This is a genomic window from Mesorhizobium sp. M0633 (assembly GCF_040320645.1).
Lineage (GTDB): Bacteria > Pseudomonadota > Alphaproteobacteria > Rhizobiales > Rhizobiaceae > Mesorhizobium.
Genome location: NZ_JAMYQC010000046.1, coordinates 1 through 40,786, shown reverse-complemented (window position 1 = coordinate 40,786; position 40,786 = coordinate 1). Strand labels below are relative to the sequence as shown.

Annotated in this window: 45 protein-coding genes; 27 read left to right on the top strand and 18 right to left on the bottom strand. The window is 59.5% G+C overall.

Annotated features, from left to right (window positions below; genetic code table 11):
- Positions 1 to 173: 173 nt before the first annotated feature.
- Both NKI47_RS31330 and NKI47_RS31325 read right to left on the bottom strand, forming a co-directional pair.
- Positions 174 to 686 (bottom strand): OmpA family protein, encoded by a 513-nt coding sequence (locus tag NKI47_RS31330; protein WP_352595029.1) that lies wholly within the window; start codon positions 684 to 686, stop codon positions 174 to 176.
- Positions 687 to 696: 10 nt separating this feature from the next.
- Positions 697 to 1,356, bottom strand: a complete 660-nt coding sequence (locus NKI47_RS31325) for a L,D-transpeptidase (protein ID WP_352595026.1) — start codon at positions 1,354 to 1,356, stop codon at positions 697 to 699.
- 40 nt (positions 1,357 to 1,396) lie between these two features.
- Between NKI47_RS31325 and NKI47_RS31320 the strand changes: the two genes are divergently transcribed.
- From NKI47_RS31320 to NKI47_RS31280, 9 genes are all read left to right on the top strand, one after another.
- Entirely contained in the window at positions 1,397 to 1,735 is a 339-nt protein-coding gene (locus tag NKI47_RS31320) for an NAD-binding protein (RefSeq protein WP_352595023.1), read from the top strand.
- A 1,723-nt stretch (positions 1,736 to 3,458) separates the two neighbouring features.
- Entirely contained in the window at positions 3,459 to 4,070 is a 612-nt protein-coding gene (locus tag NKI47_RS31315) for a cupin domain-containing protein (protein ID WP_023679230.1), read from the top strand.
- A 116-nt stretch (positions 4,071 to 4,186) separates the two neighbouring features.
- Positions 4,187 to 5,125, top strand: a complete 939-nt coding sequence (locus NKI47_RS31310; RefSeq protein ID WP_352492992.1) for an ABC transporter substrate-binding protein — start codon at positions 4,187 to 4,189, stop codon at positions 5,123 to 5,125.
- A 74-nt stretch (positions 5,126 to 5,199) separates the two neighbouring features.
- Positions 5,200 to 5,997 (top strand): ATP-binding cassette domain-containing protein, encoded by a 798-nt coding sequence (locus tag NKI47_RS31305; RefSeq protein WP_352542621.1) that lies wholly within the window; start codon positions 5,200 to 5,202, stop codon positions 5,995 to 5,997.
- Complete coding sequence (locus tag NKI47_RS31300; protein WP_352595020.1) at positions 5,994 to 6,998, top strand: ABC transporter permease; 1,005 nt, start codon at positions 5,994 to 5,996, stop codon at positions 6,996 to 6,998. The genes NKI47_RS31305 and NKI47_RS31300 overlap by 4 nt, the downstream gene beginning before the upstream one ends.
- Before the next feature lie 4 nt (positions 6,999 to 7,002).
- Positions 7,003 to 8,088: a phosphotriesterase family protein gene (locus NKI47_RS31295; protein ID WP_352595017.1), complete on the top strand. Its 1,086-nt coding sequence runs from the start codon at positions 7,003 to 7,005 to the stop codon at positions 8,086 to 8,088.
- Between the two features lie 27 nt (positions 8,089 to 8,115).
- Positions 8,116 to 8,886 (top strand): glutamine amidotransferase, encoded by a 771-nt coding sequence (locus NKI47_RS31290; RefSeq protein WP_352595014.1) that lies wholly within the window; start codon positions 8,116 to 8,118, stop codon positions 8,884 to 8,886.
- A gap of 3 nt (positions 8,887 to 8,889) precedes the next feature.
- The gene (locus NKI47_RS31285) at positions 8,890 to 9,798 is read left to right on the top strand and encodes a ribokinase (protein WP_352595011.1); all 909 of its coding nucleotides are present in this window, start codon (positions 8,890 to 8,892) and stop codon (positions 9,796 to 9,798) included.
- Positions 9,795 to 10,625, top strand: coding sequence for a BtpA/SgcQ family protein (locus tag NKI47_RS31280; RefSeq protein ID WP_352595008.1), 831 nt, complete (start codon positions 9,795 to 9,797; stop codon positions 10,623 to 10,625). Before NKI47_RS31285 ends, NKI47_RS31280 begins: the two co-directional genes overlap by 4 nt.
- A gap of 37 nt (positions 10,626 to 10,662) precedes the next feature.
- On the opposite strand, the gene NKI47_RS31275 is transcribed toward NKI47_RS31280, so the two are convergent.
- The 3 genes from NKI47_RS31275 to NKI47_RS31265 all read right to left on the bottom strand — a co-directional run bounded on the left by NKI47_RS31275 (position 10,663) and on the right by NKI47_RS31265 (position 11,962).
- Positions 10,663 to 11,049 carry a type II toxin-antitoxin system VapC family toxin gene (locus NKI47_RS31275; protein ID WP_352595005.1) on the bottom strand — a complete coding sequence of 129 codons (387 nt, stop codon included), beginning with the start codon at positions 11,047 to 11,049 and terminating at the stop codon, positions 10,663 to 10,665.
- On the bottom strand, positions 11,046 to 11,291 hold the full coding sequence (locus NKI47_RS31270; protein ID WP_352579659.1) for a type II toxin-antitoxin system Phd/YefM family antitoxin: 246 nt from the start codon (positions 11,289 to 11,291) through the stop codon (positions 11,046 to 11,048). Before NKI47_RS31270 ends, NKI47_RS31275 begins: the two co-directional genes overlap by 4 nt.
- Before the next feature lie 383 nt (positions 11,292 to 11,674).
- Complete coding sequence (locus NKI47_RS31265; protein ID WP_023679221.1) at positions 11,675 to 11,962, bottom strand: hypothetical protein; 288 nt, start codon at positions 11,960 to 11,962, stop codon at positions 11,675 to 11,677.
- Between the two features lie 461 nt (positions 11,963 to 12,423).
- On the opposite strand from NKI47_RS31265, the gene NKI47_RS31260 reads away from it, so the two are divergent.
- Together NKI47_RS31260 and NKI47_RS31255 are read left to right on the top strand one after the other, a co-directional pair.
- Positions 12,424 to 12,606: a hypothetical protein gene (locus NKI47_RS31260; protein WP_352595001.1), complete on the top strand. Its 183-nt coding sequence runs from the start codon at positions 12,424 to 12,426 to the stop codon at positions 12,604 to 12,606.
- Positions 12,607 to 13,007: 401 nt separating this feature from the next.
- Positions 13,008 to 13,400, top strand: coding sequence for a hypothetical protein (locus NKI47_RS31255; protein WP_031212493.1), 393 nt, complete (start codon positions 13,008 to 13,010; stop codon positions 13,398 to 13,400).
- Positions 13,401 to 13,457: 57 nt separating this feature from the next.
- On the opposite strand, the gene NKI47_RS31250 is transcribed toward NKI47_RS31255, so the two are convergent.
- Complete coding sequence (locus NKI47_RS31250; RefSeq protein ID WP_051406215.1) at positions 13,458 to 14,999, bottom strand: caspase family protein; 1,542 nt, start codon at positions 14,997 to 14,999, stop codon at positions 13,458 to 13,460.
- Positions 15,000 to 15,208: 209 nt separating this feature from the next.
- On the opposite strand from NKI47_RS31250, the gene NKI47_RS31245 reads away from it, so the two are divergent.
- The 7 genes from NKI47_RS31245 to NKI47_RS31215 all read left to right on the top strand — a co-directional run bounded on the left by NKI47_RS31245 (position 15,209) and on the right by NKI47_RS31215 (position 23,834).
- Positions 15,209 to 17,158, top strand: coding sequence for a CHASE2 domain-containing protein (locus NKI47_RS31245; RefSeq protein WP_352594999.1), 1,950 nt, complete (start codon positions 15,209 to 15,211; stop codon positions 17,156 to 17,158).
- A gap of 26 nt (positions 17,159 to 17,184) precedes the next feature.
- Positions 17,185 to 17,943, top strand: coding sequence for a hypothetical protein (locus NKI47_RS31240; RefSeq protein WP_352594996.1), 759 nt, complete (start codon positions 17,185 to 17,187; stop codon positions 17,941 to 17,943).
- A 457-nt stretch (positions 17,944 to 18,400) separates the two neighbouring features.
- On the top strand, positions 18,401 to 18,862 hold the full coding sequence (locus NKI47_RS31235; RefSeq protein WP_352594994.1) for a phasin: 462 nt from the start codon (positions 18,401 to 18,403) through the stop codon (positions 18,860 to 18,862).
- 679 nt (positions 18,863 to 19,541) lie between these two features.
- Positions 19,542 to 20,681, top strand: coding sequence for an FIST N-terminal domain-containing protein (locus tag NKI47_RS31230; protein WP_352594991.1), 1,140 nt, complete (start codon positions 19,542 to 19,544; stop codon positions 20,679 to 20,681).
- A gap of 10 nt (positions 20,682 to 20,691) precedes the next feature.
- Positions 20,692 to 22,032 carry an ATP-binding response regulator gene (locus NKI47_RS31225; RefSeq protein ID WP_352594988.1) on the top strand — a complete coding sequence of 447 codons (1,341 nt, stop codon included), beginning with the start codon at positions 20,692 to 20,694 and terminating at the stop codon, positions 22,030 to 22,032.
- 835 nt (positions 22,033 to 22,867) lie between these two features.
- Positions 22,868 to 23,452: a nucleoside diphosphate kinase regulator gene (gene rnk / locus NKI47_RS31220; RefSeq protein ID WP_352594986.1), complete on the top strand. Its 585-nt coding sequence runs from the start codon at positions 22,868 to 22,870 to the stop codon at positions 23,450 to 23,452.
- Positions 23,453 to 23,612: 160 nt separating this feature from the next.
- On the top strand, positions 23,613 to 23,834 hold the full coding sequence (locus NKI47_RS31215) for a GreA/GreB family elongation factor (protein ID WP_352594984.1): 222 nt from the start codon (positions 23,613 to 23,615) through the stop codon (positions 23,832 to 23,834).
- 162 nt (positions 23,835 to 23,996) lie between these two features.
- On the opposite strand, the gene NKI47_RS31210 is transcribed toward NKI47_RS31215, so the two are convergent.
- Both NKI47_RS31210 and NKI47_RS31205 read right to left on the bottom strand, forming a co-directional pair.
- A complete protein-coding gene (locus tag NKI47_RS31210) occupies positions 23,997 to 24,542 on the bottom strand; it encodes a DUF488 domain-containing protein (protein ID WP_352595032.1) in 546 nt (181 codons plus the stop codon).
- A gap of 67 nt (positions 24,543 to 24,609) precedes the next feature.
- Complete coding sequence (locus NKI47_RS31205) at positions 24,610 to 25,542, bottom strand: LysR family transcriptional regulator (RefSeq protein ID WP_352594982.1); 933 nt, start codon at positions 25,540 to 25,542, stop codon at positions 24,610 to 24,612.
- 43 nt (positions 25,543 to 25,585) lie between these two features.
- On the opposite strand from NKI47_RS31205, the gene NKI47_RS31200 reads away from it, so the two are divergent.
- The 3 genes from NKI47_RS31200 (at position 25,586) to NKI47_RS31190 (ending at position 28,616) form a co-directional block, all read left to right on the top strand.
- Complete coding sequence (locus NKI47_RS31200; protein WP_352594979.1) at positions 25,586 to 26,248, top strand: 5-formyltetrahydrofolate cyclo-ligase; 663 nt, start codon at positions 25,586 to 25,588, stop codon at positions 26,246 to 26,248.
- Between the two features lie 102 nt (positions 26,249 to 26,350).
- On the top strand, positions 26,351 to 27,946 hold the full coding sequence (gene ctaD / locus NKI47_RS31195; RefSeq protein WP_352594977.1) for a cytochrome c oxidase subunit I: 1,596 nt from the start codon (positions 26,351 to 26,353) through the stop codon (positions 27,944 to 27,946).
- 49 nt (positions 27,947 to 27,995) lie between these two features.
- Positions 27,996 to 28,616 (top strand): Tim44/TimA family putative adaptor protein, encoded by a 621-nt coding sequence (locus NKI47_RS31190; protein WP_352594974.1) that lies wholly within the window; start codon positions 27,996 to 27,998, stop codon positions 28,614 to 28,616.
- A gap of 194 nt (positions 28,617 to 28,810) precedes the next feature.
- Here the strand turns inward: NKI47_RS31190 and NKI47_RS31185 are convergent, their stop codons facing one another.
- The 5 genes from NKI47_RS31185 to NKI47_RS31165 form a co-directional block, all read right to left on the bottom strand.
- On the bottom strand, positions 28,811 to 29,188 hold the full coding sequence (locus tag NKI47_RS31185; RefSeq protein ID WP_352594971.1) for a hypothetical protein: 378 nt from the start codon (positions 29,186 to 29,188) through the stop codon (positions 28,811 to 28,813).
- A 180-nt stretch (positions 29,189 to 29,368) separates the two neighbouring features.
- Positions 29,369 to 29,665, bottom strand: a complete 297-nt coding sequence (locus tag NKI47_RS31180; RefSeq protein WP_352594968.1) for a hypothetical protein — start codon at positions 29,663 to 29,665, stop codon at positions 29,369 to 29,371.
- A 79-nt stretch (positions 29,666 to 29,744) separates the two neighbouring features.
- Positions 29,745 to 31,280, bottom strand: coding sequence for an FAD-dependent oxidoreductase (locus NKI47_RS31175; RefSeq protein ID WP_352594965.1), 1,536 nt, complete (start codon positions 31,278 to 31,280; stop codon positions 29,745 to 29,747).
- A gap of 254 nt (positions 31,281 to 31,534) precedes the next feature.
- Complete coding sequence (gene fsa / locus NKI47_RS31170) at positions 31,535 to 32,191, bottom strand: fructose-6-phosphate aldolase (protein WP_352594963.1); 657 nt, start codon at positions 32,189 to 32,191, stop codon at positions 31,535 to 31,537.
- A 146-nt stretch (positions 32,192 to 32,337) separates the two neighbouring features.
- Positions 32,338 to 32,709 (bottom strand): DUF488 domain-containing protein, encoded by a 372-nt coding sequence (locus NKI47_RS31165; protein WP_352594961.1) that lies wholly within the window; start codon positions 32,707 to 32,709, stop codon positions 32,338 to 32,340.
- A 339-nt stretch (positions 32,710 to 33,048) separates the two neighbouring features.
- Between NKI47_RS31165 and NKI47_RS31160 the strand changes: the two genes are divergently transcribed.
- Positions 33,049 to 33,900 (top strand): LysR family transcriptional regulator, encoded by an 852-nt coding sequence (locus NKI47_RS31160; RefSeq protein ID WP_352594959.1) that lies wholly within the window; start codon positions 33,049 to 33,051, stop codon positions 33,898 to 33,900.
- A gap of 17 nt (positions 33,901 to 33,917) precedes the next feature.
- Here the strand turns inward: NKI47_RS31160 and NKI47_RS31155 are convergent, their stop codons facing one another.
- The 3 genes from NKI47_RS31155 to NKI47_RS31145 form a co-directional block, all read right to left on the bottom strand.
- Positions 33,918 to 34,748 (bottom strand): ATP-binding protein, encoded by an 831-nt coding sequence (locus NKI47_RS31155; RefSeq protein ID WP_352594957.1) that lies wholly within the window; start codon positions 34,746 to 34,748, stop codon positions 33,918 to 33,920.
- 101 nt (positions 34,749 to 34,849) lie between these two features.
- Positions 34,850 to 35,374: a plastocyanin/azurin family copper-binding protein gene (locus NKI47_RS31150; protein WP_352594956.1), complete on the bottom strand. Its 525-nt coding sequence runs from the start codon at positions 35,372 to 35,374 to the stop codon at positions 34,850 to 34,852.
- On the bottom strand, positions 35,371 to 35,784 hold the full coding sequence (locus NKI47_RS31145; RefSeq protein WP_352594954.1) for a DUF5602 domain-containing protein: 414 nt from the start codon (positions 35,782 to 35,784) through the stop codon (positions 35,371 to 35,373). The genes NKI47_RS31150 and NKI47_RS31145 overlap by 4 nt, the downstream gene beginning before the upstream one ends.
- Positions 35,785 to 36,194: 410 nt before the next feature.
- Between NKI47_RS31145 and NKI47_RS31140 the strand changes: the two genes are divergently transcribed.
- The 4 genes from NKI47_RS31140 (at position 36,195) to NKI47_RS31125 (ending at position 38,192) form a co-directional block, all read left to right on the top strand.
- On the top strand, positions 36,195 to 36,740 hold the full coding sequence (locus tag NKI47_RS31140; RefSeq protein ID WP_352594952.1) for a PTS sugar transporter subunit IIA: 546 nt from the start codon (positions 36,195 to 36,197) through the stop codon (positions 36,738 to 36,740).
- A gap of 175 nt (positions 36,741 to 36,915) precedes the next feature.
- A complete protein-coding gene (locus tag NKI47_RS31135) occupies positions 36,916 to 37,380 on the top strand; it encodes a group III truncated hemoglobin (RefSeq protein ID WP_352594949.1) in 465 nt (154 codons plus the stop codon).
- A gap of 58 nt (positions 37,381 to 37,438) precedes the next feature.
- Positions 37,439 to 37,900: an RrF2 family transcriptional regulator gene (locus tag NKI47_RS31130; protein WP_352594947.1), complete on the top strand. Its 462-nt coding sequence runs from the start codon at positions 37,439 to 37,441 to the stop codon at positions 37,898 to 37,900.
- A 148-nt stretch (positions 37,901 to 38,048) separates the two neighbouring features.
- The gene (locus NKI47_RS31125) at positions 38,049 to 38,192 is read left to right on the top strand and encodes a hypothetical protein (RefSeq protein WP_352594944.1); all 144 of its coding nucleotides are present in this window, start codon (positions 38,049 to 38,051) and stop codon (positions 38,190 to 38,192) included.
- Positions 38,193 to 38,619: 427 nt separating this feature from the next.
- On the opposite strand, the gene NKI47_RS31120 is transcribed toward NKI47_RS31125, so the two are convergent.
- On the bottom strand, positions 38,620 to 39,303 hold the full coding sequence (locus NKI47_RS31120) for a response regulator (RefSeq protein WP_023679211.1): 684 nt from the start codon (positions 39,301 to 39,303) through the stop codon (positions 38,620 to 38,622).
- A gap of 388 nt (positions 39,304 to 39,691) precedes the next feature.
- On the opposite strand from NKI47_RS31120, the gene NKI47_RS31115 reads away from it, so the two are divergent.
- Positions 39,692 to 39,853: a hypothetical protein gene (locus NKI47_RS31115; protein WP_352594941.1), complete on the top strand. Its 162-nt coding sequence runs from the start codon at positions 39,692 to 39,694 to the stop codon at positions 39,851 to 39,853.
- 187 nt (positions 39,854 to 40,040) lie between these two features.
- Here the strand turns inward: NKI47_RS31115 and gfa are convergent, their stop codons facing one another.
- Positions 40,041 to 40,610: an S-(hydroxymethyl)glutathione synthase gene (gfa, locus tag NKI47_RS31110; RefSeq protein ID WP_352451333.1), complete on the bottom strand. Its 570-nt coding sequence runs from the start codon at positions 40,608 to 40,610 to the stop codon at positions 40,041 to 40,043.
- Between the last annotated feature and the right edge of the window lie 176 nt (positions 40,611 to 40,786).

Here is a 40,786-nt window from a genome sequence, read left to right as displayed (position 1 = left end):
CCGATGGCCGTCCGTCACCCCTGATCGATTAAAGCCTCACCGACGCTGCCAACGAAGCTCACGCCTCAAACCCCGCGCCCCTCCCGCGAGCGGGTTCGTTCATAGGCGCAAAGCAGCCATGCCGCCGTCGCGTGTGAGACTCTGCTTCGGGTCACAAGCAAAACAGCACCCCCCTAGGGCTCGTCCCTCACATCGCGCAAATTAGACACAACGCGGCGGTTCTGCGACCTGCAGGCGGTGTCGGGGCACTCGCGGACGAGCCTGTCCTTGCCGTAGCCCTTGGCCCACATGCGGTTGCGGTCTATGCCGCCGGCGGCGAGGTAGTCCATCACCGCATCGGCGCGCTGCTGCGACAGCGCCATTTCACTTGCGCCGGGATCGTCGGCGAAACCCTGCAGCTTGAGCAGCCAGCGCGGATGCTTTGCTAGCCAGGCGATCTGGGTGTCGAGGGTGGCCTTGGCGACAGAATCGAGCGCGGCCGAACCTTGCGTGAAATAGGTGCGGCGGCCGACATTGAGGATAAAATCCTCCTCGCTGCCCGGCTGCACATTCTGGAAGCCGGCAACCTCGGTGTTGGTGACGTCGGGCGTGGAAGGGGCCAGCGTGTTGCTGGTCGAGCAGGATGCGGCCAGCACCAGCAGGCCCGCGGCGAGCAGCCGGCGCGTGTTTTCAATCATGCGGTTCATGAGGCGCCAATCATTCGACAGTGGTGGAAGCGGGCGCCTGATCGGCGATGTGCGGCAGGACCTGCACCGCGGTGCCGATCGGGCAGCGCTGGTAGAGGTCGATGATGTCTTCCGGGAACATGCGGATGCAGCCGCTGGAAGCGTCGGTGCCGATGCTCCATGGCTCCAGCGTGCCATGCAGGCGGTAGCCGGTGTCGGCGCCGTTGCGGTGCAGATAGAGCGCGCGCGGCCCGAGCGGATTGTTGGACGCGCCGCCTGCGACCATGGGCGGTAGGTCCGGCCTGCGCTTACGCATTTCGGGGGGCGGGACCCATTGCGGCCACAGCGCGCGGCGGTCGATCGTCGCGCGGCCGTACCATTTGAAGCCGTCCTTGCCGACGCCGACGCCGTAGCGGATGGCGGTCTTGTTTTCCATGATGACGTAGAGGAAATGGTGGCGGGTATCGACCACGACGGTGCCGACCGGCTCGCTGCTGAAATACTTGACGATCTGGCGATGCCATCTCTTGTCGATCTTGGCGAAATTGGTCTTGCGATAGACAAAATTGTTGTCGCTGGCGGTACCGGCGAAAAAGGATTTTGCCGCCGCGGCTTGAGCAATATTGCTGGTTGCACCCACCGCGACCAGCGCCAGGCCGCCGAGCACGACACCCCTGCGTGACAAAACCATCGGCAATTCCCCCTCATGCCTAAAGCCTGGCGGACCATAGTTGAGAATTATTTCGCCTCAAAGTGGAAAATGCTGCGTTGCTTCAGTCCGCCGTGTCCGGACGTTCGTCATTGCCGGGTTCGGGCGGGTAGGCCCGGTGATCGGCAGATTGCTCGACGAGCGTGGATACAGGTGGGTTGCAGTCGACCTCGACGCCAAAAATGTAGAGCGGTCCCGGAAAGAACGTCTACCGGTCTTTTTAGGCAACGCTTCGCAGGAGGAGATGGTGGCCGCCGCGAAAATTGACAGCGCAAAGGCCCTGGTGATCACTCTGGACGACCCCGAGGCAGCCAAATCGGTTCTTGCGGCGCTGAGACGCAACTGCCGGACCTCCCGGTGATTGTCCGGGCGCGTCACCACATGCATGTGCAAGAGCTGCTTGAGAAAGGCGCGACAACCGTAATGCCCGAAACGACGGATCCAGCCTTCTCCTGGGTGCAGCTGTCCTTCAAGAACTCGGGGACAGCAAAACGGATTTGGATGCGGCCGTCAGGACCGTCCGCAGGCGTTCTTACCCCACGCCAAGCGGATCCGGCCTTCTCCGAGCCTGTGTGCTTGGCATTTACCGCTCGCGGTGATCTGTACCCGCCCCATACAATCGGGAACTCCACCGCTCTCGGCGGCTGGCGGATGAGCCGAATAGCTAACGCCTCCGGAGTGCACTCCTCGTAAGCCGCTGACCTGCCGTTTCCTTCGACGGCCATGGTGCTGGCATTCTACGAAACGTGGATATCCCGGAGCGGAGACTCGCGGGATCGGCGATGGCCGCCAGCAAAGAAGCGTTTGAAAAGGCCAAACGGTGACGCCGTCGCAGGAACGAAAGTGGAAAAGAAAGCAGAACTTTCGTGTGCAGGCTTTGCATGCGCGCCCATAACTCTTTGATTTTGTTTAGTTGTCTGTCCGATCCATCACACGCTGACTGTCATCACGGCAGCCGGTTCCGCTTATGGGATGTCGCAATGGCCCGCTCTACGTCTGAGTTTAGGCGCAGAGCAGACGGTCGGGTTTCCAACCCGGAGCGACAAGAGCTGACCTTTGGTCGACGCAAGTGTCGTCCTGACGTGACCAATGCGGTCTTCCGTTGCGAGCGTCGCTTGCTGGAGCTGCGTTAAGTCGGTCGGAGGCCAATGGTATTTTCAATGGAACGCTAATATACATTGAAACCCCAACGAGCAGCGCCTGCCAGATACTTGAGGAATGCCATGCGAAGGCTCATCTTTACGGCGATGTGTATCGCCGCCGCAACAGCCGCTAACGCCCATGATTGGTACGAAGATAAGATTGACCCACAGACCAAATTCAAGTGCTGCGGCGGTTCAGATTGCCGCGCCATACCTCGGTCTTCGGTGCGGTCCAGGGTAGACGGCGGGTACACTTATTTGCCGCATAATTTCACCATCCCACGTGACCGTGTACAGGAATCCCCGGACGGGCAATACCATATCTGCGAAAATCAATATGTTGTAACCAATCAGTTGTATTGGCGTTGCTTCTTCGCACCTCGTGTCGATGTATCTATACTTCTAAAGCATTAACCGCGCGTCGCTTCCGCAACTTACATAAGCAAGGTGCTAGTCCATTAATGCTGTTGGACTCTCTTCAAAATTGCCGAAGCTCAAGCGGTACGCGACTGCCCCAGCGATTTCATTGAGTACGTCGCGGCTATCGAGAGCCTGCGCGCCTGGTGTAACTCCATGGGGCGCTGCCGCGGGTGACTTCTGGGCGCGCTCCGCAATTCGGTGACAGTCCAGATTTTATCGTGTCGGCGCGGCCGTGGTTGTGTAGATTGGCTGCGTGGCCCGCCTTGCCCGCATTGTCGTTCCAAGTCCACTCGCCACGTGACGCAAACGCGGTAACGGCTGGCGATTTCGACCACATGGACAGCCAAGCGATAGGGGGATAACTGGCGCTGGATCATCAGCACGGTTCATGCGGGAGCGGCATTCGCCGGAGGCAGCTGCGGCTGCAGTCTCGAATTTGACGCATCAGCACTTGCAAATCGTCAGCCGAGGTCTTTTGCTCGCGCGATAGTTGCCCTTGACCGTTGAATGGTTGGCGAACAGATGAACAAAATCGATCGACGGCGGCCAGAGTCAGAAACGGACGCCACCGTAAATGCCGCAAGACTTGGAACTCGGCTGCGCCTCGCCCGCCAGACACGCGGCATGACGCTGAAGACGCTGGCCGCGGCTGCGAATTGCTCGGAAAGCCTGCTGTCCAAGATCGAGAACGGCAAGGCTTCACCGTCCCTGCCCATGCTTCACCGTCTGGTCGAGGTTCTCGACACCAACATCGGCTGGATGTTCGAGCAAGTCGACGACGACGAGGCGATCGTATTCCGGGCGGGCGCAAGGCCTTTGATCGCTCTCGACGCGCTACGGCGTGGCGAAGGAATTTCGCTCGAACGCATCATCCCGTATTCGCCTGGCCACCTCTTACAATGCAACATTCATCACATCGAGGCAGAGGGCTCGAGCGAAGGTCCGATCCAGCATGCCGGCGAGGAAGTCGGCTACGTGCTCGCCGGGCGGATCGAACTGATCGTCGACGGCAAGAGCCATGCTCTCGCCACGGGTGATGCCTTCGTGTTCAGGTCGGAGCTGCCGCATCATTACCGCAACATCGGCGAGGAACGCGCTAGCATTTTCTGGGTCAACACGCCGGCGACTTTCTGAGCAACGCTCTGCGTTCATTTGGATTGACAAATATTCAAGTCTCTTGAATGCTTGCCTCGTGCCTGTAGCACCAACGGGACCAGCCGAGGTCTGGTCCGCAAGCAAGGGGAACCGAAATGCGTCTGTTCAAACTTCTCGCCGGCTGTGCCGCCGCCATTGCCATGGGCTCGGCAGCCATGGGATCGGCGCTTGCCGATACGTTCGCTCTCGTCAACATCAACCAGCAGGCCCTGTTCTTCAACCAGATCAACGAGGGCGCGCAAAAGGCAGCCGACGCCGCTGGCGCCAAGCTGGTCATTTTCAACGCCAACAATGTGCCGAGCGCGCAGAACGACGCGATCGAGAACTACATCACGCAGAAAGTCGACGGCATCATTCTGGTCGCCATCGACGTCAACGGCGTCAAGCCTGCGATCACTGCAGCCAAGGCGGCCGGCATTCCCGTCATAGCCATCGACGCGCAGATCCCCGACGGCGACAATATTTCGTTCATCGGTGTCGACAACACCAAGGCCGGCGAGGACATCGGCAAATTCTACGCCGACTATGTGAAGACCGAGATGGGCGGCAAGGCCAAGATCGGTATCGTCGGCGCACTCAATTCATTCATCCAGAACCAGCGGCTCGACGGCTTCAAGAAGGCGGTCACCGAAAGCGGCCAGGCCGTCACCTTCCTCGACACGGTCGACGGCCAGAACGTTCAGGAGACCGCGTTGAGCGCTTCGGAAAACCTGATGACCGCCAACCCGGACATGAACTCGCTCTATGCGACCGGAGAGCCGGCCTTGCTCGGCGCCGTTTCGGCGGTGACCAGCCAGGGCCGCACCGGCGACGTCAAGGTATTCGGCTGGGATCTGACCAAGCAGGCCGTTCAGGGCATCGACGACGGCTGGGTGGTGGCGGTCGTGCAGCAGGATCCGGCCGGCGAAGGCAAGGCCGCGGTCGAAGCGCTGGGCAAGCTCAAGAAGGGCGAGAAAATCGATCCGATCATCAATATCCCGGTGACGATCGTGACCAAGAAGAATGTCGACCAATACCGCGCGATGTTCAAGTAAACTGCGTCGGCGACCGAGCCGCGGCGCCGCCTGAGGCTGCGCCGCGGACACCTTGCAATCGCGTGGAATCCCAGATGAGCAGTGGCCAGACCTATCGGGTGCGGATGAGCGGCATCTCAAAGCGCTACAACGCCATCCAGACGCTCGATGACGTGTCGCTGACGCTGAAGCCGGGCGAGGTGCTGGGGCTGGTCGGCGACAATGGCGCCGGCAAGTCGACATTGAGCAAGGTGCTGTCGGGGGCAGTGGTTCCCGACGCCGGCACCATCGAGATCGACGGCAAGCCGGTGATCTTCAGCTCGCCGGCGGACGCACGTGCGGCGCGCGTCGAGATGGTCTACCAGGACCTGTCGCTGTGCGACACGGTCGATGTTGCCGGCAATCTGTTTCTTGGCCGCGAGCCGCGCCGCCGCATCGCAGGCATTTCTTTTCTCGACAAGAAGCGCATGCACGACGAGACGCGCCAGATGCTCGATCGGCTTGGTATCGTCATTGCCGACACGCGGCTCAAGGTTGAAAACCTCTCAGGCGGGCAGCGCCAGTCGATCGCGATCGGCCGCGCCGCCTCGTTCGAGCCGGCGGTGCTGATCATGGACGAGCCGACGGCAGCGCTTGCCGTGGCCGAAGTCGAGGCGGTGCTCGAACTGATCCGCGCGGTCAGTGCGCGCGGTGTCAGCGTCATTCTGATCACCCACCGGCTGCAGGATCTCTTCCTCGTCTGCGATCGCATTCAGGTCATGTATGAAGGGCGCAATGTCGCCGAGCGGCTGATCGGCGACACCAATATCGAAGACGTGGTCAATCTGATCGTCGGCCGCAAGTTCAGTGCGCGTTCCGCCACCAATGGCTATCGCGGCGGAGCGCCGGCATGAGTGACGCGATCCACACCGCCCAGCCCTCACGAATACGCAGGGGCACCTGGCGCGATGCGCTGCTCGCCAACGGCAGCGTCGTCTCGATCGCGCTGTTCTTTCTGGTCGTCTGCATCATCTTCTCGGTTGCGACCGACGCGTTTCTGACATCGCCCAATCTGTTGAACATCCTGCGGCAGTCGGCGCCGCTGCTGATCGTCGCCGCGGCAATGACTTTCGTCATCACCACTGGCGGCATCGATCTTTCGGTCGGCTCCGTGCTGGCGCTGGTGGCGACGCTGTCGGCGACGCTTTTGCAGTTTGGCCTGCCGTGGCCAGTCGTTATCCTCGCCATGTTGGCGCTCGGTGCCCTGCTTGGGGCGATACAGGGCTATTTCATTGCCTATGAGGGCATCCCGTCCTTCATCGTCACGCTGGCCGGGCTTTCGGTGATCCGTGGCGTGGCGCTGCTGATCACCGGCGGCTATTCCATCCCGATCGAGCCAGGAAGCGCTTTCACCATGCTGGGCCGCGCCTGGTTCCTTGGCGTGCCGGTGCCGGCGCTGATCGCGCTGGCGATCCTGGCCATCGCCTATCTCGCCTTCAACGAGACGCCATTCGGCCGCTATGTCACCGGTATCGGCGCCAATGCCGAGGCGGTGCGGCGCGCCGGCGTCAACACGCGGCTGACGACGCTCTTCGTCTATGTGATTTCCGCCACCGCGGCAGCCCTTGCCGGGATCATTATTGCTGCCCGGCTTGGATCGGGATCTTCGAATGCCGGCCAGGGTTTCGAGCTGGAAGTCATCGCCGCCGTCGTGCTCGGCGGCACCAGCCTGTTCGGCGGCCGCGGAACGATCATCGGCACGGTGCTCGGCGCGCTGACCGTGGCCGTCATCGGCAACGGCCTGATCCTAGCGCATCTGTCGCCTTTCCTGACGCCGATAGTCACTGGAACGATCATCCTGATCGCGATCTGGCTGAACTTCCGCCTGTTTCGCGGCGCCGTGCGGAGCCGTTGAGCCGATGAGCGATCTGTTCGATGACGCGGTGCCCAGGCGGCGGCTGCCAATCGGGGTCGAAACCGGCCATGTAATGACCGTGCTCGGCCCGGTTCCGGTCGAGGAGATGGGCATTACGCTGATGCACGAGCACATCTTGCTCGACGGCGCGCGCAGCTGGAAATGCCCCTGCCATCCCGACGACATGGCGATCGCCGAGCAGCCGGTGAACATCGAGATCATCGGCGAGTTGCGCATGAACCCTTACGTCAACCGCGACAACGTTTCGCTCGACGACGCCGACCTGGCGCTGTCGGAGCTGCAGCGCTATCGCGCGCTGGGCGGCCACACCGTGGTCGATGCCACCAATATCGGCATCGGCCGCGACCCCGAAAAGCTCGCCCGCATCAGCCGCATGTCCGGCCTGAAGATCGTCATGGGCACCGGCTTCTATCTCGAGCACACCCATCCCGAATGGCTGAAGGCGATGGATGTGGACGCCGTGACCGAGTTCATCGTCAACGATGTCGGCGGCGGCGAGACGCAGCCGCCGATCATGGCCGGGCTGATCGGCGAAGTCGGCGTCAGCAAGGATTTCACCGCGGAGGAACGCAAGTCGCTGCGGGCTTCGGCGCGCGCCTCGCGCATAACCGGCGTGCCGCTGTCGATCCATCTGCCTGGCTGGGAGCGGCTGGCGCACGAGGTGCTCGATATCGTCGAGGCCGAAGGCGCCGATCTTCGCCACACCGTGCTCTGCCACATGAACCCGAGCCACGACGATCCCGACTACCAGAAAAGCCTCGCCCGGCGCGGCGCGTTCCTCGAATACGACATGATCGGCATGGACTATTATTACGCCGACCAGGACGCGCAATCGCCCTCCGACGAGGAGAATGCACGCGCCATCGCCGCCCTTGTCGAGGCGGGCTTCGGCGACCGCCTGCTGTTGTCGCAGGATGTGTTCCTCAAGATCATGCTGACGCGCTTCGGCGGCTTCGGCTATGGCTATATCCTGAAGCATTTCATACCGCGCCTGAAACGCGGCGTCGAGCAGCCGGCCATCGACCGCATGCTGATCGTCAATCCGAAAAGCGTATTCGCGCGGCTCTAAGCGGCCTGGAATTACACTGGAGTTCAAATGTCCAAGAAGAAGATCCTGCTTGCCGGCGAATCCTGGGTGTCGACCGCGACCCATATCAAGGGTTTCGACCAGTTTCCGACCGTTACCTACCACACCGGCGCAGACGAGTTGCTGGGCGCGCTGAAGGCGACCGACTTCGACGTCACGTTCATGCCGGCGCATGAGGCGCAGCGCGGCTTTCCACAGACCATAGAGGCGCTGTCGGCCTATGACGCGGTCGTGCTCTCCGACATCGGCGCCAACACGCTGCTGCTGCATCCCGACACCTGGGTCCACTCCAAGCCGACGCCGAACCGCCTGCGCCTGCTCCGCGATTACGTCAGCGGCGGCGGCGGTCTATTGATGTTCGGCGGTTACTACAGCTTCCAAGGCATCAATGGCGGCGCGCGCTACCGCAAGACGCCGGTCGAGGACGTGCTGCCGGTGAATTGCCTGGCCTACGACGACCGCGTCGAGGTTCCCGAAGGTTTTGCGCCGGTGCCGAAACCAGGGTCGAGCCATCCCATCCTCAGGGGCCTCGGCTCGGACTGGCCGATCCTGCTCGGTTTTAACGAGGTGACGCTGAAGGATGGGGCCGAGGTCCTGGCCAGTGTGTCGTCGGATTATGGCTCGCTGCCGCTGCTTGTCACCGGCCGTTACGGCAAGGGCCGCACCGTGGCCTGGACATCCGATGTCGGGCCGCATTGGCTGCCGCCGCAATTCATCGCCTGGCCAGGCTACAAGACCCTGTTCGAACAGATGCTGGGCTGGGCGACCGGTGAGAGCTGAGCCATGCATGTCCACGTCGTCGGCAATGCCTGCGTCGATACCGTGTTTCGCGTCGGCCGCTTCCCTGCCCCGGGCGAGACTTTGAATGCTGTGAGCTATGCCGACGGGCTCGGCGGCAAGGGCGCCAACCAGGCGGTCGCAGCAGCACGGACTGGTGCAGAGGTGACGTTCTGGACGGCGCTCGGCAAGGACCCCGCTGGCGCGTGGATGAGGAGCCGCCTTGACGGCGAGCTGTCAGACCTCGAGGTGAGCGAATTCGAGCTGCCGAGCGACCGCTCGACCATCGTCGTCGATAAAGGCGGAGAGAATTTCATCGTCAGCGGCGTCGCCTGCAGCGAAGCCTTCGATCCGGTGACGCAGACAGCACTTGTCCGCTGGATCGCCCCCGGCGACATCCTCGTCTGCCAGGGAAATTTGCGAACTGCCGTGACCAATGCCTGCCTCAGAGCAGCAAAGGAAAACGGTGCGCGCACCGTTCTCAACGCCAGCCCGATCGACACGGCCTCGCTGCCCGATCTCGGCCTGGCGGAGGTTTTGGTGGTCAACCAATCCGAAGCGCAAATCTTGACCGGCCGGGATGACATGACAGCAGCCGCTGGCGCGCTGGTGGCCAAAGGCGCAGGCACCGTCGTAATCACCCTCGGTGCCGCAGGCTGTATCGTGCTTGGCACGGACCGGACGGAACCGCTTCGCTTGCCGGGGCCGCGAGTCGAAGCGCTCGACACCAGCGGCGCGGGCGATGTGTTCTGCGGCTGTCTGGCCGGTGGGCTTGCCCGGGGCATGCCGGTCATCTCGGCGCTGAAGCTGGCGCTCGCCGCCGCCGCAATCGCCGTGACACGGCCGGGCACACTGGCATCCTGTCCTTCCGCCTCCGAGATGGCGGCGCTCATCGATCAAATGGAGCTCTCATGACCCAGGTCGGCCAATCTGGCGGCGACGCGCTCGTGGACCTTTTCGGCCGCACAAAGGTGGTGATCGGCGTCGTTCATCTGGCGCCGCTGCCCGGCGCGCCGCGCTATGACGGCGAAGCTATCGAGGCGATCTACCGGCGCGGGCTCGACGACGCCAAGGCCTATCTCGACGGCGGCTGCGACGGCGTCATCGTCGAGAACCATGGCGACATCCCGTTCGCCAAGCCTGATGATATCGGCCCGGAGACGGCGGCCTACATGGCGGTCGTTTCCGACCGCATCCGCCGCGAACTCGGCAGGCCGATCGGCATCAATGTGCTGGCCAATGCCGCGATCCCGGCCCTGGCGATCGCCAGCGCAGCCGGCGCCGGCTTCGTCCGAGTCAATCAATGGGCGAATGCCTACGTCGCCAATGAGGGCTTTGTCGAAGGCGAATCGGGCCGCGCGGCACGCTATCGCGCCAGGCTGCGCGCCAACGGCATCCGCATTTTCGCCGATGCCCATGTCAAGCACGGCGCACACGCCATCGTCGCCGACCGCCCGGTGGAGGAACTGGTCAAGGACCTGGTCTTCTTCGACGCCGACGCCATCATCGCCACTGGCCAGCGCACCGGCCACGCCGCGGATTTGGGCTACATAAGTATGATCAAGCAGGCCGCCGGCCTGCCGACGCTGGTCGGCAGCGGTGTCACCCCGGATAACGCCAATGATATCCTTGCCATTGTCGACGGGGTCATCATCGCCAGCGCGCTGAAGCACGACGGCGTCTGGTGGAACCAAGTCGACTCTGCTCGAGTAAAGGCTTTCATGGGTGGTCTGAAGCGATAGCTGACTACCCTACCAAGGGGCTTGCGGTCCAGCTTGATCAGAGACGACGGACGGGCGCAGGATACCGCGCGGCCCGATCGTCGACGGTCAGCAAAGTAATGCCTTCCACAATCGATTGAGCAATCAGGATCCGATCGAAGGGGTCCTTGTGGATGGGTGGAAGCCCCTCCACCGCAATGGCATGCTCGCCGGTGATTGGCAGCTCATGATAGCCATTGTCTATCTGGCCCCGACGTAAAAGACGCGCATCGACCCTGAAGTCATGGCGGCCCAGACCGCGTTTAAAGGCAATCTCCCAGAGACGTGCGGCGCTGAACGTCAAGTGGTTATCGGCATTCTCGATCTCAGCGAGGGCTGCGGGCGGGAGCTTTTCGGGCTCGCCCGCCGCCCAGAGCAGAAGATGGGTATCGAGAAGAAGTTTCATGCATCGCCGCCAAACAGCTTCTCGATTTCGTCATCGGCCATGCGATCAAAATCGTCCGGAACTGAAAACCGCCCGGCCATAAACCCCACCCGACGCATTTCGCCGGCCGCAGGTGCGTCTATGGCAACGACCTTGACCATCGGCTTGCCGGATTTGGCGATAATGAAGGATTCGCCTTTGGCCGCCCTGTCGACAAGACGAGACAGATGCGTCTTGGCCTCGTGGATATTGACGGTGCGCATTGCGGGCCTCTGACTTAGTCCATGCAACTTAGTCTACACGGGCCCGATTTTTTCAAGCGTGTTTCAGTCAGTGAAGGTGATGGATGCCGGATGCGGCTGATCCTTTCGGATCGGCCGCAGGGCACGACTTCAACAAAGACGCGTAATCGATTGTCTGAACTGCATGTTTGTTGGGACTACATCTCACCTGATGTTGGCCGAACCTGTTGGTCCGCCATACGAGGTCGGAGTTCACAGGAGCGATTTTTGCCGAGCAGATGCTCTACGCAGTACTAGGGGCCGAAAGCGAAACGTCCGCTTTGGGCGCTGCACCACGGCGGCGACGAGCCCGACACTGTACCGAAGGCGATCGACGCGACGGGCGCCAAGGGCCTTACCGGACTCTATGTTCCCTTCACGATTCTCGGTTTAGTCGGTCGGCGGGATTGAGCCGCGCTCTCGAGGGCCAGGGCCAACCGCTTCTCGTCTTCGATGGCGCGATCGACTGCCTCAATTTCCTCTTGGAGCACCTTCAGCTCGGCTCCGTAGCTGGAGCCGTCGCTGTCCCCGATCTGAAAGCCACTTGCCCGCATTGCGTCGCGAGTATGGTGCACGTTACGAACTCCTTCGCGTCGAGTCGCGACCAAGATTTCCCTAAACTCTCCAAGACGTTCAACGTGATTGCGAGCCATTGCGTTCTCCTATTTCGTCGTCATCGTCGCCGACGGCGATTCAGAACGGCTAAAACCTACGGAGATACTCTCGACAAAGCATGAGTGCGGAAGCTCAAATTTGAATGTCTTGCAATAGCGTGAAGCGCGGCAGGCGGAAATTGGCTTCGACCCGATCGATCTCGGACCAAATGCCAGACACTTTCGGCCGAGCGCGTCTGCGGCTCCCCCAACGGGGCCATCCGCCCATGGAATCAGTAAAAAGTCGAGTGCGAGAATGACCCGGGCCAAAGCGCGTTGAGTAATGCTCCTCGACAAACAATCATGCTGGCACACTGGCGTCGAAGGTCCGAGGCGAGGCCGGCTAATTCGTGCCGTGTTCGCTGGAGGTATCACTCCTCTCTGAATCCTGCAGTGAGGCGTGGCGAAATCCGAACTCGCCCCGTAGATGCTTGACGTGGGCTTTCACCCCGGCCTGACCCATGGTCGCCGGCCGCTTTATGCCCTTCGGCGGTGGCCCGGCGTGCTCTTGGACACGCTTCCACAGCCGTTCGCGCATCTCCTGGTTCAAGGTGATGAAGGCCGAACCGGCATATTTTTCCGGTACCGGGCTTCGCCAGCAAGGCGAATGCCGCCTTGCCCGGCTCGCGCTCGACGCCCAATAGTTCGTATTCCTGGTCTGTGAAGCTCTTCGTCTTCAGCCAATTCGTCGTCGGGCCGCTTCGATACGGGCTGTCGGCACGCTTCGAGACGATGCCCTCAGGGCCCGCTTGGTCGGCAAGATAGGCGGCGGTAAGTGCAATGAGGCTCGCAATCCAAACACCGCGCATCACACGCTCGGGCGGCCTGCGCATTGTAAACACCGAGAACGCGTTGGCTTAAGCGCAAATCCTAGGGAACATGCTAGAATGTGCGGCTTCGCTCAACTTGAGCAAATGTACCCAACGACATCTAGGACGCGCTGATTTCCGCTTCTTGAAAGCTTGTTATCATGATAATTTTCAGTCTCCTCGCTTAAGAATATATAGACATGTCAGTCAAACCGGCGGGGGATGGGGAGGATAGGATGAAACTGTTATCGCTTGTTGTCGCAGCTACGTTTTCACTTGCTATGTCCGCTTGGGCCGAGGATCTACCAAGTAGCGCGAAGAAAGCATCGATGGAAGAATTTAAGACTTTTGCTAATGGGAAAAAGGTAAATGTAATTATATACGACGCTGGAGCTGCCATAACTGCCACTCTTGTCTGGAACTGGAAGAAAAAACAGATCATTGGCGAAGCTTTGGTGAACAACAAAACTAAGATAAAGGTCAAAGTTCCCTTGACTTTCGACGGTGACAAGGCCTGTTCACAAGACCAAGGTAAACCAGTTTGTCATCTTATCTACATTGACAACGACAAATTTTACGAGGTGCGCGACGACGGCAAAGTCCACGCGACTTCAACGTTGGTTCAATGAGACGGACCACGTCCGAATGGTTTGGTCGGCGTTTGCACGGACCCGCAAATGCCGGCCCTATTCAGTACGCTTGTCAAGTCTTACGACACCTGCACACTCGCCTCCGACTCGAGAAAACTCACCGCTGCCTTTCGCACCTTGAAGCCTGCCGATGATATGGTTTTGCCTTGGCGCACCATCGTCATCGACGAAACTTAAATAGATGTCGAATGCCCCGTCGGCGGTGATTGTTCCGGCCAAAGGCACCATCGCGGAAATTTCCGTTCCATCGATAAAGATTGTCGTTGACTGTTCAGTGTAATCGCAGGCGGAATTACCTGCGCGCCGCGTCAGTGCCCACGCGCCATCAAAAGCCTTTACCTTGACCGGAGCGCAGACACGTTCTGGGATATTCTTGATTGCGCGCAACACCTCTTTCGTCGGCTCCAGGCTGGCAAGCTTCAATCCCCGCTGCTCGGCAAAGGCTTGAAGAGCTTTCCGACTTCCCGGTCCCCATTTGCCGTCTGCCTGTCCGACAAGGCAGCCGACTCGCGTTAGCTCTGTTTGCGTTGCCTTTGTCAACGCGCGCGGATCAGCCAAAGCTTGCGTCACATCTAAATCAGGATGAGCTTCTGCAACCTCCACGCCCTCGATGGAAATCGAGGGGGCTTTGCCACGATCTGTTGCTGCCTGTTCGATCTCGTCGATCTTCAAGCTGGCTAACGCCGCAAAGGCGCCGCTTGGATACTGTCTGAGATAGGCCTCAAAGAAGCGCTTGTCCGTTTTTTCCTTGATGGTCTCCCAATAGGCGACTTCTACGTCCCCTCCTTTCGCACCCGCCGTGACAGCGGTGTTTCCGGACAACGGTTGTAAAATGACGTCGCCCGTCAGCGAGGAGTTGTCCCATGGCACTTGCTTGCCGTCGGTTGCTTCAAGCACATCCCTACGGACGTTGATGAGGTCGCGGGAGATGTCCTGGCCAGGCGTACCAAGATTCTTCAGCAGCGCAGATGTGAACGGCGAGTTCCTTCCCTCGCCGTCCAGCGCAACGTTCCCGGGCTGCGTTGCAAAGGCTATGAGCGATCCAACGCCCGTGCCTAGCTTTGCCAAGCCCCGACCGACCGACCCTGATCGCGTACCCATCGAGCGCCCAAGGTTCTGTGAGAAAGGACTGTCCCGGCAAGCATCCAAAAATACCAGGTTGACCTTCGTGGTTCGCTCCATGGCCGACAAGACGAGGTCCATGGGCACGGCTTCGAAGTCGAGGTCGTTATATGTGGATAGGCGCGCATCAACGGGAGCCATGTAGTTGGTGCCGTTCACCTGGACGCCATGGCCGGCATAGAAGAGAAGCGCCATGTCGGCACCATCCAGCTTGCCGATGAAATCTCGAACCGTGCCGCGCATCCCGCTCAGATCGAGGTCCTCGCCTGCAACCACCTCAAAGCCCAACGCCTGCAGTTTTGCGGTCATATCCACCGCATCATTTTTTGGATTGGAAAGTGGAACCGCGTATCTATAGGCAGAATTACCGATGACCAGCGCGACGCGCCGTTCTGCCCACGCTTGGGCGCTCAGCGAAACTAGAAGAAGCGCAATGGCGAAGCGAAGCGCCATCATGGCTGTATATCCTTAGTCTCAGCTCATGCAGCGGATTCACCAGTCGATGGACAGGATAAAACCGGAGCAGACTTGCGAGACTGAGCCCGGTGCTTCGCAGTGTCAAGTCCAGCGGATCTAGCGAAGGGCCCACCGCTAGCCCACAGTTCGTCAGCGGTCTATGCTGTGTAGATTCACGCCGATAGACACCGAAACGAATTGCACGCAGCTTGGCCGTCTTCACGCCGATCGGAATCGTTCAAAAAGGGCGCCTTCTCGCGTCGCTCGGATTCTTTTTCATTCTGGGCGCCTGCATTGCCACATTCTCTCCCTCAGGCGAGAAACTGCTGCGCGACGTCTTGATGACGACCATCTCGCCCTTCGTCGCGCCCCCGACAGACATTGTGATCGTAACGATCACAGAGCAGACATTGGAAAGGTTTCCCTATAGATCGCCGCTGGATCGGGGTGCCTTGGCCGACCTTGTGCAGAGAATCGATAAGGCTCATCCGAGAACAATAGGCATTGACTTGCTTTTCGATCAGCCAACCGAGGCAGAAAAGGATCGGCGCCTAGCTGAGGTTATCGAGGCGGCCGAAAGTCCGGTAATTGTCGCATCTGCATCACACGAGGACGACCTTACCGACAAGCAACTGTCGTATCTTAGTCGCTTCGCGCCAAGCGCCATCCGCGGACTGGCCGCCCTGTCTCATGATAGGGTCGACGCGGTTGTGCGGGAAGAATTTCCAGGGCGCGTGGTGAATGGCAACTGGCAACCTAGCTTTGCATCAGCGCTCGCGCAGACCGCCGGCATATCGGCATCGCAAGCTGCGGAGAAGATGGTCTACTATCGGGCTACAGGCATTCATCCGGCACGATGGACAATATATCCGGCACACGCCGCCGCTTTCGCGCCCCCGGCCTGGTTCGCCGGGAAGTTCGTTTTGATCGGCGTCGACCTCCCGCTGCAGGATCGTCATGCAACCCCCTTTGCCGTGCTGAACGGCTCTGTTGCCGGAGCGCTGCCGGGTGTCGTTATTCATGCCAATGCGCTGGCGAGATTGATCAAGGGCGACAAAATCATTACGCCGGGGGCGGTGGCGGCGTTTGGGCCCTTCGTTCTCGCGACGGCGCTCTGCATCTGGGTCGCTTGGCTCCGCATATCAGTGCTGGTGAAACCTATGGTCATCATCGGCGCAGTCGTTTCGGTTTTGATCTTAGAAGCAACCGCGTTTGCCAAGGCCGGGATTCTGTTACCAATGGTCGCGCCGTCGATGCTGCTGCTAGGGCTCTCCGGATTCGTCGCAATTCTGGCATGGCACCGGGACTCGAAAGAAAGGCGTTTCGTCCAGAACGCGTTCTCTCAGTATCTCAGCCCGGCAGTCGTGGCAGAGCTAGTCAGCAAGCCGGCGTCACTGCGCCTCGGCGGATCCGAACGCTTGATAACGTGCGTGTTCACCGACCTTGAGGGGTTCACCAGTTTGGGCGAACGGACGGAACCAGAGGTATTTGCTACGGTTCTGAATGAATACCTCGATGCGGTTTGTGGTCTCTTCATTGAACATGGAGCCACGATAGACAAACTGATAGGCGATGCAGTCATTGGTTTTTTTGGTGCACCGGGTGTGCAGGAGGACCAAGCCGAAAGGGCCCTAAAACTAACGCTCGCTACCGTCGCGATGTCTCGAAGATTTCGGACAGATGTAAAGTCTAGAGGCCACGACGTTGGCGTCACTCGTATCGGCGTCCATCGAGGACCTGCAGTTGTCGGAAATTTTGGGGGCAATCGATTCTTCAACTACACGGCCATGGGCGATACGGTGAACACCGCTGCCAGGCTCGAAGGCGCGAACAAGTTTCTAGGTACCATGAACTGCATCAGCGAGGAGGTGGCGAACTCTTCCGATGACTACCTGCTTCGGCCATCCGGTGTGTTGTGTCTGAAAGGCAAGACTGAGTGGATCTCAGCCTTCGAGTTGCTGGAGGACGGGCGTATGAATCGCGAGATGGTGGAGGCTTACTCGCAAGCTTATTTGCTGATGTCCGCGCGTGACAAGACTGCCGCTGCTGCCTTTGCATCGCTGGCCATTCAATATCCCAACGATGGCCTCGTTGCTTATCACCTTGGAAGACTGAAGCAGGGTGAGGCTGGCGATAGGATCTATCTTGAAGGCAAGTAAAACAAGCGTATGGTTGAACGTGCGTCATGTATCGGCAACCCAAAATCATTTTCCTACTGGCTGCGGCCATCGCAGCAGTTGGTTCTTGCTCGAGCGCTCTTGCGGCCAGCGAGTATGTCGTTGTCGCTGTCGATCCTCCCGCGGACAGCCCTCAGCTCGGCAAACTGTTCAGACTGGGCGACCTCGTGCATATCGAGGGTGGATCGACTGTCACTTTGATGGGTGACGACGGCTCGGTCACTGCGTTGCCGGGACCTGCGGATGTTGTGGTGACTGACGACGCATCGGGTTCTGGATCAACCTCTAACGGGGCGGCGGGCGCTTCTTCGAGTTTGACTGCGATTTCGGATCTATTGGGGAATGCCGCTGGTCAGCTCCAAACCATAGGTGGGTCTCGTGGCATTTCCGACACGACGGCCGCCACCTTGGAACCTTGGATGGTGCCGGTCGAAAATCGTCTGACAGGCTGCGTTTATGACCTCAAACTGGAGCTTTGGCGCCCACCGGGGCACAGGGCGGATGTTTCGGTTGCCTATAATGAAGAGTCGCTGGCGACAAGCTTGGTCTGGGACAAGGACACCCCAATTTTGGCAATTCCCGGAAACGTGCCACCGGATCTTCGATCCGTTGAGTTGGTGATCGACGATGAGTCGGTTCGAATGCGTATCGTGCATTTGCCCACCGGCCTCAGCCCGTCGGATCATGTGGGACTGTATGCCTGGATGATAGGAAGCGGGTGTCTTCTTCAGGCATCCGCACTGATCCGGAACTTGGCTAACCGATAGACCACCAGGGGTGGTCACTTCACGGCGCACTGGAAGCGGTAGAGGCGCGCCTTCGCGTCAACCACCGCCATATCGAGGCAACTTCTCGATGGCGCGCTAAGGAAAGCGATCGCCTTGTGCCCAGCGGGTACGCCGACTGAAAGTTTGCGGCGCACGAATTTAACGCTTTCGTTGACGTAGACTTGGACGGTTGCCGAATAGCGGCTGAAGTAGATACCCAGGTGGCAAAACGTCGTGCTCTGTTGCGAGGCTATGCTGGATCAGGTGGTCCGTCCAGAAGAGTTCTTCCTGCAGAACCGGCGATCTCGAGATGCCACCGACCCTCCGCATGCCCCCTCGGAACGCTGGAAGTGGGATGGTGCGTCGCACAAAAATATTGCAATGCACTATAAATGCCGTAACGTCAGTTTCGTAAATGAACGAGACGGCTTTTGTGAAAGGCCGTCCACCGGAAAGGATGGAAACTATGGCCAAGACCGCTGACACCGTTGAAAATACCTCATTCCCCACCTTCGACGCGTCGAAGGCTGCCGACCAGGTCCGCGCTGTCGCCGGAAAGGGCGTCGAGCAGTCGAAAGAAGCCTATGCGAAATTTGCGTCAGGCACCGAGACGACCCAGAAGGCTCTGCAGTCGAGCTTCGAAACCGCCAAGACCGTCGGCAACGAGTTGTCGCTGAAGACAATTGCTGCTCTGCGCGCCAATGCCGAAACCGGCTTCTCGCACCTCGAAGCCCTGGTTGCCGTGAAGTCGCCGTCCGAGTTCATCGAACTCCAGACTGCCTTCTTGCGCACGCAGCTCGAAAAGACCGTCGAGCAGGCCAAGGAATTTCAGGCCGTGACGACCAAGGCTGCCGAAGATGTATCGAGGCCGATCAAGGATGTCGTTGAAAAGGCGATGAAAGATCTCAAAGTCGCCTAATTGAGTCTAAGCGATCGGAAATAACCGCGAAACAACACCTTCTCCAGCCGGTCTTTTTCCTTTTGTCGGATGCTCTTTGGTGCCTGCGTTGCCATGGCGGTACGGGCATAGCTCTCTCGGCTGCGATCATCCGCACAATCTGACGGCGGCGAGCGACGAGCCCGGCCAGGGCCTCGGCTTCGGTGCCGCGCAACGGGCACTTGCCGCTTGCTCGACCCAACGAAGGCAGCGTTACAGCAGCATCGGTGGTGTCGGTCCTGGCCCGCTTGCCGAGCGCATTGGCGTAGGCTGTCACCTGCCCCGGATTGACCACGACAACCGCCAGGCTAGACTGGCACCCTGGCCAAAGCGGCAACGGCTAAGCGCGATATCCTGCCCCATTCTTGGCACGTCGAGCCTTTCAGCCGTGATCCGTGGACATTCGCCTGCGGCAAATTCAGCTCGGCCTTCGTTGCACGGATGGCGGTGCGATGCGGCCTTTCGTCTGCGACTGGCTGCGCGGACGCCGTCAAACGGCAGAAAGTTCAAATCCATCATGTTGGCTCATTGCCAAAGCACCGCTTCAAGACAACAATGACCTCGACGCCGGCGCGCCAGACGCGCACAAAAAGAGCGTTGGAGGAAATGGAGGAGGAAGCCGCTGGCCAAGTCACGGACGCGCTATGCATGCGGCGTTTCGGTGCTCACCACCGACGAATCTGACGCGGATGCGTTCGCCCGGGCGGTGGCAGCGGAAGCAGCGGCCATTGACGCCGGGTTTGCCCTCCTGTTTTTCTCGCAGAGCCTCATAGAGGCCGTCGCCCTGTCGGAAGCGCTGAAGACCCACGCGCCGGCGCTCCACTATGCCGGCTGCTCGACAGCCGGTGAGATAACGCCCAAGGGGCTGGAGGAAGGCCAGATCCTGGCTATGCTGCTTCCCTCCGTATCGTTTTCGGCAGCCAGCACCATGGTCGAAAATCTGTCCTCATCGGGCATGGACGGGATTACCGGCGAAGTCGAGGCGCTGAGGCGTTCGTTACACGAGCGCCTCGGGCACGAGCGAGCCGACACCACTTTCGCGCTCTGCTTGATCGACGGCCTGTCTTATGCCGAAGAAGCGGTGACTTCCGCCATCCATTGGGGGCTCGACGACATCCCACTGATCGGCGGGTCGGCTGGCGATGATTTGAAATTCGAGACAACGCGGCTGATCTCGAACGGCAAAGTGACCTCCGACAGCGCCATCATCGTGCTGATCACCACGGAAATTCCTTTCCACGTGTTCAAGACCGACAATTTCGTTCCCACCGACGAGAAGCTGGTAGTGACGGCATCCGATCCCGACCACCGCATCGTGCGCGAATTCAACGCCACCATTGCCGCCGAGGAATATGCCGCCTCGGTCGGCGTCGTCGCGCAGATGCTGACGCCACTGAGTTTTGCCTCGCACCCGGTGGTGGTGAAAGTCGGCGGCGAATTTTACTGCCGTTCAATCCAGAAGATGCATGCGGACGGCTCGCTGTCGTTCTTCTGCGCCATCGACGATGGTGTCGTGCTTGCCGTCGCCCAGCCTAAGGACATGGTCGAGGCGACCCGCGCCGCCCTCAGCGACGTCAGCGAAAGGCTTGGCGGCATCGACCTGATCCTCGGTTTCGACTGCGTGCTGCGCCGGCTCGACGCGCGCAATCGGCAGGTTTATCGCGAGATTTCGGAACTCTACAAGGTCAACAACGTCCTCGGCTTCGGCACCTATGGCGAACAGTACCGTTCGATGCATCTGAACCAGACCTTCACCGGCATCGCCTTCGGCGAACGCAAGGCGGCCGAAGCGGCAGAGTAGGAAATCCGGGATGCCGCTCAGGAACATCGACGACCTGGAAAGGCTGAAGAAGATCAACGCCGCGCTGATCAGCCGCGTCGAGCGTTCCATGGACCAGCAAGGCAATGCCTTTTCGCTGTTCCAGACCGCCATTTCGCTCGAGAGCCGGGTGCGCAGCCGCACCGAAGAGCTGCATTCGACCTTGCGCCGGCTGGAGCAGTCGAACATCGACTTGAACGCAGCCAAGGAAAACGCCGAGCTGGCGAACCTATCCAAGACCAGGTTCCTGGCGGCCGCCAGCCATGACGTGCTGCAGCCGCTGAACGCCGCGCATCTGTCGGTCTCGGCGCTTGCCGAAGTACAGTCCAGCGAGGAAGGCAGAAAGCTGGTCCGCCAGGTCGAGCGATCGCTGGAGACGATGGAGGACCTGCTCCGCACCTTGCTCGACATTTCCAAGCTCGATGCCGGCGTCGTGCAGCCCGACATCACCGATGTCAGCCTGGAGACGCTGTTTTCGTCTCTGCGCTCGGATTTTCAGCCGGTTGCGGAGATGAAGGGGCTGACGCTGAAGTTCCGGCCGGTCAATGCGCTCGTTCGTTCGGACCGAACCTTGCTGCGCCGCATCCTGCAGAACATCCTGTCCAATGCACTGCGCTATACCCGCTCGGGCGGCGTGTTGGTCGGCACCAGGCATCGCGGCGACACGATCCGCATCGATGTCGCCGATACCGGCTGCGGCATCCCCGACGACCAGCGCGAGGCGGTGTTCGAGGAATTCCATCGCGGCGTGATCCCGACGGATGCCGGGCTTGCCGCCGGCGGGCTGGGGTTGGGGCTGGCCATCGTGCGCCGCATCGCCGCGGCCCTCGGCCATCCCGTCACGTTTTCGTCGAAGGTCGGACATGGCACGATTTTCCATATCGACGTTCCGGTCGGGATCGGCGACACGGCCGATCCAATCGCCAGCACCGTCGACATGGAGCGGCCGCGCGGCTACGGTCTGTTCGGCACAAGGGTGCTGCTGGTCGAGAACGACATCGACGTGCTGCAGGCGATGACCTCCCTGCTCGAGCGCTGGCAATGCCTGGTGCGCCCCGCCACCTCGACCGGTGACGCGCTCGATTTGCTTGGCGATACCGACTGGTTGCCAGATATTGTCATAGCCGACCAGCATCTCGACGGCGGCGACCTCGGCACCACCACAATCGCTGAGGTCCGTGATTATCTCGGTCGCGCCGTGCCGGCCCTCATCGTCACCGCCGACGGCTCGGAAAATGTCGCCAAGGCCGCCCGCGCCGCCGGCATCGAGCTGATGCGCAAGCCGCTGAAGCCGGCCCAACTGAGGGCGTTGCTGGCACATCTGCTGGCTTGAACTGGTCGTATCTTCCCAGCACACGGGTCACCACTGGTGCTCAATGCCGTGCCGCGCGCGCGCTGGTCGAATGGACCCGTGAAAAGCTCTCCGGCAATTCGGCCGTGGATGCGTTGATCATCGAAGAATTCGAGCGCGGATCAGCCTTCCCGACCAGGATGTCTGCGGCACGCTGCAGACCGCGCTTGAAAACGCAGGCGCCGTTTTCATTGCCGAGAACGGCGACGGTATCGGCGTTCGTCTGAACTGAACCGCTCGGAGGTCAGGCGGATCGGCGTTCTGGAGAATGAGGGCGGCATCGTCGGAACGGACGCCGCTCCATAGGATTGAGGTCTTCGGGGGTCAATGAATTCACGGTCGCAGCCGATCGCTGGACAATCCAGAATCGGCATCGGCTTGACAGTGCAAACAAGAAGGGTGGCCCTCAATGCCGGTTATCTGGAACGATCTCACCGAAGAGGAGCAAACGGCACTCAAGAGAATGAACCGCGGACCTTACCCATCTCTATCGAAAGTCTTGGCCGAACGGCTTGTCTTCCTCGGATTGGCGGAAGAAAGACCGAGCGGGACCGGGATAAACAGGGCCGGAAGAGAGCTGGTGATAACTACGCTGCTTGGTGCTCGCCCTGACTAACTTGGGGTTGATGCCCGCCAAGGTGCACCGAGGTGGCTGGCTTGACTTCCCGGATTGCTTCACCAACTATGGTCTTATGAACGCCGCAGTCAAAATTCATCGCGATTTTCTTTTCCGGGTTTGTCCCATAGCGGGAATGTAGCCCCCGGCTCAGTTGCCATACGCCCTGAGCCGAGGGGGCGATGCGTTAATCCACATGGCATGATCCGCAGGGGCGCGAGCTTCTGGAGCATCGGCGTTTTCAGCAAGTTTTTCCACGAATTGACTCAGTTCCGGCACCCTTGGTGGGCGGCTGGTCCGGGCAGAAGCACGAGTATTCAAGTGCAAGACAACACGAAAACCCGGCGCAAGCCGAACATCCGCATCTCGCAGTCGGATCATGCGCGTCTATCGGCGATTGCGAGCACTGTGGCTGTACGAAATCCGGAAGCTTCCGATGAACTGCTCGCCGAACTCGAGCGGGCGCGTATCGTCGCCGATGGTTCGGTCTCCGCTGACACCGTCCAGATGGGTTCGTCGGTGACGTTCAAGCCCGATACGGGCGACGCGAAAACAGTCACGCTGGTTTTTCCCGCCGATGCGGATATCTCCGAAAACAAGGTTTCAATCCTCACGCCGATCGGCACGGCGCTGATCGGACTCTCGACCGGACAATCAATTACGTGGATCGCACGCGACGGGCGCCTGCACGAACTTTGCGTGCTTGCCGTGAGCCAGCCCGCTCTGCAAGGCGAGACAGCCGATCGGCGCGCACCAGCGTCTTCGACGATTGCGGCGGGCATCTAGGTATGGGCGTTTCCTTCCGTCTCCTCAATCATGCAGGCAGCCTAATCGCGGGAGTCTGACCCCTGCGCCGGCCTATCCAAGTCCGGCACAGGGTAGCTTTCCACACCCGATCAATCGCTTGATGCCGTATCCCGTTTCATGGGCCGGCTGGAGACGCACCATGCCCACTATCGATAGCTGCCAACTGACCACTAAGGGCTACACCATTCTTGAGGTGATGCGGGAACGCCATCCGGCCCGCAGCGAAATCCTCTCGACTATCCTTGACCGGAAGATTTCGAGCGCGGTTATAATGTTTCGGGATGACATTCCCGCAACCGTCGTGACGCTCAGCAGCCGCGTGGCTTATCGGGTAAAGAAGCCGCAAGGCGCGAAAGATTGAAGCTGGCAGGGGGTGTAGAGCCGGGCTCGTCGCGACCGGACGGACCGGTTCTCCGCGTCGTCCATCGTTCGGAGGAACTGCAGGACAAAGCGGAGAACAAAGTCGTGGCGGCTTCAACACCGGTTTCAACGACCCTGGTCCATCGGCCGCCTGAGATCTCGACTATTCCGAAGGCTGTGCAGGCGGGTAGACAAGCGTTCCGTCGTCCCGTGCCTTCACGCCGTCGGTGAGTTTCGCCGGCTCGACCTTGTCATGGCCCATCAGATGAAAAACGGACTCGCCGCGGCTGATCAGGTAGTCCGCGACGATCCTTCTATGACAGCGCCACCAGAGCGTTTCCGAGCACATGATGGCGCACCGCCGCTGCCTGCCGAGGGCCACCAGCCGATCCAAGCCGCCAAGAAACTCCGCCGACAGCGCGTAGTCGGCGTAGTTGTGAAAACTCTGGTTGATCCAGAATGCGTTGAGCGTCGGTGGAATGTCGTGTGCCTTGCCGCGCAGTCCGCCAAGCTCTGCGATGTATTCATATCCGACCCCGAACGCTGCCAGGCTTTCCGTAAGCATCTCGCTGTTGAATTGCGGGTTCGCCCGCGATCGTCGAACGGTCCTGATATCGACCACCAAGGCGATCTCTCCGACCCGCAGCAGGGCGACGAATTCGGCAATCGACCGGGTCGAGTGACCGATGGTGTGGAACGGATAAGGCATGTCGGTCAATCCGTGGCGATCCATCCTTCCAGGCACGCGAACCGTGGCTTCACGCTTGGAGGGACGATCATTTCACAACTTGCTTCAATCCACGTAGCGCTTCCTGCACGTCGGCTCGCGCCTCGCTTGCTTCCGGATACACGGCATAGGCCGGATAGGTGAATTCCGGCGCGCCTTCCACGACCTCCAGCTGCCCCGCCTCGATATGGGGAGCTGCGGCGCCCCTGCGAAAATAACCCATTCCGCCGGCGCGCAGAATGTAGCTCAGTCCAAGCGGCCCAAGGCCGACCATCAATCCCGGCTCGCCGAAGGCAGAAGAACTCGCATCATGCTGGGCCGCAAACAGCGGCCCCCAGTCGACATAGACATAGTCCTTGGAGCCGACCGGTCCCCCCTCTCTGTCCGTGGTCCGAACCAGAACGAGCTGCTCTTCGACGAGAAGCTCTACCCTGAAACCCGGTAGCAGCTTCGGCGCATAGAGCACCGCAATGTCCAGAACCCCAGTCCTCAGTTGCTCGAGGAGCTGGTCCGGCACGCCGACTTGGGCTTGGATGGCGATTTCCGGCCTGGCCTTCTTCATCCAGACCAGCCAGTCGAGCAGTAGTGGGTTCCATAAGCTGAGCTCTCCGCCCAAGGCAACGACGCTTGTCCGTCCCGATGGGATGGCGAACTGGTGCCGTGCCCGTTCCCAGATTTGCACGAATGACTGGGCGAACCGCTCGAACTCCCGGCCCGCCGGCGTCAGCTGCGCGCCATTGCGGTTGCGGATAAAGAGCTGACGTCCGAGCTCTTCTTCCAGCGTGCGTATCCGCGCGCTTACCGTGGTCTGGGTGACGTGGAGCCGGTCGGCGGCTTTCAGAAAGCTGCCGGAAGGAACGATTTCCAAAAACGTGCGAGCGCGGTCGATGTCCATTCTGGCTTTCGGTTCAGTGCAATATTCTTGCATCAATACAGCATTTAATTCCATTTGCCTTCCTGTTTTACGCAGCGCACCGTCCATGAGAGCGAGATGGTTTCCACTGCAACGGTCAATGGAGCGCGCAATGTCTGATCAGGAAGATGTTTCCCTGGAAACGCGAGAGTACGCCTCTCCTCCGTGCTTCATGCACGAACTTGTTCCAGGATGCGGCATCGACTCGGTTGTGCAGGAAGCCTGGCCGGATGTCTGTCGATGGCGCAAGGCGGAACGCAAGCGTCTGATCGATGGGCGTCTTGCGGTCGACGCCGACGAACGCAATGCGAGGTCTTTGCGTATCGCTTCCGCTCTCGATCTGGCTGTTGGCCGGGTGAGTGGGCGGATCGTCAGCGGCTATTGGCCATTCCGCGGTGAGCCGGATCTACGCAACTGGGCGATAAAGGTGATCGAGCGCGGCGGGCGGATTGCGCTTCCGGTCGTCATCAAGAAAGGCTGGCCGCTGGAGTTTCGTGTCTGGGGACCGGGAGACCCTCTGGAACGCGGCATCTGGAACATTCTTGTCCCGTCACACGGTCCATCGGTCCAACCAGATGTGGTCGTCGCGCCCGTTGTCGGTTTCGACCAGGCCAATTATCGCTTGGGTTATGGCGGCGGCTTCTTCGACCGGACCCTGGCGGCCGCGCCGAAGCGGCCTCTCGTCATCGGCGTCGGCTACGCGGGCAGCAGGATCCCGACCATCTATCCGCAGCCGCACGACATTCCGATGGATGTGATCGTCACCGATGAATGAGTAAGTGCACGCAAGGCCTGATCCCCTTGTGACGGCCGATTGCAGATGCCGTCCATCGTTGAGTCGTCTTGCCTGCCAACAGTGAAGAGCAGGAAGCACATCATGTCTAATCCAGCCACGGCCTTGGACGATCACAAGCCCCGATTTGTCGTCAGGTGGCTGTTCTCCACCAACCACAAGGATATCGGGACGCTTTACCTGCTGTTCTCGATCATGGCCGGGGTTTTCGGTACAGCGCTTTCCGTGTTGATCCGCATGGAGTTGCAGGAGCCGGGCCTGCAGATATTTGGCGATCCGGGGGTCTTCAACGTCGTCGTCAGTGCCCACGGGCTGGTCATGATCTTTTTCGTCCTCATGCCGGCACTGATTGGTGGCTTCGGCAACTGGATGGTGCCGATCATGATTGGCGCCCCCGATATGGCCTTTCCGCGCTTAAACAACATCTCATTCTGGCTGCTGGTGATGTCATTCATCCTTTTCATCACCTCAATGTTCGTTCCAGGAGCGCCCGGCACGCTTGGCCATGGCGGCGGCTGGACGCTCTACCCGCCCTTGTCGACTGATGGCCAGCCAGGCCCCGCGGTCGACCTCGTCATTCTGTCAATCCACCTTTCGGGTGCCTCCTCAATCCTTGGCGCTATCAACTTCATCACCACCATCTTCAATATGCGCGCGCCTGGCATGACGATGCACAAGATGCCTTTGTTCGCCTGGTCGATGCTGGTTACTGCCTTCATGCTTCTAATGTCGCTGCCGGTGCTCGCCGGCGCCATCACCATGCTTTTGACCGATCGCAATTTCGGCACGACCTTCTTCGCGCCCTCCGGCGGCGGTGATCCGATCCTCTACCAGCATCTGTTCTGGTTCTTCGGCCATCCCGAAGTCTACATCATGATCCTTCCCGGCTTCGGCATCATCAGCCATGTCATCTCGAACTTCGCCAGAAAGCCGATCTTCGGCTATCTCGGCATGGCCTACGCGATGGTGGCGATCGCCGCGATCGGCTTCATCGTGTGGGCGCATCATATGTATACGACCGGCCTGTCCGTGGACACCCAGCGTTACTTCGCCTTCGCCTCGATGGTCATCGCCGTTCCAACCGGCGTAAAGGTGTTTTCGTGGCTGGCGACTATGTGGGGAGGATCGATAGAGTTCAAGACACCGATGCTGTGGGCTCTCGGTTTCGTGCTGCTGTTCACCATCGGGGGCGTCACCGGCATCATGGTTGCAAACCCTGGTATCGACCGCGTGTATCACGACACCTATTTTGTGGTCGCTCATTTTCATTATGTGCTGTCTTTGGGCGCGGTCTTCGCCATCTTCGCCGGCTTCTACTACTGGTTTCCGAAGATGACCGGCTACATGTACAACGAAACGATGGGCAAGCTGCATTTCTGGGTCATGTTCATTGGCGTCAACCTGGCTTTTTTCCCGCAGCATTTTCTCGGCATGGCCGGCATGCCGCGACGCTATGCCGACTACCCCGACGCTTTCGCCGGCTGGAATTTTGTCTCGTCGATCGGGTCCTACATTTCAACGGCCGGCCTTATCGTCTTCTTCATCACGGTAGCGGAAGCCTTCAGCCGCAAACGTCAGGCTGGCGCCAATCCATGGGGCGAAGGGGCGACCACCCTCGAATGGCTGCTGCCGTCGCCGCCACCCTTCCACCAATGGGAAAAGCTGCCGCGCATTATCTAACACTCGCCTCCAGTTCCAAATCGGCGTCTGTTATTGTCGGGAGAACGTCATGAACGAGACCACAGATCCAAACAACCAGATCCTGCTCGTAGCAATCGTCGCGTTTTATTGGGCACTACTGGGATGTTGGGACCAACTGCTGCCGCGCTCGGGCGAAGACAAGACCAAGCGGGGCGACGCCGTGACTGAGCAACGAAGCGGCGTTGCCGATTATAGTTCATCGGCGGGCCAGCCCGTGGATGTGATCCGGGACATCGATCCCAATTTTGACCTGGCGGCGTTTCTGGCCGGCGCCAGGACGGCTTATGAAGTTATCCTGCAGGCCTACGCAGATGGCGACATCCAAACGTTTAAACGCCTTGTCGGGCCGGAAGTGCTTGAGACCTTCGAACGAACGATTGCCGGGCGCCGGGATCGGGAAGAGACGCTGCAGCTGACCCTCATCGGCATGAGTGAAGCAAAAGTCATCGACGCTCTTGAGGAGAATGGCACCGTAGAGATCGCCGTTCGCTTCGTTTCCGAGGTGGTCAGTGTCACCTGTTCAGCCAACGACTCGGTCGTCGCTGGCGATCCCAAGCTGATTGTTGAGGTGATCGATACGTGGACGTTCGCCCGCGAAACCCAGTCAACGAAGCGCGACTGGATGTTGATCGCCACCGAGGGCGACTAACGCAATCAATTCGAGATGACACGGTTCAGTCGGCCATTTTCAAGCAGCGAGCGGGTAGCACTGCCGGAAATCTACTCTCTGAACTGCTAGAATGCGAAAGTCGGTTCTAAATATACCAGCACCGAGCACAGCCCAAGGCATTGCAGACGCGCCTCTTCTCGCGCAATCCGCAAGGCTGGCTGCTTCGTGGGCCACTACATCTCAATCAGGACGTAGGCGACACCAAAGACAATGCTCATCAGAACACCAAACCATGCCCACCCCTTCAATGCGGCGCGCACGTCCTCAGGCTCAGCGCCTTTCTGGTTGTCGTGTCGTCCATAATCAGATCCAGGTTTGTAGATGGCTACTTCGTACAAAATCAATAAAGGGTGGCAACCCCAATCCTCCTCGCAAAGCGTTCGCGCGAGATTCGTGCTCTTATCTTTCTTCGAGAACGGCAACGGCCGTTTACATCGCATCTTATAATTTGACGCGGACAGGGCAAAACCACACTTGCAGACGCGCAAGCTAGACAAGCTCGAGAATTTCTTGCACAAGGTCCGTCTGGTCTGTTGATTATGCTGGAACATCTATCCAGCCTGAGACGTCCTCGCCCGTGCCTAGATCGCATCGAGTTATAGCAGACGTCCCGTGGCGAAAAGCGGCTTCCCAACGCGGCAAGCCGGAGGCCTGCTCTGCAATATTCAAAAAGTCATGACGATCATTGTAGCAGGAGTCCGCCGGCCGGTGTGGTCGCAAAGGTTCCTTCCCTACTCGAACATGATCCGAGCGGCGCCTCTTTTGGCGAGCAACATTCTCCGAGCTTCCTGGATCCGCTCAGCCTGTTGTTTGGTATATGGACCCATCGGCCGGGTCTTTTCATCGCCGCGACGAACACGGCAATACCAGCGGCCGCTGTCCGAGAAGATTTCAACCAGGGTCGGTGCATCATTAGCCGCCTGCTTGGCGACCTCGTCGACGAATTTCACGATCTTTGAATAACGCTGGACGGGAGCAAGCGTGTCCAAGCCACTGGTGATACCTAGTTCCTGCTGCACTGTGGACATAGTCGAACTCCTTTCAGTCACAACCAACATTCCGCTTCGCCCTTCTGAGTCTGAATGCGCGTTTTTTCGGAAGCCGAAGCTAGCTTGCCATTTGGCGCTCCATTTCCACCTCGGCCTCCAGACTTTCAACGTCGCGGAAGATCGAGGCGACAGCCAGCGTGCGCCCTTCTCGTTTGAAGCGGAGCAGGCAATCTTTGGCGCCAATGTCACCGTCCACCGCGATCTCGTCCCATTGTCCGGCATGGCCGACATAGTTTATGGAAACATCGTAGTGCTGGCTCCAAAAGAACGGCACGGCCACGAACTTCTCGCGATGGCCGAGCATGTTGAGCGCCGCGGTTTGCCCCTGCCTCTCGGCAACCACCCAATGCTCGACCCGAATGTTCTCGCCACTGTGAGGATCTGGCCACCTCGCAATGTCGCCGGCGGCGAATATCCCTGGTGCGCTCGTCTCCAGAAGCGCGTTCACAACGACACCGCGATCGAGGCTAAGCCCCGCCTTTTCGGCGAGCCCGATCCGCGGTCGCACGCCGATGCCGGCCACGACCAAGTCCGCTGTCAATGTCTTGCCGCTGTTGAGTTTCACCGTCCTGCCGTCAATGCTGCTCGCGGTGTCCTCGAGATGGAAAACAATGCCGTTCTCCTCATGGAGGGCGCGGATGAAGTCGCCCATTTGCGGACCCAGGACCCGGTCCATGGGTCGCTTATCTGGCGCCACGACATGAACGTCGATGCCGCGCGAGCGCAAGGCCGCTGCAACTTCCAGGCCAATGAAACTGGCGCCAAGCACGACGGCGCCTCGCGCAGTCGTGGCTCGCTCAATGATCGCCTTGGAATCTGCGAACGAGCGCAGCGTGTGTACGTGTGGCTGGTCGGCGCCGGGTATGGTCAGGCGCATCGGTTCGGCCCCGGTTGCAAGGAGTAGCCTGTCGTAAGGAATCCTGCCTTCATCCGCGAGGACAACCTCGCGGGAATGCAGGTCGAGGCGAACGGCCTTCGTATCGAGACGCAGGTCGATGTTGTTTTTTGAATAGAACTTCCCCCCGCGGAGCGGAATCCAATCTTCCGGTGCCTTTCCGGCGAGGTAGTCCTTGGAGAGGTTCGGCCGGTCGACGGGCGGGGCTTGGTCATCGCTGATCATGACGATTCTGCCCTGGTACTGCTCGCGCCGCAGTGTTTCGGCCGCAGCAAAACCAGCCGCGCCGCCACCGACAATGACGATTTTCTCGGGAGCCTGGCCAGCGCTTCCGTCGCGCGGCTTCGGTGCCGTCCGTTTGAGTTTCTCGCCGACAAATATCCGGCCATCTCGCTGTTGCACCGACCAGCACGCGAGTGGATTGAAGGCAGGCGCTCGCAAGGCCTCGCCCGTACGCAAATCGAAGCACGCGTGATGCCAAGGACAGCGGACGGTATCCTGCACCACAAGACCATCGACAAGCGGCCCGCCGTAATGCGTGCAAGTCGCCCCGATCGCGAAGACCTCGGTCCCGCGGCGCACCAGTAGCACCTGCTCATCGCCGCAATAGCCGACTAGCTTGCCGCCATCTAGAAGGTCCGAGAACGCGATGCCCTGGATCAGATCCGGCCCGATCAATTTAGTATAGTTTTCAGCCATTTTCTTCTCCTTGGCGATTTTATACAAAATCGCCCCTAGCGGAGCGGTGCTAGGCTAATCAGCCTATGAGCGCACAAAGCCAGCGCGTCTTCGAATTCTCGATTTCGCTTCCGGGTAACGTCCGACCAGAGCGGAACCGGCTCTTCACGCGCAATTTCCTGCCATTTCGGGCGTCATGCAAACGAATTTAATCGGCAATAGAGTGCAATTTTTGTGATAGCTGCCTGCGACCTCCCCGCCCCTCCCCCGGGTGATTACAGGATCGTTTGCCCCGTCTTCCCCCAGTCGGCAAGAAAGGACTCGAGTCCCTTGTCAGTGAGTGGGTGTTTGGCAAGGTTTCTGAGTGTTGTGGGCGGCACAGTCGCGATATCGGCGCCCGCCATTGCCGCCAGTTTGACATGAAGAGGGGTGCGAATTGAGGACGCCAGGATTTCCGTCGTGAAGGATTTGTCGTTGGCGTATATCGTGCGGATTTCTCGGATCACTTCCATGCCGTCCAGACCGAGATCGTCGAGCCTGCCGACGAACGGCGAAATGAAGGTCGCGCCTGCCTTGGCTGCGAGCAGTGCCTGGTTGGCTGAAAAGCACAGTGTGACATTGACCTTGTGCCCGAGCTGACTGAGTGCCCGGCAAGCCCTGAATCCATCCCAGGTCGACGGCACCTTGACGGCTACATTGGCGGCAATGCCGGCCAAACGCTCTCCCTCGGCGATCATGCCGTCGAAGTCGGTCGCGGTGACCTCCGCTGAAACTGGGCCCTCGATCGTCTGGCAAATTTCCTTGATCACATCTCTGATCGGTCGGCCGGTCTTTGAGATAAGGGACGGGTTTGTGGTCACCCCGTCGAGAATGCCAGCGGCAGCAAGCTCGCGAATTTCAGATATATCGGCGGTATCGACAAAGAATTTCATCGTTTTCTCCTCAACTGAGCGCGCCCATCGATGATTGGATGAATTTTCTCTGGTTTGGTTCCGGAGAGACGAGTTTGTTGTCGCTGTCGTGATCGCACGCCCTATGTCTTTGAACGCAATGGCAATGCAGGAGCGACGTGACCTCTCTATCGACGTCTCAGCAAAATCTCTCTAAGGGCAACGGCGTCGTTGTGGGCCTCGTCATGAGCCGAGTAGACGAGTGTGACGGCGCCTTGCCGTATCAGGTCGCGTAGTCGGTCGAGCTCATCGCGATGCTCATGGATTTCCGCCGCATATCGCCGGCGGAATTCCTCCCAGCGTGCTGGATCGTGTCCGAACCATTGCCGAAGCTTGGTGCTCGGCGCGAGTTCTTTCATCCAATAGTCGATGGAGGCCTCGGTCTTCTTGACCCCTCGCGGCCAAAGGCGGTCTACCAACACGCGCGTGCCATCGTCGGCGGCAGGGCTCTCATATGCCCTTTTCAATTTTACTCTCTCGTGAAAGATTTTTTCGCTCATCGACGTCCTGTCCTGTCCGTCTCCGTATCGTCAACAGCGTCGAGAAGCCCGGAGAATTCTCTTCTGAGGATTGCCTCGTCGGCTGCATCCGACACGAACACGAAGATGTCGCCGCGATATCGCTCGATCCAGTGGCGGCCGGCGCCGCTGGGAATGAGCGTATCGGCGCTGCAGGTAAAAGGATGTGTGAGGATGGAGAGAGCTTGCGCCCGCTCCAACCGGCGCTGCGCAGCATCCAGCGCTAAGCTTGGTGGAATTCTTCGAGCGTAGTGCTCACACTAACTATGTGGCAAGCGAAATTGATTGACATTTAAGCGCAATTTTTATGCTATGTCCGTCATGGACATCGAGCTCGCCCGCACCTTTATCGAGATCGTATCGACCGGAAGTTTCATTCGGGCCTCGGAGCGCCTGAATGTTGCGCAGACGACGGTAAGCGCACGAATCCGCAACCTCGAGCAGCAACTGGGCCGGGCCCTTTTTGTCCGCCACAAAGGCGGAGCTTCGCTGACCCCGGCCGGCGAGCAATTTCTGCGCCACGCCCCGATGTTCGTCCAACTGTGGCAACGCACCCTTCACCAGGTTGCCGTGCCGCCGGGACGCCGGGCTGTTCTGACGGTCGGCAGCGAAGTCAGCCTTGCGCAACCTCTGCTGCTTGATTGGGTCCGATGGATGCGCGGCTCGCTTGAGGATATTGCGCTTCGAGTACACGTGGATGTGCCGCAGGATTTGATCAATCAGGTCGCGTCGGGAATGGTCGACTTAGCTATCATGTACGCGCCCCCGCACAGACCGGGTTTGAAGATCGATCTGCTTCTGGAGGAAAAGCTCGTCCTTGTGACTACCAATTCCGAAGCGCGCGTGCTGGACGAATCCGATTATGTTTATATGGATTGGGGGCCGGATTTTGGACTTCACCACGGGATGAATTTCCCGAGTGCCGCGCCGGATATTTCTTTCGATCTCGGTCCGCTCGCTCTGAACTATGTTCTTGCGACTGGCGGCTCCGGATATTTCAGAATGAATTCAGTGCAGCCTCACATTGCGGCTGGCCGGCTGCATCTTGTGCCTGAGATGCCGCAGTTCTCCTATCCGGTCTATGCGGTGCAATCGGCAAGTGCGGACGAGAGTGTAGTTGGTCCAGCGCTGACGGGATTGCATTCCGTCGCAAGCGGCGACATCAAATTCTGAGAGTTCTAGTGGAGCGTCTAAATATCCGACTGGACTGACGGGAACAGAAGGTCGACCGTTGTTCCAATCTCTCGTTCACTGCTTATTCGTATCCGACCACCAACCATCTGGGTCAGTGCCTGCACTTGTGGCATCCCTATCCCGGTTCCCTTCTCACCCTTCGTCGTGAAGAATGGATCGAACACCTTCCGCAAGACTTCAGGAGCCATTCCGCAACCGTGGTCTTTGACGCGAACGCATGCGTAGGTTCCAGGTCCGGGCGGGTCAGGTTTCGCGGTCGTCTGCACCAAACGCTTGGTGATGACGCGGATCTCCCCGCCACTTGGCATCGCATCTCGTGCGTTCATGACGAGATTAAGCACCGCGGTGTCGAAAAGTGCGGGATCGATCAAACAGTCTGGGACACCGGAACCAAGCTCCAGCTTGACGCGGACATCGGCTCCCGCGCCATACCTCAGGAAAGGCTCGAAAGATGTGAGGAACTCATTCAAATTGCCGGCCTGGATATCGACTTCCTGATGCTTTGCGAAGGCCAATAGCAGTGACGTTAGTTCGATCCCTCGATCGATTCCTTCCCGCGCGGCCGCAATGTAGGCACGAACCCTTTCGGGCTCGTCGGCTCTTCGTTCAGCGAGCCCGAGCCCGGATTCTATTACTGCCAGGAGGTTTCTGAAGTCATGGGCAATACCGCCCGTCATCTCGCCCAAGGCGGCAAGCCGGTGCGTCGCACGCTCGCGTTGCTCGGCCGCAGTTCGGGCATCGAGAGGTGCGTCCGGCACTTGGGTCCGCGCGTCGCGTCCGGCCTGAGATGATGGTTGAGTTTCACACGCAAACACGCAGTCTGTCATGAAAGTCCCCTCACTCACGACACCCAAGAAACTCGCGCTCCCACTGGTATCGTCGTATTAGGTCCACTTGTTGCGAGGGCCGTGCCTTTCATGCGCATGATCTAAGCGCGCCGGACGACCCGTCTCGTCATGATGTCTTCGACAGTCGGGAATGCCTTGAGGGCCTCCTCCGGTAGGTCGCCATTTGCTCCAACCATTTCAGCCCAGCCATGTGCCTCTGGTTCGCTGACGATAATGCGGCCGACCATTCCGGCGTGCTCATGCGGGATACAATAATAGTCGTAGACCCCCTGCTCGGTGAAGGTAACCGAAAAGCTCTCGTTGGGCAGGAGATAGTCAGAATCCCAAGATTTTGCCGCCTTGGGCATCCGAAGCGGCCGCTCGAAGTTTGTGGGATTGTACGCCGTCGTCGTATGCGAATTGCCGGGATTGAGATTGGTCCAGCGGATCGTCTGTCCTGGTTTGATCAGAATGCCTATCGGGTCGAACCAAACGTGTGAACCGTCGGCGCGCCCTTGCATCCGGATTTTGATCGCGTCGCCGGCCAATACTCCCACAGTAGAGAGCGAGAGGGCGGCGGCAAGGCCCCCGCCCGCGCTTAGTATCTCACGGCGCGTGAGTGTCATTTGGCGACCTGGGCCTCGTCAGCGGCCGAGACATGCCACAGCACGACGTGGACATGCGGCTCTTCGACTCCCGGATGGCCGGCATTGTAGTAGACATCGACATGGTCGACATTGCCGCCGGGTGAAGCGAGATCGTCAAAACGCTTGTCTGGATTGAGCTCCTTGGTCGGCAGCATATAAATCGTGCTGACAAGCTTGCCATCGTGGTCATAGGCAAGGAATGGTCCGGCAGGCAATGTCGTCGGATCAACGAAAAGTTGGCCCATGCCCGGCAGGAAGTCCGGCAGCTTCACAAGCTTGCTGACCTGTTCGTACGGAGCGGCTGGCGGAGCTTTGGTGACCTCATCCGCCGCCATGGCGCAAAGCGAACTGCCCACTGTCAGGGCAACTGCGAGGACGAGTTTTTTCATCACGCTATCTCCTTGTTGAACTAAAAACGCGATGGCCGAAGATCTGGACTCAAAGAATCCGGTTTTCACTTGCTGGCGCGGCCTGTTCGCGTCCAGCCAGCAAGCAGGAGACTGTTCTGATCGTCAAACGAAATTAACTGGCATTTCAGTGCATTATTTCTGCTCGTCCAAGCGTGCCCTGTTTGCTTGATTTCGAAAAATCTTTCACTACCTCTGAAGTGCTATGAATATTTTCCATCTCGATTCCCGGCAGCCGAGACTCCTCAAAACGGGTCATTAGCCCGGACGCGAGAAAGCCTTGGCTTCGCGTCCGGGACAGCCAGCATCTCCACACCTCATCTGCCTTGCTTAACCAGTGCAGCTGAACGCTGATTTGCGATCGCGTTTGGATCGACTTGGAGTTGGCCCTGATGATCTCCCCCGTCTTGTCAGAGGAAGGCATTTCGCTTGACCTTGCGACAAAGGGAAAGCAATCAGCCTTATCAAAAATCGCGATCAGGATTGCGCGAAGAGCCGGGCTTGATGAGCAGGTGGTTGTCCGTGGTCTCTTCGACCGCGAGGATTTCGGCTCGACGGGCATAGGTCGTGGCGTCGCAATCCCGCACGCTCTACTGGGTATGATCTCTTCGCCTGTCGCGTCTTTGACACGCTTGGCCCAGCCGATCGATTTCGACGGCCCCGACGACGACCCCGTCGATCTCATTTACACTGTACTCTGGCCGCGCTCTGCCACTTCCGCCTTCCTCCCTGCCCTTTCGCAAATATGCCGGGTGCTTCGGACATCTCAAGTTCGGGAGCGACTCCGACAGGCACAGTCATCCGATGAGGCGTTGGCGATTCTCGAAACTGAGCCGCTTCCGACGCATACTTGCCGCGTCGGGCCTGGCGTCGTGATACCTAAGCAGTTCAGCAACGCCTTAGAATCCAGTGGCGCGGCACAAACCACGGCCAACTAAGAGGCTCGTCACCAGCGGATTGGGCCAGGCAGATCTGCTTCAGCTTCGGATTCCCACTTCATGCGTGCTTTGTCGCGCAATAACATAGATTGAATCTATCTTTTATGTCGCATCCATCGAGGAGCGAACCCAAGGCTTGAGCCCGCTCGCATTGGGGAAAAACAGGAGCGTCCAGATGAGTGAGAAAGGTCTGAGTAGGAGAACTATCGTCGTCGACGGCGTCCTGTTGCCGGACGTGCTCGACGAGACAATGATCCGCGGCGTGATCCACGGTTTTTATGACGAAATTCGTCGTGATGACATTCTCGGCCCCATTTTCCACGACCGGATTGAGCCCGACAAGTGGCCGCAGCATCTGGCGAAGATGTGCGACTTCTGGTCTGCGACGCTACTTCGGACTTCGCGATATGAAGGCCGGCCACTACCGCCACACCTGGCCATAGCCGGTCTCGGCGAGGCGCATTTCCGTCGCTGGTTAAAGTTATTTCGGGCAACGGTACACCGCATTTGCCCGCCCGAGGTGGCAGCGCTCTTTATGGAGCGCGCGTTGCGCATCGCTCACAGTTTCCGTCTCGCGGTCGCCTTCAGCCGTGGCGAGACTACGATTGGCATCGAACCTATTGCCGAGAAAGACCTGTGATGCCGAATTGGTTTGTTAGTGGTTCCCATAACAGCACGCCAACCCAAGAGAGGCACCGTTGAGGCTGACCAACTTCTCGGACTATGCTTTGAGGATGCTGATGTACGCGGCCTCCGCCGGGGATCGCCTGATCACGATCGAGGAGACTGCTCGCACCTTCAAGGTGTCGAAGACACACCTCAACAAAGTCGCCAATACCCTGACACGCGGCGGTTACCTGAAGGCGGTCCGCGGCCGTTCCGGCGGTCTTGTCCTGGGGCTCCGGCCCGAGATGATCCGAATCGGCGATGTCATACGGCTGACCGAGCCGGATTTCGCGGTTGTGGAGTGCTTCGCCACGGGAAACCAATGTGTTCTCACCGGCTCCTGCAAGCTTTCAAGCATGTTTGGCGAAGCGATCGCCTCCTTCCAGAGCACCCTTGACCGCTACACGCTGGCCGACGTCACCCTGATGCCTCAGGATTTCCTTGGCAAGCCGTCACCACTCCGAGTTTCCGGCGTGGCGCAAAGCGGCGAGTAAGGTCGACATCTCTCTACGATCGGAGACAAAATATTGCGCCGCGAAGGATCAAGAGCCGCACCATCTCATCGCGTGATCAATTTGAGACGGCGCAGGCGGCCGTCACAGACCGGACGTATGTTCGATTTTTCCCGCACGGAGACGAGCCATGGCTGAACCAAAGAAGAACCATGAGCAGATAACGAAGCAATTTGAATCGGGTATCGACCCGGACAACAGTCTGTTGCCGATGCTGGTCGGCGGCCTTGTCCTTATCGTGATCGGCGCGATCATAGTCATGATGTTTGTCTAGTTCGCAATGAGGGCTGTGGCGCAATCGAGAAAGCGGCCTCGTGACTTGGGCGCCGCAAGCAATGCCGCGGCGCCCACGAGCTAGCTGGTATTGACTGTTAAAGATTAGAGAGGTCTTCGCGACCTGCACTGGCAGCACCCAATTCGGAAACGCTCATCCGCTGGAATGTGCCCTGACCGAGATGAATCCAACTCTTGCCCACGGAGGTGCCAGATAGTGGTCCGCATACCCACTTTCTATTTCCTGCTGCGGGTTGGTCGGCGACACGAGCGTTTTCACCGCACCGAGCGGGAAGCCGATGACGAAGGAGAGAGGCGCGGGTTGCTTAGCTGGTGGCCGGAACGTGAGAGCCGTGGCTAGTCTAGTCCGATTGCGGTGACACGAGTGCGGTCGACTACGGTGACAGTGCGCTTTTTAGCGAGCGCTCTCAAAACCCCGCCGGATCGCGAAAAAGCTCGGCATTGTCGAGCTTCGAGACCTCGATCACCGCCTGTGTGCGGCTGTAGACGTTGAGCTTGCGCAGGATTTCGGAGACATGCGCCTTGACTGTGGTCTCGCCGACCTGCAGTTCATAGGCGATCTGCTTGTTGAGCAGGCCCTGGCGCAGCATCTGCAGCACTTTGAGCTGCTGCGGCGTCAGCGTAGCCAGGCGCTGCACCATCTCGGCGCGGTCGGTGCTGTCGGCGTCGCGCGGCCGGCCTTCATAAGTCTCGGGAACATAGATCGCGCCTTCCATCACCGAGCGAATGGCGGCCGCAAGGTCGCTCTTGCGCGCCGATTTCGGGATGAAGCCGGCCGCACCGTACGACAGCGCCTCTGAAATGATCTTCGGTTCCTCATAGCCGGAGACGATGACCACCGGCAGGCGCGGATAACGCGTCCTGAGCTGCAGCAGCCCGTCAAACCCATGCACGTCGGGCATACTGAGATCGAGCAGCGCCAGGTCGAACGGCTTGGCATCCGTCAGAAGCTCGAGCGCCTCGGCAATCGAGCGTGCCTCGACCGTGTCGACTTCCGGATAGGCCATCTGCACGGCACTATGCAACGCCTCGCGAAACAGCGGATGGTCGTCAATGATCAGGAACCTGGCGCGATCGGTCATCAGCTTCATTTCGGTTTGGTCTGGCCTAGAATAGTCCTGCAACCATGGCCAGCTTATTGGCAAATAGTACATTGCCATCTTGGCCGGCTAAAGCAGAATGTGTCCATGATTTCCGCGGCGCCACGCGGCAGATGTGGCCGTTCTGAAATGCAATGCCTTGCCCGGTGGGCCAAATCGGCCGAATGTGCCGGCGACAGATCCATTGAAACAGAGACAGGTCGTGACGGACTTCCGGCTTCGCGTGACAGCCAGTGACCGCCGGCTTTCGCACTGTTGCCGGCCGCCACACGACGCTTCCCCGACGCCCGCCTTGTTCGCGGCCGCACCGATGGTATGGGCTGGTCCGGGGTCGCGCTGGTACACGGGCTGGTTTCCTGGACAAAACGCAGCAAAGCTGATGGTGCTGCCGTTCAAGCCCCGCCAGGCGCTCGATATCGTACTGGTAAGGAGCACCACCTTGCCGCCATCGCGCTTCGGGCGCGACTTTGCCCGCGATATCCAAGCTGTAGTCCACGATCTGGGCCGCGCCGAGCCAGAACCAACTGATCGCAGTCGCTGATCTTGAAGCTATACGATCCGGTTGGACCAATTTCAGCATATTCCCGTTGAGCCCAACGCCCCCCGAGGCTGACAGCACGTCGGCAATGACTTACGAAGCGTGTCCGTCTACGCGCTCGCCTGCGTTCGTTCCAACGCCTGGGACCGGGCGATTTCGTCCGGCCCCAAAGATAGTGTCTGATCAGTCGTTAGGCCGGCAACGCGCCGGACCGCTTGGCCGTCCAGGTGGCGATATAGTCCATCAGTCCTGGATTGAGGCAATCATAAGGTTCGAGCCCGATCGACTTCAGCTGTGACCTTATGCCGTCCATGCGGCTCGGATCGACACCGGACTCGATGATCGAAGAGACAAAGGCGGTGAAGCCCGGCGGCGACCAGCCGTCTTCCTGGAAGCGTTCGGGATGGATGAAGGACAGCCCCTTGAAAGCGTGGTCGCGCTCGACCGGGCCGTGCATGTGGACGCCGCAGCCTGTGCAGGCATGGCGCAGGATCAGCGCGCCCGGATCGACGATCTTCAGCTTGTCGCCGTTTTCGGTCACCGTCACGTCGTTTGTACCGGCAACCGCCACGACCGAGAACAGCGCGCCTTCCGGCTTCCAGCATTTGGTGCAGCCGCAAGCATGGTTGTGGGCGATCTGGCCCTTGACCTTCACCTTGACCGGGTTGCTGGTGCAGGCGCAGACCAGCGTGCCGCCGGCAAAGTCGGCCTTTTCCCGTGGCAGTCCATTGTCGATTTTAGGATGCAGTTTTTCCGGCATTTTTGTCTCCTCCCGTGTTGAACATCTGCATTTTTCGGCCGCTGGCTGGTTAGCCGGCGGCTTTCTCCTCCTCAGTAAACCACCACGCTCCTGATCGACTTGCCTTCATGCATCAGGTCAAAGCCCTTGTTGATGTCCTCGAGCTTCAGCGTGTGGGTGATCATCGGATCGATCTC

Bases quoted from the DNA above. Each gene is read 5' to 3' on its own strand.
- NKI47_RS31310 (WP_352492992.1), top strand. From the start codon at position 4,187: ATGCGTCTGTTCAAACTTCTCGCCGGCTGTGCCGCCGCCATTGCCATG.
- NKI47_RS31315 (WP_023679230.1), top strand. From the start codon at position 3,459: ATGAACAAAATCGATCGACGGCGGCCAGAGTCAGAAACGGACGCCACC.
- NKI47_RS31160 (WP_352594959.1), top strand. From the start codon at position 33,049: ATGGACATCGAGCTCGCCCGCACCTTTATCGAGATCGTATCGACCGGA.
- NKI47_RS31280 (WP_352595008.1), top strand. From the start codon at position 9,795: ATGACCCAGGTCGGCCAATCTGGCGGCGACGCGCTCGTGGACCTTTTC.
- NKI47_RS31215 (WP_352594984.1), top strand. From the start codon at position 23,613: ATGCCCACTATCGATAGCTGCCAACTGACCACTAAGGGCTACACCATT.
- NKI47_RS31270 (WP_352579659.1), bottom strand. From the start codon at position 11,291: ATGCGCACCGTCAATATCCACGAGGCCAAGACGCATCTGTCTCGTCTT.
- NKI47_RS31290 (WP_352595014.1), top strand. From the start codon at position 8,116: ATGTCCAAGAAGAAGATCCTGCTTGCCGGCGAATCCTGGGTGTCGACC.
- NKI47_RS31150 (WP_352594956.1), bottom strand. From the start codon at position 35,374: ATGACACTCACGCGCCGTGAGATACTAAGCGCGGGCGGGGGCCTTGCC.
- NKI47_RS31265 (WP_023679221.1), bottom strand. From the start codon at position 11,962: ATGGCTCGCAATCACGTTGAACGTCTTGGAGAGTTTAGGGAAATCTTG.
- NKI47_RS31235 (WP_352594994.1), top strand. From the start codon at position 18,401: ATGGAAACTATGGCCAAGACCGCTGACACCGTTGAAAATACCTCATTC.
- NKI47_RS31240 (WP_352594996.1), top strand. From the start codon at position 17,185: ATGTATCGGCAACCCAAAATCATTTTCCTACTGGCTGCGGCCATCGCA.
- fsa (WP_352594963.1), bottom strand. From the start codon at position 32,191: ATGAAATTCTTTGTCGATACCGCCGATATATCTGAAATTCGCGAGCTT.
- NKI47_RS31250 (WP_051406215.1), bottom strand. From the start codon at position 14,999: ATGATGGCGCTTCGCTTCGCCATTGCGCTTCTTCTAGTTTCGCTGAGC.
- NKI47_RS31300 (WP_352595020.1), top strand. From the start codon at position 5,994: ATGAGTGACGCGATCCACACCGCCCAGCCCTCACGAATACGCAGGGGC.
- NKI47_RS31185 (WP_352594971.1), bottom strand. From the start codon at position 29,188: ATGTTCCAGCATAATCAACAGACCAGACGGACCTTGTGCAAGAAATTC.
- NKI47_RS31155 (WP_352594957.1), bottom strand. From the start codon at position 34,748: ATGACAGACTGCGTGTTTGCGTGTGAAACTCAACCATCATCTCAGGCC.
- NKI47_RS31305 (WP_352542621.1), top strand. From the start codon at position 5,200: ATGAGCAGTGGCCAGACCTATCGGGTGCGGATGAGCGGCATCTCAAAG.
- NKI47_RS31125 (WP_352594944.1), top strand. From the start codon at position 38,049: ATGGCTGAACCAAAGAAGAACCATGAGCAGATAACGAAGCAATTTGAA.
- NKI47_RS31330 (WP_352595029.1), bottom strand. From the start codon at position 686: ATGAACCGCATGATTGAAAACACGCGCCGGCTGCTCGCCGCGGGCCTG.
- NKI47_RS31325 (WP_352595026.1), bottom strand. From the start codon at position 1,356: ATGGTTTTGTCACGCAGGGGTGTCGTGCTCGGCGGCCTGGCGCTGGTC.
- NKI47_RS31205 (WP_352594982.1), bottom strand. From the start codon at position 25,542: ATGGACGGTGCGCTGCGTAAAACAGGAAGGCAAATGGAATTAAATGCT.
- NKI47_RS31145 (WP_352594954.1), bottom strand. From the start codon at position 35,784: ATGAAAAAACTCGTCCTCGCAGTTGCCCTGACAGTGGGCAGTTCGCTT.
- NKI47_RS31135 (WP_352594949.1), top strand. From the start codon at position 36,916: ATGAGTGAGAAAGGTCTGAGTAGGAGAACTATCGTCGTCGACGGCGTC.
- rnk (WP_352594986.1), top strand. From the start codon at position 22,868: ATGATCCGCAGGGGCGCGAGCTTCTGGAGCATCGGCGTTTTCAGCAAG.
- NKI47_RS31210 (WP_352595032.1), bottom strand. From the start codon at position 24,542: ATGCCTTATCCGTTCCACACCATCGGTCACTCGACCCGGTCGATTGCC.
- NKI47_RS31190 (WP_352594974.1), top strand. From the start codon at position 27,996: ATGAACGAGACCACAGATCCAAACAACCAGATCCTGCTCGTAGCAATC.
- NKI47_RS31165 (WP_352594961.1), bottom strand. From the start codon at position 32,709: ATGAGCGAAAAAATCTTTCACGAGAGAGTAAAATTGAAAAGGGCATAT.
- NKI47_RS31200 (WP_352594979.1), top strand. From the start codon at position 25,586: ATGTCTGATCAGGAAGATGTTTCCCTGGAAACGCGAGAGTACGCCTCT.
- NKI47_RS31260 (WP_352595001.1), top strand. From the start codon at position 12,424: ATGGTCGCCGGCCGCTTTATGCCCTTCGGCGGTGGCCCGGCGTGCTCT.
- NKI47_RS31255 (WP_031212493.1), top strand. From the start codon at position 13,008: ATGAAACTGTTATCGCTTGTTGTCGCAGCTACGTTTTCACTTGCTATG.
- NKI47_RS31175 (WP_352594965.1), bottom strand. From the start codon at position 31,280: ATGGCTGAAAACTATACTAAATTGATCGGGCCGGATCTGATCCAGGGC.
- NKI47_RS31225 (WP_352594988.1), top strand. From the start codon at position 20,692: ATGCCGCTCAGGAACATCGACGACCTGGAAAGGCTGAAGAAGATCAAC.
- NKI47_RS31275 (WP_352595005.1), bottom strand. From the start codon at position 11,049: ATGAAACTTCTTCTCGATACCCATCTTCTGCTCTGGGCGGCGGGCGAG.
- NKI47_RS31120 (WP_023679211.1), bottom strand. From the start codon at position 39,303: ATGAAGCTGATGACCGATCGCGCCAGGTTCCTGATCATTGACGACCAT.
- ctaD (WP_352594977.1), top strand. From the start codon at position 26,351: ATGTCTAATCCAGCCACGGCCTTGGACGATCACAAGCCCCGATTTGTC.
- NKI47_RS31140 (WP_352594952.1), top strand. From the start codon at position 36,195: ATGATCTCCCCCGTCTTGTCAGAGGAAGGCATTTCGCTTGACCTTGCG.
- NKI47_RS31180 (WP_352594968.1), bottom strand. From the start codon at position 29,665: ATGTCCACAGTGCAGCAGGAACTAGGTATCACCAGTGGCTTGGACACG.
- NKI47_RS31285 (WP_352595011.1), top strand. From the start codon at position 8,890: ATGCATGTCCACGTCGTCGGCAATGCCTGCGTCGATACCGTGTTTCGC.
- NKI47_RS31115 (WP_352594941.1), top strand. From the start codon at position 39,692: ATGGTGCTGCCGTTCAAGCCCCGCCAGGCGCTCGATATCGTACTGGTA.
- NKI47_RS31295 (WP_352595017.1), top strand. From the start codon at position 7,003: ATGAGCGATCTGTTCGATGACGCGGTGCCCAGGCGGCGGCTGCCAATC.
- gfa (WP_352451333.1), bottom strand. From the start codon at position 40,610: ATGCCGGAAAAACTGCATCCTAAAATCGACAATGGACTGCCACGGGAA.